36 protein-coding genes (1 of these 36 running past the window's edge) are annotated in these 57,671 nt (G+C 59.7%); 15 read left to right on the top strand and 21 right to left on the bottom strand.

What is annotated here, in order from left to right:
- Positions 1-732, top strand: the 3' portion of a protein-coding gene (locus NTD87_RS17755; protein WP_262115347.1) for a DUF58 domain-containing protein. Its footprint begins 600 nt before the window's first position; 732 of the gene's 1,332 nt are visible here — the last part of the coding sequence; its start codon lies beyond the left edge, outside the window; the stop codon is at positions 730-732.
- 23 nt (positions 733-755) lie between these two features.
- Here NTD87_RS17755 and NTD87_RS17750 read toward each other — a convergent pair whose 3' ends face one another.
- From NTD87_RS17750 to NTD87_RS17735, 4 genes are all read right to left on the bottom strand, one after another.
- The gene (locus NTD87_RS17750) at positions 756-5,072 is read right to left on the bottom strand and encodes a hypothetical protein (RefSeq protein WP_262115345.1); all 4,317 of its coding nucleotides are present in this window, start codon (positions 5,070-5,072) and stop codon (positions 756-758) included.
- 47 nt (positions 5,073-5,119) lie between these two features.
- The gene (locus tag NTD87_RS17745; RefSeq protein WP_262115344.1) at positions 5,120-9,229 is read right to left on the bottom strand and encodes a neuraminidase-like domain-containing protein; all 4,110 of its coding nucleotides are present in this window, start codon (positions 9,227-9,229) and stop codon (positions 5,120-5,122) included.
- Positions 9,230-9,276: 47 nt separating this feature from the next.
- A complete protein-coding gene (locus tag NTD87_RS17740; protein ID WP_262115342.1) occupies positions 9,277-12,918 on the bottom strand; it encodes a Tc toxin subunit A in 3,642 nt (1,213 codons plus the stop codon).
- 156 nt (positions 12,919-13,074) lie between these two features.
- Positions 13,075-16,146, bottom strand: a complete 3,072-nt coding sequence (locus tag NTD87_RS17735; protein WP_262115340.1) for a hypothetical protein — start codon at positions 16,144-16,146, stop codon at positions 13,075-13,077.
- A gap of 466 nt (positions 16,147-16,612) precedes the next feature.
- Between NTD87_RS17735 and NTD87_RS17730 the strand changes: the two genes are divergently transcribed.
- Positions 16,613-17,002, top strand: coding sequence for a DUF6124 family protein (locus tag NTD87_RS17730; RefSeq protein ID WP_262115339.1), 390 nt, complete (start codon positions 16,613-16,615; stop codon positions 17,000-17,002).
- Between the two features lie 250 nt (positions 17,003-17,252).
- On the opposite strand, the gene NTD87_RS17725 is transcribed toward NTD87_RS17730, so the two are convergent.
- The gene (locus NTD87_RS17725) at positions 17,253-17,612 is read right to left on the bottom strand and encodes a PilZ domain-containing protein (RefSeq protein ID WP_262115338.1); all 360 of its coding nucleotides are present in this window, start codon (positions 17,610-17,612) and stop codon (positions 17,253-17,255) included.
- A 78-nt stretch (positions 17,613-17,690) separates the two neighbouring features.
- Entirely contained in the window at positions 17,691-18,062 is a 372-nt protein-coding gene (locus NTD87_RS17720; RefSeq protein WP_262115336.1) for a tetratricopeptide repeat protein, read from the bottom strand.
- A 172-nt stretch (positions 18,063-18,234) separates the two neighbouring features.
- Here NTD87_RS17720 and pyk point away from each other — a divergent pair, with 172 nt between their 5' ends.
- The gene (gene pyk, locus NTD87_RS17715) at positions 18,235-19,686 is read left to right on the top strand and encodes a pyruvate kinase (protein WP_262115335.1); all 1,452 of its coding nucleotides are present in this window, start codon (positions 18,235-18,237) and stop codon (positions 19,684-19,686) included.
- A 208-nt stretch (positions 19,687-19,894) separates the two neighbouring features.
- Here the strand turns inward: pyk and NTD87_RS17710 are convergent, their stop codons facing one another.
- Genes NTD87_RS17710 through NTD87_RS17700 form a run of 3 tightly spaced genes read right to left on the bottom strand, consistent with a single transcriptional unit; the run spans position 19,895 to position 22,707 of the window.
- Positions 19,895-20,644: an enoyl-CoA hydratase-related protein gene (locus tag NTD87_RS17710; protein ID WP_262115333.1), complete on the bottom strand. Its 750-nt coding sequence runs from the start codon at positions 20,642-20,644 to the stop codon at positions 19,895-19,897.
- 28 nt (positions 20,645-20,672) lie between these two features.
- Positions 20,673-21,608, bottom strand: a complete 936-nt coding sequence (locus NTD87_RS17705; protein ID WP_262115332.1) for an iron-sulfur-binding ferredoxin reductase — start codon at positions 21,606-21,608, stop codon at positions 20,673-20,675.
- Positions 21,601-22,707 carry a sensor domain-containing diguanylate cyclase gene (locus NTD87_RS17700; RefSeq protein ID WP_262115331.1) on the bottom strand — a complete coding sequence of 369 codons (1,107 nt, stop codon included), beginning with the start codon at positions 22,705-22,707 and terminating at the stop codon, positions 21,601-21,603. The genes NTD87_RS17705 and NTD87_RS17700 overlap by 8 nt, the downstream gene beginning before the upstream one ends.
- 351 nt (positions 22,708-23,058) lie before the next feature.
- On the opposite strand from NTD87_RS17700, the gene NTD87_RS17695 reads away from it, so the two are divergent.
- The 9 genes from NTD87_RS17695 to NTD87_RS17655 all read left to right on the top strand — a co-directional run bounded on the left by NTD87_RS17695 (position 23,059) and on the right by NTD87_RS17655 (position 41,451).
- The gene (locus tag NTD87_RS17695; RefSeq protein WP_057960547.1) at positions 23,059-24,582 is read left to right on the top strand and encodes a fumarate hydratase; all 1,524 of its coding nucleotides are present in this window, start codon (positions 23,059-23,061) and stop codon (positions 24,580-24,582) included.
- A gap of 228 nt (positions 24,583-24,810) precedes the next feature.
- Positions 24,811-29,340, top strand: coding sequence for a SpvB/TcaC N-terminal domain-containing protein (locus NTD87_RS17690; RefSeq protein WP_262115330.1), 4,530 nt, complete (start codon positions 24,811-24,813; stop codon positions 29,338-29,340).
- Positions 29,341-29,450: 110 nt separating this feature from the next.
- A complete protein-coding gene (locus tag NTD87_RS17685; protein ID WP_262115329.1) occupies positions 29,451-32,024 on the top strand; it encodes an RHS repeat-associated core domain-containing protein in 2,574 nt (857 codons plus the stop codon).
- 44 nt (positions 32,025-32,068) lie between these two features.
- Complete coding sequence (locus NTD87_RS17680; RefSeq protein WP_262115328.1) at positions 32,069-34,867, top strand: RHS repeat-associated core domain-containing protein; 2,799 nt, start codon at positions 32,069-32,071, stop codon at positions 34,865-34,867.
- Positions 34,868-35,095: 228 nt separating this feature from the next.
- A complete protein-coding gene (locus NTD87_RS17675) occupies positions 35,096-36,862 on the top strand; it encodes an ATP-binding protein (RefSeq protein ID WP_262115327.1) in 1,767 nt (588 codons plus the stop codon).
- Positions 36,856-38,181 (top strand): sigma-54-dependent transcriptional regulator, encoded by a 1,326-nt coding sequence (locus tag NTD87_RS17670; protein ID WP_262115326.1) that lies wholly within the window; start codon positions 36,856-36,858, stop codon positions 38,179-38,181. The genes NTD87_RS17675 and NTD87_RS17670 overlap by 7 nt, the downstream gene beginning before the upstream one ends.
- A 332-nt stretch (positions 38,182-38,513) precedes the next feature.
- Positions 38,514-39,833, top strand: coding sequence for an MFS transporter (locus NTD87_RS17665; RefSeq protein WP_262115325.1), 1,320 nt, complete (start codon positions 38,514-38,516; stop codon positions 39,831-39,833).
- 386 nt (positions 39,834-40,219) lie between these two features.
- Entirely contained in the window at positions 40,220-40,543 is a 324-nt protein-coding gene (locus NTD87_RS17660; RefSeq protein ID WP_262115323.1) for a hypothetical protein, read from the top strand.
- A 278-nt stretch (positions 40,544-40,821) separates the two neighbouring features.
- The gene (locus NTD87_RS17655) at positions 40,822-41,451 is read left to right on the top strand and encodes a flavin reductase family protein (RefSeq protein WP_262115321.1); all 630 of its coding nucleotides are present in this window, start codon (positions 40,822-40,824) and stop codon (positions 41,449-41,451) included.
- Here NTD87_RS17655 and NTD87_RS17650 read toward each other — a convergent pair whose 3' ends face one another.
- Together NTD87_RS17650 and NTD87_RS17645 are read right to left on the bottom strand one after the other, a co-directional pair.
- Positions 41,452-41,715, bottom strand: a complete 264-nt coding sequence (locus NTD87_RS17650; protein ID WP_262115320.1) for a hypothetical protein — start codon at positions 41,713-41,715, stop codon at positions 41,452-41,454. It abuts the gene before it with no gap.
- 9 nt (positions 41,716-41,724) lie between these two features.
- A complete protein-coding gene (locus NTD87_RS17645; RefSeq protein WP_262115319.1) occupies positions 41,725-42,090 on the bottom strand; it encodes a putative quinol monooxygenase in 366 nt (121 codons plus the stop codon).
- Positions 42,091-42,417: 327 nt separating this feature from the next.
- Here NTD87_RS17645 and NTD87_RS17640 point away from each other — a divergent pair, with 327 nt between their 5' ends.
- Positions 42,418-43,347, top strand: a complete 930-nt coding sequence (locus tag NTD87_RS17640) for an AraC family transcriptional regulator (RefSeq protein ID WP_262115318.1) — start codon at positions 42,418-42,420, stop codon at positions 43,345-43,347.
- A 120-nt stretch (positions 43,348-43,467) separates the two neighbouring features.
- Here the strand turns inward: NTD87_RS17640 and NTD87_RS17635 are convergent, their stop codons facing one another.
- From NTD87_RS17635 to NTD87_RS17610, 6 genes are all read right to left on the bottom strand, one after another.
- The gene (locus tag NTD87_RS17635) at positions 43,468-44,523 is read right to left on the bottom strand and encodes an ABC transporter ATP-binding protein (RefSeq protein WP_262115317.1); all 1,056 of its coding nucleotides are present in this window, start codon (positions 44,521-44,523) and stop codon (positions 43,468-43,470) included.
- Positions 44,524-44,681: 158 nt separating this feature from the next.
- Entirely contained in the window at positions 44,682-45,530 is an 849-nt protein-coding gene (locus NTD87_RS17630) for an ABC transporter permease (RefSeq protein ID WP_262115316.1), read from the bottom strand.
- A complete protein-coding gene (locus NTD87_RS17625) occupies positions 45,527-46,435 on the bottom strand; it encodes an ABC transporter permease (RefSeq protein WP_262115315.1) in 909 nt (302 codons plus the stop codon). Before NTD87_RS17625 ends, NTD87_RS17630 begins: the two co-directional genes overlap by 4 nt.
- A 193-nt stretch (positions 46,436-46,628) precedes the next feature.
- Complete coding sequence (locus tag NTD87_RS17620) at positions 46,629-47,732, bottom strand: ABC transporter substrate-binding protein (protein ID WP_262115313.1); 1,104 nt, start codon at positions 47,730-47,732, stop codon at positions 46,629-46,631.
- Between the two features lie 217 nt (positions 47,733-47,949).
- The gene (locus NTD87_RS17615) at positions 47,950-49,398 is read right to left on the bottom strand and encodes an aldehyde dehydrogenase family protein (protein WP_262115312.1); all 1,449 of its coding nucleotides are present in this window, start codon (positions 49,396-49,398) and stop codon (positions 47,950-47,952) included.
- Entirely contained in the window at positions 49,395-51,032 is a 1,638-nt protein-coding gene (locus NTD87_RS17610) for a 5-guanidino-2-oxopentanoate decarboxylase (protein WP_262115311.1), read from the bottom strand. The genes NTD87_RS17615 and NTD87_RS17610 overlap by 4 nt, the downstream gene beginning before the upstream one ends.
- A gap of 160 nt (positions 51,033-51,192) precedes the next feature.
- Between NTD87_RS17610 and NTD87_RS17605 the strand changes: the two genes are divergently transcribed.
- The gene (locus NTD87_RS17605) at positions 51,193-52,095 is read left to right on the top strand and encodes a LysR substrate-binding domain-containing protein (RefSeq protein WP_262115310.1); all 903 of its coding nucleotides are present in this window, start codon (positions 51,193-51,195) and stop codon (positions 52,093-52,095) included.
- A gap of 90 nt (positions 52,096-52,185) precedes the next feature.
- Here NTD87_RS17605 and NTD87_RS17600 read toward each other — a convergent pair whose 3' ends face one another.
- From NTD87_RS17600 to NTD87_RS17585, 4 genes are all read right to left on the bottom strand, one after another.
- Positions 52,186-53,208 (bottom strand): alpha-xenorhabdolysin family binary toxin subunit B, encoded by a 1,023-nt coding sequence (locus NTD87_RS17600; protein ID WP_262115309.1) that lies wholly within the window; start codon positions 53,206-53,208, stop codon positions 52,186-52,188.
- Between the two features lie 33 nt (positions 53,209-53,241).
- Positions 53,242-54,480 (bottom strand): alpha-xenorhabdolysin family binary toxin subunit A, encoded by a 1,239-nt coding sequence (locus NTD87_RS17595; protein ID WP_262115307.1) that lies wholly within the window; start codon positions 54,478-54,480, stop codon positions 53,242-53,244.
- A gap of 482 nt (positions 54,481-54,962) precedes the next feature.
- The gene (locus NTD87_RS17590; protein ID WP_262115306.1) at positions 54,963-55,577 is read right to left on the bottom strand and encodes an NAD(P)-dependent oxidoreductase; all 615 of its coding nucleotides are present in this window, start codon (positions 55,575-55,577) and stop codon (positions 54,963-54,965) included.
- Positions 55,578-55,731: 154 nt separating this feature from the next.
- Positions 55,732-56,616, bottom strand: coding sequence for an MBL fold metallo-hydrolase (locus tag NTD87_RS17585; RefSeq protein WP_262115305.1), 885 nt, complete (start codon positions 56,614-56,616; stop codon positions 55,732-55,734).
- A gap of 115 nt (positions 56,617-56,731) precedes the next feature.
- On the opposite strand from NTD87_RS17585, the gene NTD87_RS17580 reads away from it, so the two are divergent.
- A complete protein-coding gene (locus NTD87_RS17580; protein WP_262115304.1) occupies positions 56,732-57,637 on the top strand; it encodes a LysR family transcriptional regulator in 906 nt (301 codons plus the stop codon).
- Positions 57,638-57,671: the final 34 nt, after the last annotated feature.

The raw sequence follows: 57,671 nt of genomic DNA, 5'->3' as shown, positions 1-57,671 counted from the left end.
GAGTTCCATCAATTAAGAGAATTTCGCGAAGGCGACAGCCTGCGCCAAATCGACTGGAAAGCCACCGCCCGCCAACGCACACCGATTGCCCGCGAGTATCAGGACGAGCGCGACCAGCAGATCATCTTCCTGCTCGATTGCGGCCGCCGGATGCGCAGCCAGGACGGTGAACTGGCGCATTTCGACCATGCGCTCAATGCCTGCCTGCTGCTCAGCTACGTGGCACTGCGTCAGGGTGACGCCGTGGGTCTCTGCACCTTCGCGGGCGATCAACCACGTTACCTCGCGCCCATCAAAGGTCCCGAACAACTCAAGGTGCTGCTCAACACGGTCTATGACCTCGACAGCAGCCAACGCCCGGCCGATTACCAGGCCGCCGCCAATCAGTTACTGGCCCGGCAAAAACGTCGGGCGCTGGTGGTGCTGGTGACCAACCTGCGTGATGAAGACGACGACGAACTGCTGAGCGCCGTCAAACGCCTGGGCAAACAGCATCGTGTACTGGTCGCCAGTTTGCGTGAAGAAGTACTCGACACGGTGCGACAAACACCGGTGCACACCCTGGACGAAGCCCTCGCCTATTGCGGCACGGTGGACTACTTGAACGCCAGGGCCGAACTCCATGAGCGCTTGAGTGCTCATGGAGTGCCGGTGCTGGATGCGCGGCCCGGGGAGCTGGGTGCGGAGTTGGTTACACGTTACCTATGCTGGAAGAAAGACGGAACGCTCTAGCGACAATGTCGTCAGTCCAATGCTCAGGACGGAGCACTAACCCGAATGGCCACATACTTGACGGCTCCGCGAACCAAGACCCAAAACGGATCATTACTCACCTTGGGGAAAATGAACCTGACCTCCGCAACACCATCGGCGTTCGTTCGCGCAGGAGTAAGCCCCATCCCCAGATAGCCCCACGAGACCAGCTCTCCAGCCAAAGGCAGCCCAGTCTCCTGACTCACAATCCTGACCTCGATATGCGCCTCACTACCGACAACATTTTGTAGCGAACGATTAGTGATCCGCTCAATCATCGGAGTATTTGCCGGGTCAAAAACATGATAAGTCAACGACTGGTTACTCCCCAGACCTGCTGTCGCTGTCAGCCTGTTTTCCCCGAGCTCAACCGGGGTGAAGGTTATCCAAGAGTTCCCGTTCTGATCTGTAATCGTTACAGGCAAGGACAGCCCAGAGATATTCCAGAAGACAGTCACCCCCACTAGTGGTTGACCGTCAGCACGGGAAACTACCCGAGCTTTCGCTCGTGTCTCCCCCCCCAAAACAATTTCTGTTGGACCGGCAGCGGTCAACGATTCAATAACCGGCACCACCCCGCCATACACCAACTGCGCCGTATCCCAGCCCCCCACACCGCCTTTCACCGCTGCCGACAACACACCATGCCCCTCGGCCGTCAGGACGAAGGTCAGCCTTGCAATCCCGTCGGCATCCGTTAGCGACGGCGACATCGCCCGACCTGCGTACTCCCACATGACCTCGACGCCTTCCAGCGGCAGTCCCGTCCTGCTGGAGACCACCTTGGCCAGTGCGTGAACCTGCGACTCCCATTCCACAGGCCACTTGTCGTTATCGCCTTCATAAATCTCACTGATCTTGCGTGGCTCGTTCATCGTAAAGGTCAGCGACAGGGTGTCCGAGTGCAACTCATCCCCGACCGTCGCCGTCAGCTCAGCAGCCCCTGGGTTTTTTGGCATGAAATGAATCCTGGCCACGCCATAGAAGTCGGTCACCGTTGTCACCACCCCAAGGTCCGGGCTACGCCAGGTCACAGTCCAACCGGCCATCGGCTTGCCGCTGATGGCGGACACCACCGTGACCTGTTCATACAACGCCTGCCCCCAATCCAGAGTCTGATGAACCCGATGGCTGACGATGATCTTCAAGATTTGCCCGCCGCTGCCCAGCGACAACGCATTGGCCGGTGACAGGTTAGATAACCTCGACGCGGCCAGACGCAACGCAAAACTCCCGTCCTTCAGATCGCCGCCCTTGAGCGTGTAGCTCAACCCGTCGCGGGTCAGCAATTGCGGCACTCCGAGCGCCGGCGAGAACGTCAAGCCCAGTACGGTAGGACCCGTCCCGGTCAACCCAAGCATCACCTTTTGATTCAGCAACGGGCTGCCCTCCGGCACCGACAACTCGATACTGTGCTCGCCCTTGCGCCGCGGGAAATATGTTTTGGCGCCCCAAACCTGCGAAGACTTCCCATCAAACTGAACGACAAGCCCCCTCCACGGATCACTGGCCAGCGCGTTGACCGTCATGGCCCGCTTGTCCTGATAGTCGTCATAAGGGCTAAAGACCAGTGCCTCGACATCGTGCCGCCGTGCAGTTGTCGGCGCCAAGCCATAGCCGGACCAGCCATTCGCATCGGTATCCACGTCAGCCGAAGCCCCCACCGCCGTCCACTTCACCGGCACCTGCACTACCGGCTGGCGGGTGAAACTGGAGATCACCCGCGCCCACTGCCAGGCACGGTCCTGCCCGACAACCGGATCCACAGCCGCTTCGCGCAGCGTCTCGATCCGGACTTTGTTGTGCGCCAATTGCATCACATTGGCGGTGGACGTCAGCTTGAGCTGAGGCAGCTCCAGCGCCAGAGAGAACTGGCCGGTCTTCTGACTGGCGGTGAAATCCAGCGCCCAGGCCGCGCCCCCGGCGTTGATGGGCTGAGGTAGAGGCAACGCCGGTGTAACCGTCGCCCCCAGCTCACCGGCGGGTGTGCCCGACCAGGCCAGTTTTAAATCCAGCCCGATCAACGGGCTCAGCGCATTGGGCAAGAGTTTGTAACGATGAACAGCCCCCAGGCACGGAAAGAGCGTCTGGTCACCCACCGTGGCCGACACCTGATCGAGCACCAGGCGCCCTTCATCGGCCAGGTTTTCCGAGAGCAAACGCCCCGACAGCTCCCGAGCGCCCGATACCACGTCACTCGTGAGCTTCAACTCGAACAAACCACTGCGGCTGGCGCTGATCCCGGAACTCAAGCGCCATTCCCAGCCTCCGGCCGGTGTGGCCGTCGGCGCACCGATGGTCAGCCCCAAACCCGGCTCTCCATCGCGCCAGGTCAAGGTCATGGGTTTGTCCTTCACCGGGCTGCCCGCCGTCGGCGTCACGCGAAAGGTATGCGGCTTGCCACGTCGACAGGCGATACCGACGACCACCAGGTCCACCGGCTCGCCATCCAGATGAAACAAGACTGTGTCCTTCCAGGGGCTGGTCGCCAACGCCGTCACCGCAAACGCACGCTCAACCGGCTGCATGTCCACATGCGCTCTGACCTTCGCGGTGATGGTGTAACCCCCCGCTGTCCTCGGCGTATCCAGCACACTGGCCCAACCACCATCCCCGGTGACGGTGGACACCGTGCCATTGGGCCCCACCCAGTCCACCAGAGCATTGACCACCGGATCACCGGGGCCGCTGGTGACGACATGCGTCACCTGCACCATCAGCAGCACGCTTTCGTTTTCATCCACCACCGGGAACTTGTTGGCCTCTCGAACCTCGCCGATCTCGACGTTGTTGCGTGCCAGCGACATCAGTTTTTTGCTTGAAGGCCGCAACAGTTTCGAGCAACCCAGCTGCAAGTAAAACCTACCGTCGATACGATCCTCGCAGGTCAGGCGCCAGCTCAGTTCGACGACACTGACCGGAACGGGCTCTTCAAGCGGCGGATTCACCGTCACCCCTAACTCGGCAGGCGTGTCGCCGTCCCATAGCAACCACAGCTCGGTCCCCAGCAACGGACTATTGGCAGGCAATTTCAAGGTCACCGGGTATTGGGTGCCGCGATTGGGGTAACCGGTCTTCTCATCCCATGGCGTTTCCTTGCCATCGATGACGGCCTTGACCTCTTTCCAGGGATCGGTCGCCAGTACCCGAACCTCAAACCCTTGAGTGAACACACCGCTGGCGTAGTACAGACTCGCCACCCATGCCTCGATGACAAAGTCACCCGCGCGGCTTGGGGCGTAATCGAAGTAGGCCCAACCCTCGTCATCGGTGAGCACCGAAATTGCCTGCCGCTGCCCCTTTACCCCCCAGTTCACCGTCCGGCCGTTGAGTGCTTGACCGGTGTAGTACGACGCCACCTGAACCCCCAGACGCACGCTTTGTGCGTACTCGACAACCGGGTAGAAAGCCGCCTCCAGCACCTCACGAAACACCAGCCGATGATGCCCGAGCGAAGCGTTGATGCGATAGGCATCGGCCGTGTATTTGTTCAGCAGGTAGAACCAGAACTCAAAGGGGCCATCACCGTCGATCAGCGGGCAATAGAACTCCCAAAAGCCGTCGAGCGGATGGTCCAGCCCCCACATCGGCGTCGCCACAATGCTGCCATCCTGAGGGTTATTTTCGATGTTCAGCGACGCCGCGGTGTCGCGCCAGGCGTTGTCCGGCGCCGGCACAAAACCCAGCCGGTGGTTCAAGCTCCCGACAGCGCCCAGACACAGGTACAACGTACGAGCCGGCGGCAGCGTCTGGTCGTCGAGTGTCAGCTGTTGCAGCACCAAAGGTTCCAGGTGCAGGCGGATCTCGATGCGGGTGATGCGGATGACCTTCCCGTACTCATCGTCTCTGCTGGCGGGGCTGAACACGCTGACACGAACCTTGTCGTTTTGTTTGAGCGGCAGCGTCAGCTCGACTTCGTACTGTTCAGGATTGAATAGCATCGGTTGCTGATCAGCATGACGCTCTTTGTCCACCTGACTATTGAGCCGCGAGCCGGCAGGCAGCGTGATCACCTGCGCAGGCTCCGAACTCCCTTCAATGCAGACCTCCAGACGACCGTCCTTGTCATGCCACGATTCGCAGAGAAAGCTCAGGATGTAACGAGCATTTGCGCGAAGGTCCTTTGGCGCATCGACAATCTGACTGACCGAGGCCAGATTGCCGGCCGTCAGGCAATAAATGTCTTCGCCCTGATAGCTTTCTTTTATGCGGCCGACCCAATTGGGATTAGTCGGACCTCGGTTCCAAAAAGAAAAACCTTCGCGAAAATCACTATTGCGTACCAGGCTCGCATCGGCCTGAATAATCGGTTCACTCATGATTGCCTGCTCCTGTCCCTGTCCGGTTTACCCGTGCGTGCCCGCGATCAATCCAGCGCCAACGGATCATCCGGATCGACGCGATTGACCAGCTCCTCGACTCGTCGCGCAAACGTCGGGTCGCCGGCCCTGGCCGTGTAATGAACGCGCAGGATGATGTCCGTCAACGACGCCAGCATGGATTTCTGTGGCTCCTTGCGGGGCCGGGGGAAGGTCAGCTTCCAGCGCGATACCGTCCCCGTGCATTCGAACGGGTTGAGCAAGCCTTCATCGGGTTTCACCGTGGCCATGCCCCTGTCGCCAACACCCACCGACAGGGCAATTTGCTGACCCGCACGCAAGTTGAACCGCACATCGGCGGGGGCCACTCCACTGTTGGGGTTATGCAGATATTCCACCGAACGAATGGACGCCTTGGTCGCCGTGATGCTCTGCTCCTGGGACAAGACAGCCTTCACATTCTCGAACGGGCCGACCAGCACCGGCAGGTCGACTTCTACCGTGCTGATCTGCCGGCAGTAATGGCCCGGATGGTCACGATCGAAGAGCAACTGCGTGAGTTTGAAATCCAGAGTGCCGGTGCGTTTCAGCTCTTCCAGCGCGTCCTTCCAGTGGTCGAAGCTTTCTTGCGGGTCCACCGTGTCGTTAAACAATTGCCGCAGCGAGATGGTCTTGACCAACTCCAGACGCCGCTCATGGCGATGCAGGTATTCACGCTCCATGCGCAGCAAGTGCACCTTCAGGTGTTCGCCCGCCGTGAGGCCGTGACGGTCGTCCAGCCAGACCTGTGGCAGGGGAATCTGCGAATCGTAATCGCCGGTCTCAAAGCTCAACGAAGCCTGAGCGCTCATGCACAAACTGACGACCGCATCATAGGCCTGATAGTGCAAAGCCTTGAGTTGGCCCAGCAGCCAGCCGAACAGCTCGGCGTTGGTCGCACGCTTCTTGATGAAGGTGTAGAGCGTCAGCGCGTGGGCATTGGCCCGCAGGGTTTGCCGCAGGCTGGCCCTGGCCGCTTCGACGGCGTGGCGTTGCGCGGTGATTTGCGCGTCGATGGCGCGGACCTCTGCCGATGCCTGATCGCGTTGCAGCTGCCATTCGCCGCGTCGGCGGCGGTAGGTTTCGGTGAGGGCAGTTCGATCGGCGTGCAGGGTTAAACCGATGGAGGTAATGTCAAAAGCACCGCCAAGCGCTTCCATTATCCCTCCAGGATTTGCCACACCCCACGATGTTCCGGCCTGATTCGGGACCAATGTTTTAGTGAGCGCTCCCGCCGCCTTATGTGCGACACCGGCCATCGAAGTGATTTTCGCCGCCAATATGAAGTCCATCACTTCATATTCCGCATCACTGATATTGCTTTCATACTTTTTCGCATACGCATCCGCACGTTCCTGTGCCACCGCCCGGCTCTGGCCCAACGCGGTCACGCTCGCCTCCAGCTGCTCGATGGTCTGCTCCTGCACGGTCTGGGCGTACGCCCCCAAATCCACCAGATGGCTGTGTTGCAACTCCTCCATCTCGGCCCGATCCCGTTGTTCGAGCAAACGCAGCACCTGATTGCCATGATCCTGCAGCGTTTGCACTGCACGTAGCGCCGCTTCGAACATGACCCGCCAACGAAACGCCACCACCACCAATTGCCCGCCCATCGGCCGCGGTGAACCGGCGCCGCCGGCGGCCAGATCCCTCAGTAACTGGTTGGGGTCTGTCGGCGGGCTGAACAGCGGAATCAACAGCGGCTTGCCGTCGAGGGTGAGGTTATTGCGCAGGTTATGCAGGCGGCTGCCGGGCAAGGCGAACAGCTCCAGCAATTGTTCATTGATAGGACACGCAAAGTCCTTGACCCCTAGCATGCCAAGCTCGGGCGCCACCTCGGCCTTGGCCGGCACCTGTGCCAGGGTGAATACCAGTTTTTTTTCGAACGCTTCCAGCGCGGGCCGAGAGCCGGCATCGGTCAACAGCTCACCGACCGTTTTCGGTTGCCAGCGGTTGACGGTCCTCGCCGTCGGGGCCTTGCCCATCAAAAACTCGGCCTGCACGTAACACAATTTGGCCGCCACCAGACTGTCACGGGTGAGCTGACGATAGTACCAATCGCCCCAGGCCATCAGGTTTTTGACGTACTCGGTGAACGCCACGATCTGAAAATGCCGGGGGGCCGAATAGCCGATGGCATCTGGATCGGTCGGGGCCTCGGCTTCACAGTCCGGGTTGCCGGAGCTTTCAGCGTTCGCCAATGGCCGGCAGCGCCAGTAACGGGGTTTGGGTGGCGTGGTTGCCGGATCCTCCGGGGCTTGAGGATCGAACAGGTAATGCAACCATTGCTGCGCTTCCAGAAAACGGTTTTCAGCGCTTAACCGTGAAGCCACCAAGTGCACCAGGTGATACCACAGCTCCCAGAAGGACAGCCCGTTGGCGCCATCGAACTTACCGTTGGGTTCATCAATCGGACCGGACGCCGGATTTGGCTCTGGCAGATGCTGGGCCACAAAGTCCATCAAGGCATCGATCGAAATGTTGGCGAGCTCTACCAGTTCGGGCCCGAATAACGAGTTCAGACGTACGTGTTTGAGGGTCAGCTGAGGCTGGTTGAGGGCGAGAAATTGCGCGCCCTCGGCGTTGGTCTTGTCCAGCGACGGCGGGACAAACGACGCAACCGTGCCCACCGTCACCACGTATTTTTTGCGCCCAAGTCCATCAGTTGGGGTAGAACCACCGAATGTAAAAGTGACCGGCCCGGTAAAGCCACCCGCCGACCGACGAACGGCCATCCAGGAAGTGCTCCAGCCACCGACGTCGGAGAAGTCTCCTGTGATCGGTGCAGGATCCCCCCCTGCCCCGTCGAGCAACTTCAAATCGAAGGTTTTTTTAACCTCTGTGGTGCCCGGTTTCGCCGCGCAAACGCCTCTCACCAGAAGAACATCCTGCGCGGCAACGCGTAAAACCATCGCCTGCAAAGAGTAGTAAGCGGTCAAGCTACCACTGGTTTCAACGGAGTCGATAATGCTCGGCAGGTTCTGTCGCAAGATCGGGTGCTGCACGATGCCCAAATCGACAAAACGATGGTCCGCCAATGGCGCCAGCCAGCCACCATCATCGTTGGCAATATGACGAAACAGGACATCGCGTACCAGATACACATCGACCGGGTTCTCAGGAGCCGTCCCCCCCTGACCGCTACGATTAGTCAACAACACCCCCAACTTGCCTTTGGGGTGCCGGTCATCGACAAGCACCGTGGCAATCAACCGGCAGCCCTGCGAGACATCCTTATCCTGTTCGGCACTGTACAAGGAAAACGGTGCCGACCAATGCCCGGTCTGCTCCATGAACGCCAATTGAATGTCCAGCTTGTACGGCAAGTGCTGCTCCGATTGTTGGCTGACCACCTTGTTACGCCACTGCGCCCAGACCAGACACAAACGCCCGCCCCAGGACACCGGTCGGATATCCAGCACCGTCTCCCCGGTTGGAATCTCGACCGGCTGCCATTCACTCCACGCCGCCGGGTTGATCGCCCGGCTGCTGGGCGCCAGTTCAACCTCGGCCTTGCGCCAAAAGTACTGGAAGGGTGGTACCCGCTGCCGACCGACAAAGTTATAATCGCCGCTTGTGGGCGAAACGCCGTCGAGGTAGCTGCTGATCACCTCCAGGTTGCAGGTTTGCTCGAACGCTTTCAGGTAATTCTTCAAGGCCGCCTGCACCGAGTCGATGCTCAGGCGCGTCTGGTTCAGCTCGTTCTCAAGGGTTTTGAACAGACTGGTCTTGCGCCGACGCACATAGGGATTGATGAAGTTTTCCGGGTAGATCGCAATCAACTGCAACGCCGCCCAATCCGGGTAGTTGCTGTGGAGCTCCCAGGTCTTCAGATCCCGTTTATCGAACTCGACGTCTGCATACCCCGGTTCCAGCTTGCGGTACACCGCATGGATGTAGTGCTGGGCGCAGCTGGTGGCCTCGGCGGCCCAGGAGTTTTGCACCGCAAAACTGTCCAACGGGTCCATGCGCAAAAGCTCGAACAAATCCGCGGGGGTCCTCAGGAAATTGAATTGATCATCGGGAGGCAAGCCCTTCTTGATTTGCCCGATGCAGTACTCGACCAGGGCCGTACGACGTTGTTCGAGCAGTCCGGCGATGTGCGTGTTGTTATCCATGATCCTTGCTCCTGAGGTATGGCCTACCCGGATGGATGGCGTTTCCTTCAGCGGGACTTAGCGCTGCCTGCGAACGTAATCGGCTCAAAAAGCGCGCTTATCCCGCTCTCCGTGCTTTTGACGCTCACCTCGAATGTCCCGCCCGACGGGCTTGAGACATACACCTGTGTGACCCCGTCTTTATTGGTCAATGCCTCGCTTGGCCGAACAACCCCCTCAACCGGGACCCCGCTCTCTGTACTGTCAGCGGACCAGCTCACAGGCCTGTTGATCCCCGGGTTTCCATACTGGTCCTTCATCACCGCAGACAGCCTGACCTCCTGACCGAAAGGTGTAATGCCGTCCGGCACCTCGGATTGGAGGGGTGATGGGAAGGCCAACTTAGTTTTATCCGCACCAATCACCACATTGGGCGCTTGCTGTTTCGGATGCAGATCCAGCCAGAAACGCGGGGCGGCGGTGCCCATGACCTTGCCTGGGGTAAACACCGCCGTAGCCACCCCGCTGGTGTTGGTCGCACTTTTATTGATGCTGCCCAGCTCGGTCTGCCAATACACAAAGACCCCGCTCAAGCCCTTGCCGGTAATGTCTTCGACGGTCACCCTGTAGGTGGCTTGCTCATTGGGTTTATTGGCCACCAATTCGGTGCGATCCACCACGCAGGTCGTTTTCACCGTGTGCTCAAGGGCTTCGCCGTCGTGAGGAATGAAGGACACCGGTGGCGTCGACAGGCTGAGCAGTGCATGCTCGGCCGCCAGGGAATAGGCCGCTCGGTCGATATCCGCCGGGAGGGTGCCCATCAGGAAAATCGTCTGCGCGTCCATGCCACTGCTGTCCGCCAACACGCGAACACGCATCAGCAGATCCAGTTGCACCAGGTTTTTGATCAGTTGTTTGTCTGGATCAATGCGTTTGGCGCATTCGCGCACTTCCTGGATACTCCAGCTGAAAAAAATCGCCAGCCGAATGGCCGCTGTCTCCTGGGCCAGTCGCAAGGCGTCGCCGGTCAGCGGGTCTGGCAATGCGTTAACTTCGCGCAGGTAATCGAGCAGTTTCATCGGCGGCTGGGACCCCAGGGCGAAGGCTCGGGTCAGTACCGTCAGGTAGTACAGCGTACTTAGCGAGAACTCGTATTTATTCGTGCGCTCCAGCCAGACGCGGTAGCCGTAAGCCAGATAGTCATCCAACAGTTCTGCGCCAAGGTCCAGCTTCGCCACCACCGCACTGCGGCGTCGCACATCGGCCAGTAACATCAAAAACCGGTCCTCTTCGTCCTCTGCCCGCCACCGGTAGCTCGCCACCTCATCGCCTTCAGTCTTTCGTTCAAACGCTTGCCTGAGCACTTGATAAACGGTGCCCTGCGCCCAGGTGAGTACCCGCACGACCAGCTCCGACCTGAGCCCCGCGTAAACCGCCAGGCACTCGCGAACCACCGACACCTGGCCCGCTCTGGCCAGCAGCAGTACGTCGAGCATTTTCTCGACGATCTGCGCACGTGAGGCCTCATCCCCCTCTCCAATACCGGCCCTGACGGCCAAATCGAGCTTCTCGCGGGCGTAGGCCAGGTAATCGAGCTCGATCGCCTCCGGTTGCGTCAGCACCAGACCGTCACCGTCCACCAGCGCCGGCAGCAAATCCAGCCAGTCAGCCCCGCCGCCCAGCGGAGGGACACCGGCCATCAGTAACGCCGCATTGGAAAACAGCGCGGCGGTCAGCAGGTTGCGCAGTTGTTCGAACAACTGGCGCTCATCCGAGGACGCGGCCGACGGCACCATAATGGGCGCAACCACCTGCAGCATCCAGGCCATGGGCAGCGCGTGCTCATTGCACCAGCGCACGCAGGCGTCCATGGCGTGGATCACGTTCAACACGTCCGGTGTTGTGTCTTGCGGTGGGTGCGTTTTGAGCGGGGGAACCCCGGCCAGCACGTTGAGCCAGCTGTCTCCCCCCAGCGTCATGAGCAAGACGATGGCCTCCACCGGGGTAATGCCCAGCAGCTGCGGCAGTTTCACCAGACGGTAAAAGCTCGACAGTGTCGCCACGTCACGTTGCAGCGTTTGCGCCTTGCCCTGCGCCAGGGCGATGGCATCGGCCAGGTGACGGTAAGTGTGCAGGTTAATCCCCAGGCCACGGCAGAGCTGATTGACCGTCACCCCCTCCGCGCCGGGAGCAGGGAACACCGGGAAATCGCCGCCGTCGAGCTTCAATGGCTCGGCAGAAAACGAGGGGGGATTGAACACCCGATCGAACGGCGAGGGCGTTTCACCGCGACCGAAGATCGACAATTGGTCGATAAATACCGCGAAGTCCTCGACGGTGCAGCCGTAACGCTCACGCAATCCTTGAAACAAGCCGATGGCACGCAGGGTGTTTGGCGATATCCAGCACGCGTGTTCGGGTGTCTGGGTGCGAGTCTCGGCATTGATGGCCGCCATGAGCAACGCATCCACCTGCTCGGGGGGCAGTCCCAGCCATTGGTCCAGACGCAGTTTGCGGTTCATGCGGTCGTATCGGGCAAGCTTATGAATATCCTCTGTCAATCGGTGAAGGAACCCGGCAGCGCCCAGCGTGAAATTGATTCCGACAGAAGGCGACACACCCGCATTGAGATAGACCGAACCTGATTGCGCACCGCTTGGAAGCGGCGGTTCGCCATCTTTCAGAGGCGCATTGGCCGACCGCACCGGAGCGAAACTTCGAATCGAAAGCAATGCTTCAATCCTGGTGGCGTCAAGTTTTGTCCTTTCGCAGAAGAACCGTACCTGGTTGATGTTCTGCCACGCCACCCCCACGGCACCAAAGTTGCGCAGATAGAATGCCTCAACGTCATCAGGGTCCTCACTGTCATTGGGATCCTCAGTCAACAACTCCCGCTGGTAAGGCCCCAACCGAGAACCCTGCAGCATGGCTCGCTCAGCCTCGGCACTCCATCCATTGGGTTGCAGAAAATACGGAGAAGACAGGTCAACCACCCACGCCACCTCGCCCACCGACAGGTCGTGTTGCCGGGCGACAAAATCAATCGTCGTCCAGTCCCGGTAGTAGGGCAGCCCATTGGGATAACGGGCCTGACTCATGGCCTCATCGAGATCATCGAGTCCCTCGCTGTGGGCCTTGATGAAGGTTTCCAGCACCGGAATGATGATGTCCACCGAGGACACCGATTGATGCACCGCGTTGAAGTCGATCAGCAACGGTTGAAGGTCCGTGCGCCGCGTCCCTAGCGGCATCTTTTGACTGTCACCATTAGGCTCGATCCGGTCCTCGATCCACTTCAGCAGTTCAATCAAATACGCAACGGGCGAGGCCACTGACTCCAGCGCGTCAGGCGGGCAAAGCCTGTCAAAGGAGGGCCTGAACAACAGTTCAAAACTCGGCCCCGCCACCATGGACAACAGCCCGCTCAGCGGCTTGGCCACCTCTGTTTCATCGCCGGTCAACGCCTGTTCGATAAACTGGCGCCGCACATAAGTGGCCAGTGCATTGGCCCGCCGCAGATAGCTGTGCGCATCCTCCGGGCTCAAGCCGAAGTCACGTACCAGGCCTTTTGCGCCCTTTTCCACCAGTGGGAAAACCGACCCGTCCTGCTCGATGTACGCACTCAACGCGCCATACTTTTTGCGCTGTACCTCTTCAGGGAACACTTCTTCAAACAACCGCTGCAAGGGGCGATCCAGTGAGGCATCCATGGTGAAACTCCTTGTGCCGAAGACGGGTCATCCATCAGCCTCACGAGGCTGTCGGGTGATTCAATTCAATAGCTGGATTGGGCGCCAGGGTGATGCTGGCGTCTACTGTCATAACTGACAGTAGCGCTGACCGTTCGTCGCCTGCCCTGCCGGACGCTACTCCGACGATGGCGTTTGCGGCTCCACCTCGAAGCGCTCGCTGTCGGCCCAGTCAGAACCGCCCGTTTCATCCTGAATGTCCTGCTTGAATCTGACCCAATTGCCGCCACCGGGCAGCGGCTGAGTCACACTGCGCTGCCAGCCCTGGGCCGTGACGGGAACGCCCGGGGCCAACACTTGATCAGGATTGAACCAGCTCGCCAACTCACCGGTCCCGACTCTGCCTTTGCCAGCAAACCCGACCGGATCGGTGACCCATCGCCCCTGTGCAGGCACGTCGATTGTCGGCAGGTACGAGCCCAGCAGAATCGCTCGCTCGGATGATCGGGAGTCAAAGCCATCGCGCGATTGCACCGCAATCAACCGCTGAGTACCGCCCGGTCGGTCGAGTTCGACCGGCACCGACCAGGTGCGATCATCAAGGACCGGGGCGCGCCCCAACACCGTCTGTGGCGCAGCAGCCAACGCCACTGCGACCGTATCGCCCGGATAACCGAACCCTGACACCACCGTCCACCGACCGACCCGTTCGTTAGTGCCGGGTGTTTCGATAAACGGCAGCGCCGGCACAACGCGATAGTTCAGCGGGGGACTGTCTTTGGACGGCCGTTCATCACCCAAGGTTTGCCTGGCCCAGATGGTTTTCGCCCCGATCGGCAACGTCACTTCGCCCTCCCAGTGACCGTTTTCGCCGACAAGAATATTGCTGAGCAAAGGCTGTGCATTGCCTTGCAACCACACCTCGACCCGGGCACCGGGCAGGCCGGTGCCTGAAAGGGTCGAGGTGCGCGGCAGATCGCCGCCCGGCGCCGGCACCTCGATGTTCGGCGGCACTACCACCACCTCAAAAAAACAGTAGTCGCTACGTAGGGACTCTCGTTGGCCGATGACCTGAATCGCATCAATGGTGTATTTGCGAAACGCCAGGTCCTTGAGTTCGATTGACCAGTCGCCGTCGCTGGTCAGCAGTTTCTCCCCCAAAGGCCTTTCGAACTGGGCATCCCGAAGCTTCATTGTGGCCCCCTTCACCCCGTCCCGCCCTCGAACGGTCAGGTCGCGGCCCACCTCCTGATCCTTTTGGGGCTGCGTGATGACCGGCTTCAGCAGCGGCTTGTTCACGGTGAATGTTCGGGTCGCTGGCGACGAGGTTTGTTCCCCTGCTGTCTGGGTGACGGTGACCGTGTGGGTGACCTCCGTGGCAAAAGGTGTGTCGCGCCGAAAGGTCCAGTTGCCACCATTGACGATCGCCGGATGCGTAGCTGAGTTGTTGTCGCTGAACTTGAGGGTGACAACGGCGTTGGGCCAACAGGTGCCGGAGATATCCGGCGACAAACCGTTTTCGACGATGGACTCGATTGTCGGCAGCGGAGCCGGAACGATCATGTTGCCGGGTAACTCGACCCAGTCAGATTGCTTGCTGTCAAACACTTGACGCACCTTGACGCTGTAGGTGCCAGGAGCCAGCTTCTGGGCGGCGGTGACCGTCCAACTGCTACCGTTGACGGTGGCTTGTGGTACCGCCACATGAACGGCGCCGTTGAGCCAGACATCAACCTTTGTCGCAGGCTGCCCCGTCCACGATGTCCCCGTGCCGGAGAACCCGGGCATTTGGCTGGGCAAGTCGGTGGGCTGATTGAGGGTCGGCTTGGGCACCGGCACCGCGACAGACACATCGTTCGACCACTCGGAGTCGATCCAGCCACCACTGCCATCGGAGACCTTCTGCAGCACCGACATCACATAACTGCCCGGCACCCAGCCGATGACCTCTTTCTGCCAACTGCTGCCAACCACAGTGGCCGTCCATTGAATGCCGCCACCGCCCCCCTTGTACCAAATCTCGACCGTGGCACGGGTGTAGCCGGCGCCTGAGAACCGAACGGTTTTATCGTTTGGATAGGCCACATTGACGACGAGCCTGGATGGACGGATTTTGAAAGTGCGCGGAGCGCTGCGTGCGGAATGCTCATCGCTGTAAATGAATTGCTCCGCCACAAGGGAAACAGGCCCCGGCGGTACGGTGACAGTGACGTCCCAGCTTCCGCCCGCCTTCACTGGACCGGTGCCAATAACCGTGTGGTCGGCAAAATCCTTGAGAATCTCGACGGTGGCACCTGCCGCACCGCCCGCTCCTGAAACCGTAAATGTCTGATTCTGTACCGTGCCGGCCCCTGGCACGGTAATAGCTGGTGCATTGGGCACCGGGTACCGCACAGTGACAGGCACCGTGTTTGACCAGCCAACAAGCGTCGTACCGATCTTTGCTTCAGCATGAAAAACAAACGCCCCCACGGGCAGGTCTTGGGTCAGTTTTATTTTCCAGATGCCATTGACGACCGTACCGCTGCCATAGACTCCACCACCGCCGCCCTCCCGAAATATCGTGATGGTTGTACCGTCATGACCAGTTCCTGAGACTTCAGGTCGAAGTTCGCGTACGACATCGCCCGTTTCCGGGGAGGTGATGACAAGAGGTTTTGTAAGCCTTGTATAGAATCCAAGAGCTCCTGAAGTGCTGGATTCCACACTTTCAAAAACCTGTATGACACCAATCTCGTTGTAGCCCAGAGGCAGATTGGGGATCCAGACGGACCAACGACCGCTCCCATCGGCATCGGCGGGGTAAGTCAAATTTTGTGGAAACACCCTCACATAAATCTTTGCATAGGGATATGCCCCTGCCCCCTCTGCCGTGAAGTATTGGTCCACGGTTGCGTTCTGAGTCGGGGTAGAGAAAACCGGTGGTTTGATGACGCGGAATTTTCCGGAAAATGCCCAGTCCGACCACACACCTTGCGCATCGAATTGTGTATGTATCTCGCAGTCTGACCCTTGGATTAGGTTATCAATTACGAACTCGTAATAGTAACCGTTGTGCGTCCCCGTCATTTCCCGCTGATAGCCTGGATTATAAATATGGACTTTCCATTTACCGTTACGATTGATTGGAAAGTTAAGACGAACCGTTAATGGAAGGGGCTGTACCGTGCCCGCCAATGACTTACTGAAGGTGGGCGCCGCCCAACCTTGCACAATGGGATCATCCGTCATATCCGTCATATCAGTCATGTGCATTCAGCTCCTTTCGCGAATACGCTTGAAGACTGCAATTGCGCTATTTGTACTGCTGACCAAAAAAATAACCACCTGCAAAAACTACCAGCCCCGACCAACGGTAACCGTCTCCCGCCCCCCTTCACCCCCCTGTTTTCAACCTTCAGTCCCCGGCTACATCACCTTGCGCAGCGCCCTACAGTTACGCCAGAATCCGCCCGCTTGTGCACCTTGGTCGCCCCGGCTAACGTGAACCCTGTCGCTGCCCATCAGCGATCGGGTTTAGTCGCCCGAAGGTGAAATGAATGTGCACTGCACTCCAGACCGTCAGGTATTCCCTATCCCTGCACGTTATGGTGGCTGTACGCAGGGCGCCCTCGGGCGCGCCGGTTTCATTTCTCCCCGGTCGACTAACCTGCGTCCAGCCGCCACCCTTCGTTTAGTCGCGAGTCGGTGACAGCTCCAACCCGGAGAAATGAACATGTTCAAAGCCACACCAAATCCCCCCGAACACGACAACGTGTCCCCCTACGATTCCCTCGACTCGAAAAAACTCCACGCCGCCGCCCACAAGGCGCTGGACCACTACCTCAAACCCGGCACCGGCAACCCGCGCGACTATGAACGGCGTTCGCTGAAGTTCTTCGCCGTGCTCCCCGACATCAACAACGAAGCCTTGATGGCCTACACCTACGAGACCTTCTGCTCGGTGAGCACGTTGATCCTCGACCTGTCCGACGACCTGGAAGACAAGCACCGCAACCTGGCGCTGGCGATCCATCAATTGACCGAGCACGGGTTGTTATTGGTCGAGAAAGCGCTGGACAACGAGTACCCGATCCAGCCGATCAAGTACGGGTTGCAGCTGTAAGCGTTTTGGGTAGAGGCTGGCTTGCCGGCCTCACGTTGAAATACGCTGCAGAACCACTCCCGTAGCAGCTGCCGAGCCCGCGAGGCTGCGTTCGGCTGCGAAGCAGTCGTAAAGTCAGGCAATGCGTTCTTTCAGGAAAATCGCGTACACAGGATTGGCGAGGACTTCGTCCTCGAACGCAGCCTCGCAGGCTCGGCAGCTGCTACGGGGGTTGCTACGGGGCTGCGATCTTCCGAATGGCGGGGAGGGATCAGACCGAAGCCGGCACCGGATAAAAGCTGAAGTACTGCCGCAAGGCGCTCACCAGTTGCCCGTATTCGGGCGGTGCGCGTTGCACTTCAAAACCGGCGTCGTAATGCTGGGGGGTGGCGTCTTCATGGCACCACAGGCAACAGGCGCGCAGGTCGATCACCTGCAAAACACCCTCGCTGGCGGGGATTTTCAGGCGCAGCTCAAACGCTGCGCCGACCATCATCGGCAACGGGCTGATGAGCATCAGGCTGTCTTCAGAGACATTACCGATAAAGCCGATGGGCTTGTCAGTGACGCTGTTGAACACTCTCAGAAAATACGGCAGTTGATGCCGCTCGATCCGGTGGTCAGTGAACATGCTGGGTATCACTATAGAAAGCCCTTGAGCAGGGCCGCACTCTCTAAGACTAGCTCAAGGCTGGCACCCGGCCAGCCTTTAAGGGGCGGGAATCGCTTTGGCACTGCTGCGCGGCGGATACCAGCCCAGCGACTGCAGGGTTTCGAGCCGTGCGCGGGCACGATACGCGTACTCGTTGTCCGGGTACTGGGCGATGATGAACTGGTAGGTCTCGGCCGCATCGACATAAAGCTTCTGGCGTTCCAGGCACTGGCCGCGCAGCATCGACACTTCCGGCTGTACATAGCGCCGCGCCCGGCTGTCGCGGTCGACCTGGGACAATTCGAGCATCGCGTCCTCGCACCTGCCGCGGTCATAGGCGCGGTAGGCATTGTTCAAATGATGGTCCATCGACCAACGGGTGCAGCCCACGGCACTGAGGGCCAGGGCGGCAATGAGCACGAATCGCATGGGGGTTCTCCTGTCTTGAGCTCTGTATCGACCCGTTGGCGAAAATCTTCAGGAGGCTTCGAATCAAAGTTGCAAGGTTCAATAAAGAAACCGATAAGTAGTGCAAACGAACAATGACTACAACCGCGCAGCATAGTAGCCTCACTCAGCGCTTGAACTCAGGAGTCTTTGCATGTCCGTCCGTCGTACCAAAATCGTCGCTACCCTTGGCCCGGCCAGTAACTCGCCGGAAGTTCTCGAACAGCTGATTCTGGCTGGCCTGGACGTCGCCCGCTTGAACTTCTCCCACGGCACCCCCGACGAGCACAAGGCTCGTGCCAAGCTGGTGCGCGAGCTCGCCGCCAAGCACGGCCGCTTCGTCGCCCTGCTGGGTGACCTGCAAGGCCCGAAAATCCGTATCGCCAAGTTCGCCAACAAGCGCATCGAGCTGAAGATCGGTGATCAATTCACCTTCTCCACCAGCCATCCGCTGACCGAAGGCAACCAGCACATCGTCGGCATCGACTACCCGGACCTGGTCAAGGATTGCGGCGTCGGCGACGAGCTGCTGCTCGACGACGGCCGCGTGGTGATGCGCGTTGATACCGCCACCGCCACCGAACTGCATTGCACCGTGACCATCGGTGGCCCGCTGTCGGACCACAAAGGCATCAACCGTCGCGGTGGTGGCCTGACGGCTCCGGCCCTGACTGAAAAAGACAAGGCCGACATCAAGCTCGCCGCGGAAATGGAAGTCGACTACCTCGCCGTGTCCTTCCCGCGTGACGCCGCCGACATGGAATACGCCCGCCAACTGCGCGACGAAGCCGGCGGCACCGCCTGGCTGGTGGCGAAGATCGAACGCGCTGAAGCTGTAGCCGATGACGAAACCCTCGACGGTCTGATCATGGCCTCGGACGCGGTGATGGTGGCCCGTGGTGACCTGGGCGTGGAAATCGGCGACGCTGAGCTGGTGGGTATTCAGAAGAAGATCATCCTGCACGCACGCCGCCACAACAAAGCGGTGATCGTCGCGACCCAGATGATGGAGTCGATGATCCAGAACCCGATGCCGACCCGCGCTGAAGTGTCCGACGTGGCCAACGCCGTGCTCGACTACACCGACGCCGTGATGCTCTCGGCTGAAAGCGCCGCCGGCCAGTACCCGCTCGAAGCGGTCGAGGCCATGGCACGGATTTGCATCGGCGCTGAAAAGCACCCGACCAGCAAAACCTCCAGCCACCGCATCGGTAAAGTGTTCGAAAGCTGCGACCAGAGCATCGCCCTGGCCGCCATGTACACGGCCAACCACTTCCCGGGCGTGAAGGCGATCATCGCCCTGACCGAAAGTGGCTACACGCCGTTGATCATGTCGCGCATTCGTTCCTCGGTGCCGATCTACGCGTTCTCCCCGCACCGCGAAACCCAGGCCCGCGCGGCCATGTTCCGTGGCGTCTACACCGTACCGTTCGACCCGGCTTCCTTGCCGCCTGAGCAAGTCAGCCAGGCCGCGATCGACGAGTTGCTCAAGCGCGGCGTTGTGGAGAAAGGCGACTGGGTCATCCTGACCAAGGGCGACAGCTACCACACCATCGGCGGCACCAACGGCATGAAGATCCTGCACGTTGGCGACAAGATGGTCTGAGTAACAGACCGCTGAAAGACAAAAGCCCCGCCATGTGAATGGCGGGGCTTTTTGGTTTCCAATCTGGCAGTGGCGGTGCCTGCGCTACCGCCATCGCGAGCAGGCTCGCTCCCACAGTTGATCTGTGGTGTTCACAGATTTTGTATTCACCCTATAACCCTGTGGGAGCGAGCCTGCTCGCGATGGCGTCGGCCCAGTCAACAAAGATTCAGGTTCTGTTGATAAACCCCGACAACGCCGCAATCGCTTCCGGCGAACGCAAGCGCTGAACGAACAGATTGCCCTCTTCTTCGATCACTCTGCGCAGCTGTTCACGATCCGGGGCTTTCATCAGTTGCTTGCTGATGCGCACCGCTTCGGGTGCCAGTGTTTCGAAGCGCAGCGCGATCTCGCGTGCCTTGGCCAAGGCGGCCTCGCCTGTGGGCAACGCCTGAGTAGCGATGCCCCAGGCGGCGGCCTGTTCACCCGTAAAACCTGCACCCAGCAGCAACAGCTCGGCGGCTTTGGCCTGCCCGAGCAAGCGCGGCAGGATCAGGCTCGAACCAAACTCCGGGCACAGCCCCAGGTTGACGAAGGGCATGCGTAACTTGGCATCCGCGCTGATGTAAACCAGATCGCAATGCAGCAACAAGGTTGTGCCGATGCCCACGGCAGCCCCGGCCACGGCGGCGATCACCGGTTTGCGGCATTCCAGCAAGCTGCGCATGAACTGGAATACCGGGCTTGTGAGGTCGCTCGGCGGCTCTTCGAGGAAGTCGGCAATATCGTTGCCGGCGGTGAAGCATTCGCTACTGCCGGTGATCAAGATGGCATTGACCTCGGGATCGGCGTCGGCCTGTAGCAAGGCATCGGCCAACTGGCTGTACATGGCGCGGGTCAGGGCGTTTTTCTTGTCCGGGCGATTCAGGCGCAAGGTCAGCAGCCCGCGCTCACGTTCCAGCAGGATGGCGTTCGTCATGGTGAGTCTCGTGAAGGTGATTTCGCGTTCAACCACGCGGCACGAAGACATCGGCCAATAGTTGATTGCGCGGCAGTCCCGCCAGGTACAGGCGCCGGGCGAAGGCGTCGACACTGTCAGGGTGCCCGCAGAGTAAGGCCAGGGTTTGCCGGGAAACAAGGCGCAATTGCGCCAAAGCCGCCGACAACTCAGCCGTCGTCAACAACTCGATACTCAGGTTGGGACGGTTGGCCGCCAGCGCTGCCAAGGGTTTGGCCAGGTAATGCTCGCTGGCATCATGGGCCAGGTGAATCACCCGGATGGGGCCTTGGTGATCCTGGCGCAACGCCTCGCGCAGTACGCCGAACAACGGCGCCAACCCGGTGCCGGCCGCCAGCAGCCACAGCGGCCGGGTTTGCCAGTCGGGGTCGTAATGCAGCGCGCCGCCGCGCAACTCGCCCAGACGGATCGAATCGCCGATTTTCAGCAAGCGCGCCGCATCGCTGAATTCACCTGGCAAACGGCAGTCGAGATGAAATTCCAGAAAACGATCTTCCTGCGGCAGGCTGGCCAATGAATACGGCCGCGCCACGTTGCCGGCCCACAGCACCAGATGCTGCCCTGCCTGGTAGCGCAAGGGTCGCTCAGGCTGTAAACGCAGACGCAACACGCTGGCACTCAACCAGTCGGCGGCTTCGACGGTGGCCGGCAAACCATCGCTCTGCGGATCGAACACCGCCACCTGCAGGTCGTCAACGACTTCACACTGACAGGCCAGGCGCCAGCCTTGCTGGCGTTGCTCGGCGCTCAGCGCATCGGGGCGCCGATCATGCACCTCGCCTTTAAGGCAATGCACCAGGCACGCATGGCAACTGCCGGCGCGGCAGCTGTAAGGCACGTGCATACCGTTCTGGTTCAAGGCATCGAGCAGGTTGCTGCCCGCCGCCACCGACCACTGAAGATCGCCAACCCGTAATTCAGGCATCGGCGTTCTCCCAGGCAGCGGCGCAGCGATTGCGGCCGTCACGCTTGGCGCGGTACAGCGCCTGATCGGCACGCTGCAAGGCCTGATCCAGATTGTCACCTCGTTCAAGCAGGGTCATGCCCGCAGACAGGCTCAGGTCCCGCACGTTCAGGCCGACCAGTTCGACATCGGTAAAGGCGATGCGCAATCGCTCGCAACAGGAGGTCAGGCGCTCGGGGTCACAATCGGGTAGCAACAACACAAACTCCTCGCCGCCATAACGCGCCAGTGCATCATCTTCGCGCAGGCAGGCCGTGGCGACGGCGGCGAACGCCTGCAACACCTGATCGCCGGCCGCATGGCCATGCACATCGTTGATGCGCTTGAAATGGTCGAGATCAATCAACGCCAGACCATGCACCACGCCCTCTTCCATGCTGTGCAACTCACGCGAGGCCAGGCGTAGAAAGTGCCGGCGGTTGAACAGCCCGGTGAGTTCGTCGGTGGCCACCAGGTCTTCGAGCTGGCGCATCATCCCGCGCAAGGTGTCCTGATGCGCCTGCAAGGCAAACCGCCGCTGGCGCATGCGTAGCCGTGAGGCCTGAACGTAGCTGGCATACAGCGTCAGCCAGACCAGCACGATGAACAACACGCAGACTTGCAGCGCCGCCAGCGTCGGATCAGTCAGTTGGGAGTGATAGCCTTCCCAGAGGTTGAGGCCCGCAAAGCTGATGAAAACCAATACCGCGCATCGGACGAACGCCCGGCGCGGCAGATGGAACAGTCCGAATAACAGAATCAACAGGTAAAACACCAGAAAGGCGCCGCGGGCCGAGTCCAGGTGAGCGATCAACCAAGTCTGCCAGCCAATCCCCATGAGCACCTGAACCTCGGTCAGGCTGGGGTCGGCCAAGCGCAGATTGCGCCCGGCGAAAAACACGGCAAACAGCACCGACTGGCTGAGCATCACCAGCAGCGTACCGATCAACGCGTCGCGTACCGACCCTTGATAGTGCCCGCTGAGGATCGCCAGCCACAGCAGCAATAACGCCAGCGCATAGGTGCCCGTCGCCAGAATAAAGCGCTTGAGCAACAGACTCTGGATAGCGTTATGGGTCAATCGTTGACTCACCGTGCAGAGGGGGGTTGATAAGCGTGCCCTACCCTAAAGGCCAGATGCCACTTTAGTGTTGCACCTCAAAAATGACCATTCAATTTTTGGGCGATAAGCCGTGCACGATGCAATGCAGGCCAGGCAAACCTTTGCCGATAGAGGAACATGCTTGACCCTATGCGACTTTGGTTTGACTGCCGGCGGGTGTGCCCGGCTTCGAGGCGCGTTATACTGCCGCGCCTTTTTAGCGTCGCGCCAGCAACCCCGGCGTGCCTTGAAAGGTGTTTGCAGACGACCGATACACCCCAACTGCAAGCACCTTATTGAATGTTCCCGTCTTTTAGAGGAGCGCGACTCATGACCGTGATCAAGCAAGACGACCTGATTCAGAGCGTTGCCGACGCCCTGCAGTTCATTTCCTACTACCACCCCGTGGATTTCATCCAGGCGATGCACGAGGCCTACCTGCGTGAAGAGTCGCCGGCAGCCCGCGACTCGATGGCGCAGATCCTGATCAACTCGCGCATGTGCGCCACCGGCCACCGTCCGATCTGCCAGGACACCGGCATCGTCACCGTGTTTGTCCGCGTGGGCATGGACGTGCGCTGGGATGGCGCGACCATGGGCCTGGACGACATGATCAACGAAGGCGTACGTCGCGCCTACAACCTGCCGGAAAACGTCCTGCGCGCTTCGATCCTCGCCGACCCGGCGGGTGCTCGCAAGAACACCAAGGACAACACCCCGGCCGTGATCCACTATTCGATCGTTCCGGGTAACACCGTGGAAGTCGACGTGGCAGCCAAGGGCGGCGGTTCCGAGAACAAGTCGAAAATGGCCATGCTCAACCCGTCCGACTCGATCGTTGACTGGGTGCTCAAGACTGTTCCGACCATGGGCGCTGGCTGGTGCCCACCGGGCATGCTCGGCATCGGTATTGGCGGCACCGCCGAAAAAGCTGCGGTGATGGCCAAGGAAGTGTTGATGGAATCCATCGACATTCACGAGCTGAAAAAGCGCGGCCCGTCCAACCGTATCGAAGAGATGCGTCTGGAGCTGTTCGAGAAGGTCAACCAACTGGGCATCGGCGCCCAGGGCCTGGGTGGCCTGACCACCGTGCTCGACGTGAAGATCATGGATTACCCGACCCACGCCGCTTCGTTGCCGGTGTGCATGATCCCTAACTGCGCCGCCACCCGTCACGCGCACTTCGTGCTCGACGGCAGCGGCCCGGCGTCGCTGGAAGCGCCACCGCTGGACGCCTACCCGGAAATCGTCTGGGAAGCCGGCCCGTCGGCTCGCCGCGTCAACCTCGACACCCTGACGCCGGAAGACGTGCAGAGCTGGAAGCCGGGCGAAACCGTCCTGCTCAACGGCAAGATGCTCACCGGTCGCGACGCCGCGCACAAGCGCATGGTCGAGATGCTGAACAAGGGTGAAACCCTGCCGGTGGACCTCAAGGGTCGGTTCATCTACTACGTCGGCCCGGTCGATCCGGTGCGCGAAGAAGTGGTTGGCCCTGCCGGTCCGACTACTGCGACGCGGATGGACAAGTTCACTCGCCAGATCCTCGAGCAAACCGGCCTGCTGGGCATGATCGGCAAATCCGAACGCGGCCCGACCGCGATCGAAGCGATCAAGGACCACAAGGCGGTTTACCTGATGGCAGTGGGCGGCGCGGCTTATCTGGTGGCGCAAGCGATCAAGAAGTCCCGCGTTGTGGCGTTCGCCGAACTGGGCATGGAAGCGATCTACGAGTTCGACGTCAAAGACATGCCCGTGACCGTTGCGGTCGACAGCAAGGGCGAGTCGGTGCACATCACCGGACCTGCCATCTGGCAGAAGAAGATCAGTGAAAGCCTGGCGGTAGAAGTGCAGTAAGCCTTTCACCGTTGGTAAAGAAAGCCGCACTGTTTGCAAAAACAGTGCGGCTTTTTTTCGCCTGTCGTCCGTCTGAGGCAATACGCACGGATGGCGATAAAAAATTCAACCTATACGCTTATTTGTTCTAGGAAAACCCTTCCAACCTGTCAAGTCTGACAGGTTACGGCACCGGCCCAACTTGGTAGCGTGAGTACTCCGCTCGCCAGGCTGGAACAGGATCAGACCGTGGAAGATCAAACCTCCCAAAGCCTCACCCCGCCGTCCATTGCCAAGAGTGCCGCGATCACCACCATCGGCAAAAGCTGGGGCGCCATTGGCACCAGCGGCAAGGCTTCCTTTGAGCTGCCGCTACCGATCTCGTCGGGACGCGGTTTTGATCCTGCGCTGGGGTTGAGTTACGACAGTCAGGCGGGCAACGGCCCGTTCGGCCTCGGTTGGCAATTGACCATCAACGCCATCACTCGCCAGACCAGCAAAGGTGTTCCGCGCTACTTCGAAGACGACGTTATCGTCGGCCCCAGCGGTGACAAGTGGATGCCCGAGCGCGATAAGGAGGGGCACATCCAGTCCCGCCCCGAAGATCACTACAATGGCAAACCTGTCGGCGAGCACGCGGTGGTCCGTTACTGGCCTCGGGTCGAAGGCGCCTTCGATCTGATCGAGCTCTGGCAACCCGCCAATGGACAACCACCCTTCTGGCTGGTGCACAGGGCCGATGGCAGTTTGCATATTTACGGCAAATCCGAGGCTTCGCGACGCGCCGATCCGCAGGATGAACAGCGAGTCGGTGTCTGGCTGCTGCTCGAAAGCATGAACGCTCATGGCGAACACATCGTCTTCGAGTACAAAGCCGAAGACCCGCTCGATGATCAACCCCACGATTACCGGGCCCAGCGCTATCTGCGGCGTGTGTGTTACGGCAATTTCAGCGCTAGCGAGCATCTTTATGCGTGGACCGTGGACAACCCGGACGCGCTGGATTGGCACTTTCATCTGGTGTTCGACTACGGCGAACGCACGGTGGAGTGGGACAAAAAACCCGTCTATGGAGAACCGTTTCCACAACCCGACGACGACATCGGTGAGTGGCTGACTCGCCGCGACCCCTTCTTCTCCTACGGTTACGGCTTCGAATTGAGCACCCGACGCCTGTGCCAGCAGGTTTTGATGTTTCACCACTTCCCCGATGAACTGGGGCCAAATCCCGCGCTGGTCAAACGCCTGTTGCTGGAGTATCAACCGCAACCGCTGTTCTACAGCCAGTTGTGCGCCGCGCACTACCAAGCCTACGACGCCAGCGGCGCGACAGAGCACATGCCGCCGATGGAGTTCGATTACTCACCGTTCGAGGTCAACACCCAATCCACGCCGTTCTTCCCCTTCGAACATATGCCCGGCATCCAGGACGGGCAACACCATCAGTGCATCGACCTATATGGCGAGGGTGTACCGGGTTTCCTCTGCCAGTACGACCAGAGCTGGTACTACCGCGAACCGCTGCGCGGGCTGAACCACCCCGATGAAATAACTTACGGCCCGTGGCAGGCATTGCCGACCATTCCGGTCGCCGATAGCAGTAAACCGGTAAAGCAATCCCTCAGCGACCTGACCGGTGATGGCCGTTTCGACTGGATTTTTGCGCAACCGGCCTTCAGTGGTTTCTATGCGCTCAACCCTGACCGTAGCTGGTCGCCGTTCAGCACCTTCAGCGCTTTCCCCTTGGAGTTTTTCAACGCGCTGGCGCAGTTCGGCGACCTGACGGGAAACGGCCTCAGTTCACTGGCGTTGATTGGCCCCAAAAGCGTGCGTCTTTACGCCAACCTTCGCGAAGACGGCTTTGCGCCCGGGCAGGACGTGCCCCACGAGCCTGACGACGACAGCCTGCCGTTGTTCAGCAACTCGCGTAGCGAACTGGTGTTTCTGGGTCATATGCTCGGCAGCGACCTGCCGGACCTGTGCCGCATTCGACACGACGAAATCAAATGCTGGCCGAACCTGGGTCATGGACGTTTCGGCAAAGGCTTCGTCATGGGCGCCCTGCCCTTCGAGTATGGGCAGTTCGATGCGGCGCGGGTGCGAATCGCCGACCTCGATGGTTCCGGCGCCCCGGCGCTGATTTATCTGCATTCGGATCACTTCGATATCTACCTCAATCGCGGCGGCAATCGGCTCGAACAAACGCCGATTCTCGTGACCTGGCCCGAGGGGGTGCGCTACGACACCCTGAGCCAGGTCAACTTCGCTGACCTGCAAGGGCTCGGCTGCGCCAGTTTGATCCTCACGGTACCGCACCCGTCGCCACGGCACTGGCGTTACGATTTTGTCGGCGTTCGCCCTTACGCATTGGTGGCGACCAACAACAACATGGGCTGCTCCGGCACCGTGCGCTACCGCAGCTCTGCGCAAGAGTGGCTGGATGAAAAACAGCAATGGCCGGATGCCAATAACCCACTGCCCTGCTACCTGCCGTTTCCGGTACAGGTGGTCAGCCAGCAGAGCCAGCTCGACGAGATTACCGGCAACTGCCTGAAGCAGTTCTTCCACTATTTCAACGGCTTTTACGACAGCCGCGACCGCGAGTTTCGTGGCTTTGGCCTGCTGCACCAGACCGACAGCGAAACCAGCCCGGAGGAAGGTGAAACCGGTTTTACCGCACCGCTATTGACCCGTACCTGGTTCCATACCGGACGCCAGGTGGACCTGCCTCGCGAGGGATATTTCGATGGCGACAACGACGCCCATCCGTTGGGTAAGACGCTGATCAGTCACTTCCACGAGAAGGACGGCATCGATGAACTCATCAACCCCACCGACGAGGACACACTGCATGAAATCGCCCGAAGCCTGAGCGGCTCGGTGCTGCGGGTGGAAGTCTTCGCCGCGCAGGATGACCTCAAGACCAGAGTTCCCTATTCGGTGGAGCAGTCGCGTTATCTGGTGCGTGAACTGCGGCCCATGGCCCCGCACCATCCTCATGCGATTGTCCTGCCGTTGCTGGTCGAAAAGATCAGCTACCAGTACGAACGCCACGCCGATGATCCGCTGTGCCGTAATGAAATCACCCTGCAATGGGACCGTTTCGGCACGCCTGTTCGAGCGTTGACCGTCAGCTATGCACGGCGCAAAAACGAACGGGACGAGCCACCCTTTACCGATCCCGATGAGGCTCAATGGTGGCGGGATGCCCATGATGAAGCGCAACAGCGTTATTACTTGAGCGAATCGCGCGCCGAGTTCATTCACCTCGACGAGCTGCAAGGCTGGCGGCTCGGCCTGCCGTGGCGCCAGCGCCTCAATGTGTTGGAGCTGCCCAAAGGATCGCTGCCTACCGGGCTCAAGCCCGAAGAAGTGTCGTATGAATACCTGAGCCCATCCCACACGTGGGATGAATGGAAAGCGTTGCGGCTGTTGAGCCAGTTGTCGCGACAGAGCTATTTGTCTGCCGACGGCAACCAGTTGCCCGACGGCAGCGCCCACATCCGGGCGTTGGCTGGCCCGCTGGATCTGGCGGCGCTGGACGAAACGGCGTTGACGGCCTACGACACCTTGCCCCCACCGTTCGACATCAGGGCGGAACTGAAGAAAATCGGCTTCCTGCCCATGAAGCTGTTTCTCGACGATGACGAAGAAGAGGACGCGCAGGAAAACCTGTGGTCGGCACTGAACGGTTTTTCCCGTTACGCCGACCTCAGCGGTTTCTACAAGCTAGTGCAATTCAATGCGACCGAGAGTCATGGGGTGACCACGATCAGCTACGACGCCTATCACGTGCTGACCGAGACCGTTAAGTTGCCGGATGGCTGCACCACCCGCGCCGAATACGATTACCACGCACTCCAACCCAAACGTGTCATCGATGCCAATGAGAATGTACAGGAGGCCCTCTACGAACCTTCCGGACAACCGCTGGCAATCAGTTTCTTTGGCACTGAAAACGGCGCGGACATAGGTTTCGACCCCCTCGATAAACACCAACGCCCCGAAGACGCCAGCCCTGGCGAAGCGATCCGGAATCCAATCGCCGCCCTGCAAAGAGCAGCCAGCGTATTGCGCAAGGACTTGCTCAGCTGGATGGGCACGCTACCCGATACGGCGCGCCAGCCCCCCGATCGGTTAGCCCAGTGGATCGCGCAGGGTTACATTCTGCCGTCCCTGCACATTCGCGCCAGTGCTCGCTCGCGTCTTGCCAGGCTCAAGGCCCGAACAGCGGCCGAACAGGCACTGCTGGAGCTGATCCGTAGCACGCCACGTGAGCCCGTACACAGTCTGGTGCTGACCGCCGACGACTACCCGGACGCCGACACGGGTCAGCAAATTCAGATGCTACTGACCTGCGTCGATGGCTTTGGCCGGACCTTGCAAACCAAGCAGTTGGTTGAGCCGGGGATGGCCTGGGTTGTCAATGCGCAAGGCGAACTGGAACTTGACCCGCAAACCGGCGAACCATTGGAGCGTCACGCCGACCCGCGCTGGCGCGTCAGCGAACGGGTGGAATACAACAACAAGGGCTTGGCCGTGCGGGTCTACCGCCCCTACTTTGCCAGCGCCTGGCGCTACATCAATGATGCATCGTTTCGCCGGTTCGGCTATCACGACCAGCAGTTTTATGACCCGTTGGGCCGGCCGGTCAAAGTCATCAGTGCCAAAGGCTATGAATCACGCGAGACCTACCACCCTTGGTGTCAGACCCGTGAGGACTTCAACGACACCTATGAACCCGAACCGGATAGGCGCCAGGGCCGGAACACGCCATGAACCTTCCGGTGCATCGCAACACACCGACCCTGAAGGTCAACGACGGCCGTGGTTTGCCCGTTCGGCACGTCGAATACCTGCGCAAGCAAGTCGATACGCCAGCCCAGGCATTGGTCACCCGGCAAATCCATGACCCCATCGGACGCCTGATTGCGCAATGGGACCCGCGGCTGTTCGGCAGCGCCCCAAAACCCAACATTTCCACCGTCCATGGGCTTTCCGGTACAGCGTTGCGGGTCGACAGCGTTGATGCCGGTTGGCGTTTGCACCTGGTCGGGGTTGCCGGACAAGCGCTGCAACGCTGGGACGGCCGCGGTTGTCATTGGCAAACCGATTACGACGACCAGTTGCGCGTGGTCGCCCTGCACGAACAGCCGCGAGGGCAGCCGCAGACCACCGTCGAACGCATCACCTACGCCGACCATTCGGCGGATCCCGGCCACAATCTGCGCGGTCAGAAAATCGCTCAACAGGATCCGGCGGGCAGGCTCGACTTCGCAGGTTTCAGCCTGCTGGGTACGCCGTTGGGCGAAACCCGGACGTTTCTCGACGGCCTGATCGCTACGACCTCGTGGCGCTACAGCGCCAACGGTGCGCTGCTGACCCAGACCGACGCTGCCGGCCATCGGCAGCACGCACGGTTCGACCTTGCCGGGCAGCTCAAGCAGAGCTTTCTCCAGCTCAAGGGTGACGACTCACTGCAACCGGTGTTGCAGGGTTTGACCTACAACGCGTTCGCGCAGATTGAAACGCAAACCGCTGGCAACGGCGTTGTCAGCCGCTGGACCTACGACCCGGCCGACGGTCGCCTGACGAACCAGAGGGCCGGACTCCCAGGACAACCGCTGTTGCAAAACCTCAGTTATCACTATGACCGCATGGGCAACATTCTGTGTATCGAGGACCACCTCTTCAAGCCTGTGTTTTTTGCCAACCAGCGCGTGGATGGCGACCGAGACTTTGCCTATGACTCGCTGTACCGGCAGACCAGCGCCAGTGGTTTTGAAGTAGCCGGCGCCACCCTCCGGCCGGGATTGCCCGAATTGGTCACGCCTATCGATACGGGCCGTCTCCTCAACTACACCGAGCAGTACGACTACGACCTGGGTGGCAACCTGACGTGGCTTTGTCACCAGCGTGAAGGCAATTGCTACACCCATCACCTGCGCATCGACCCCAACAGCAATCGCGGCCTCAGCTGGCAGGAAGGCGACCCCGAGCCGGTGTTCGAGGAAGGCTTCGATGCCCACGGCAATCAGCAGATGCGGCAAGCCGATCAACCGCTGCGCTGGAATCACCGCGACCAGCTGAGCAGCGCCAGCCTGATCGAGCGGGAAACGGGGGTTAACGATGAGGAAACCTACGCTTACAGCCAGGGCGTGCGCGTGCACAAACGGCTGATCACACAGACCAGGTCCGTCAGCCACAACCGCGACGTGCGCTACTTGCCGGGACTGGAAATCCGCACCCTCGACGACAGCGAAGAATTGCACGTCATCACCCTGCCCGGCAGTGCGCGCTGCCTGCACTGGGTCAAGGGCAAGCCCAATGGCATCGACGATAACCAGTTGCGCTACAGCCTCGACGACCACCTGGGCTCCAGCACCCTTGAACTGGACCGCGACGGCGCGGTGATCAGCCACGAGTTGTATGCCCCCTTCGGCCGCACCTGCTGGTGGGCGGCGCGCTCGGCGGTGGAGGCTGATTACAAGACCACTCGGTATTCAGGCAAGGAAATGGATGTCAGCGGGCTTTATTACTATGGGCAGCGCTATTACGCACCGTGGTTACAACGCTGGGTCAGTGCCGATCCCGGCGGGGATGTGGATGGGCTGAATCTGTATGCGATGGTGGGTAATAACCCGGTTCGATATATCGACAAAGAGGGAGAGATAAAGGTCGTATTTGACATATTGCGCCACTCGATCGGCATGTTAGACACCGCTAAAAATGCGGTGGATCAGATGCATAACCTTGCAACCAAATTTGATGCCCTGGTTCCCGAAGGAGCGGATATTGCTCAAGTTCGAGAAAGCATGACATTTGGAAAATTCATTAAATCCAGACACGGTATCAAGTCAGTTGTTAAAGGCATGGCTGAAGGTGCTGCAGCAGGTGCCGCAATAGGCTCTGTCGTGCCTGGTATCGGTTCTGCTATTGGGGCGGGTGTCGGTTTGGTCGTCGGCGCCATAGCCATGCCGGCACTAAGGTATTACTTTTTCAAGAAGGGTCTGAAGCTGGCAGAAGTACTTCATACAGAAGAACTCAAAAATGTAGTGCAAACAGGTTCGGACATCGCAAACCAAGTTTCAGACGGGCTGCAAAGCGCTGTAAACGGGGGTAGCGAACTGCTCAACAAAATCAAGAATTTCACTGACAGTATCAATGCCTATCCCGAGCGTATTCAGGAGATGTTCTATACGCAACTGGAAGCACTTGCTTCCGACAAACAGCGCGAGGTCATGCAATTGCTCAATACCGGAATCGACCCTTTTGAAGCAATCGATAAGGTGTTGACGCTTGCGCAAACAGCTGTCGATGCCGCCAGTGAAGCAGAGGGCGTGACAGAGCGACTGACACAACTTGAGCAGGAGGTCGCCGCCAGCACGAGCCTGCCGCCAATCCCCCAACCCAGAACAAGGTTGCCGCAAAACCATAAAAAAGTTGACGGATCAGTTGCATAAGCCAGGCAGCGCGGCCGTAGCGTCCCTGTTAGTGAGCCTATCGAATGAATCAGAACATTCATTGCCGTACACCCGAGCTGAAGGCCAACGACCCTCGCGGCTTGCCAATCCGTCAGGTGGCTTATCTGCGCAAGGTCGCCGGTGGGGCACTGGAAACACTGATCACCCGGCAACGCCATGACACTATTGGGAGACAGATAGAGCAATGGGACCCGCGACTGTTCGGCAATGCCCCCAGACCTAACCTGGCTACTGTCTATCGGCTGTCGGGTGAAGCGCTCAGGGTCGACAGTGTCGATTCCGGTCGGCGCTTGAGTCTGGCGGGGGTCGCCGGTGAAATCCTTCAGCACTGGGATCAGCGCGCCAATCACTGGCGAACCACCTACGACAATCAGTTGCGCGTGATAGCCGTCGAGGAAAACGCGCAACCGAACGTCGAAACCTTTACCTACGCCGACGTCTCTGCCGACCCCAAGCACAATCGACGCGGTCAGTTACTCGAGCAGATCGATCCCTCGGGCTCGCTGAGCATCAACGGTTTCAACCTGCTCGGTCAGCCGCTCAATGAAACCCGCACCTTTGCCGATGGGCTGGCCTGCACCACGGTATGGCGTTACAGCGCCCTTGGCACGGTGCTAAGCCAGACCGATGCCTGTGATCATCGGCAACAGTTGCGCTACAACGTTGCCGGCCAACTCCAGCAGGTACAACTGCAAATAGAGCAAGGCAAGAACTGGCAGACGGTTCTCAACGACGCGCAGTACAACGCCGCCGGCCAGATAATCACCCAGCTCGCCGGCAACGACGTACTCAGCACCTGGACCTACGATGCCGCCGATGGGCGTTTATTCAGCTTGAAGGCGCAAAAAAAACTGGAACCGCCGTTACAGGATTTCGAGTATTTTTACGATCGCATGGGCAACGTGACCCGCATCGATGACCTGACCTTTACACCGAGCCATTTCGCCAACCAGCGAGTCGACGGTCACCGTACGTTCACCTATGACTCGCTGTACCGACTGACCAGCGCCACAGGCTACGACGACGCCCCGCCTTCCGACAACCCGGGCCGGCCAGGACCAACCGACCCCAAGGATCGACGCAACTACACCCAGACTTATACCTACGATACTGGCGGCAACCTGATCAAGCTCAACCATGTGCGCGAGGGGGCCAGTCATACCCGCGAGATGTTCATCGACCCGAACAGCAACCGCGGCGTGCGCTGGGCCCCTGACTATCCCGACCCGGAGTTCGACAAACTGTTCGACCGCCACGGCAATCAGTTGGCCCTGCAACCCGGCCACCCCATGTGCTGGGACGCGCGCGACCAGTTGGCCTCTGTAACGCTGGTGCATCGAGACAGCGATCCCGACGACGAAGAGCACTATCGCTACAGCCAGGGCTCGCGGGTCTACAAGCGCCACGACACCTACGCACCCTCAAACAGCCATTCTCATGAGGTCCGCTATCTGCCGGGCCTTGAGATCCGCACCCGGGACAACGGTGAGGAGCTGCACGTCATCACCCTCGCTGCCGGGGTCGGCAGTGTGCGTTGCCTGCATTGGGCCGCACTCCCGCCCTCAGGCATCGATCCGGATCAACTGCGCTACACCCTGGAGGATCATCTGGGATCGTGCCTGATGGAGCTGGACCAAAAGGCGCAGATGATTACCCACGAAGGCTATTACCCGTACGGCGCCACCGCGTGGATGGCGGCGCGCTCGCTCATCGAGGTGGCTTATAAGTTCATCCGCTATTCGGGCAAGGAGATGGATGAAAGCGGGTTGTATTACTACGGAGCGCGGTACTACGCGCCGTGGGTACAACGCTGGATCAGTGCCGATCCGGCGGGGGCAGTGGACGGGACAAATCTGTTTGCGTTTGTGGGGAACAATCCGCTGCGCTATGTGGATCCTGTGGGTGGGGCTAAATCGGAAGCCGTGATCATGCTTTCTTCGGAGTTCATTTCCGTCGTAGGCGGATTTGCCGAGCAGACAAACGCGCTACTGCACAACATCATCCATCAGAAGCACCTCAAAAGAAACCTGCTGGCAAATCTGGCGGCCGAGGTGGGCAAAGGAGTCATGGGCTATGAGGCCGGAGCGCAAGCTGCCGGGTTCATCGATAGCATCGTTCCTAGTGTTCCTGGAGTACCCTACTTAGGGGCTGGGGGGCTGATTGGCGGCAACATCGCCGGGGATGTGACCGGCGCGATGGCAGACCCGATAATAAACGGGATCGCGGACGGGCTCGGGGTCACGCTCGGCCCGCTAATACCGCAAACTTCGAAAATGTCTGTTGCACAGATTGATCGTGGGTTGGGTATCACTGAGCCCGTTAAAGAAATCAAAACCTGGAAAGATTTTAAAGATGATCGGATACATCCGTTCCTCAACTCAGTGCTCAACCCTGACTTCTTGATGAACAGAGTCATGAGCTCGTGGCTATCGATCATTCCCGGCGCGATCAATATGTTTGCTCGGGCTATCGAAGTCGAAGACATCAAAAACGGGTTAGATCCAGTCAAGATCGGCAAGATAAAGACGATGTACACCGATTGGCAAAAGGCTGTCGAGGAACGTTCTGCCTGGTACGAAGAGGCGTTCGAAGCGTTGGGCACTGATGCTCTCGATGCATCGGTAACGGGGGGGGCGTCTATCAGCCTGGCAACCTTGCGTGAGCAAACCCATGCCGCCCTTGCCGACATCGCACATGGTCTTAGAGGAATTGCCGCCTACGAGGAAATGAACACTACGGATAATCGGTTTTTAAGGCAGCAAGCTCACCCGGTATCGGGACATCATTCCAGGTTGTACAACTGGTGGACCCACAGTGGCTAGGTCAATCCAATGGCGCACGCCCTCACCCAGATCAAAACCGAGGCGGCTCCTCGAACGCCCCCCTTCCGAATCGTTCGCCTGAGATCAGTCGACAATGCGACTGTTCGCAGAACTGATCCTGTTTTCAGTCGTCATTGCCCGAGCCGTCGGTGATTACGCGAACGGGGGGCGGAGCCAGGCATCTGCATGTTATCGTGCCCGCCCGTCCTGCCATCCGTTCGCCACAGCATGCTGCCGACCTCTCGTACCCTGCGTTTGTCGTTGTATACCCTGCTGATCCTCGCCGGTGCTGCGCTCGCCGCCTCCCTGGCCATGCGCCACGCCGAACGCCAGGCCCTGGTGGAGGACGCCGCCCGCGCCAATCAGCAACTGGCGCTGTACGCCAATTCCCTGCACACCCTGATCGAACGCTACCGCGCCCTGCCCGCCGTGCTCGCGCTGGACCCGGAACTGCGTTCGGCGCTGTATGGCCCGGTGAGCCCGGAGCAACAAGACGCGCTAAACCGCAAACTGGAAAAGATCAACGGCGCGGCGCAGTCGTCCACTCTGGAACTGCTCGATCACACGGGGCTTGCGGTGGCCGCCAGTAACTGGCGCTTGCCCAGCAGTTACGTTGGCCACAATTACGGCTTTCGCCCCTACTTCAGCCAGACCCGCAGCCAGGGCGCCGGGCGTTTTTTCGCGATAGGCGTGACCAGCGGGATTCCCGGCTATTTCCTGTCCAGTGCGGTGACGGCTGACAACGGCGAGTTTCTCGGCGCCATGGTGGTGAAACTCGAATTTCCGGAGCTGGAACGCGAATGGCGTCAGGGCAGCGATACCCTGCTGGTCAGCGATGCGCGGGGCATTGTGTTCATCGCCAATCAACCAGGGTGGCGTTATCGGCTGCTGGGCGCGCTGTCGGACACCGATCGCGCCGAGCTTAAAACCACGCGCCAATACGACAAGCAACCGCTGACCCCGCTCGATCATCAGCCGATTCGGCACTTTGACCAGAACAGTTATCTGGCCCGCGTCGACGGCCCCGACGGTGCGGCCGACTACCTGTGGGAATCGCTGCCCTTGAGCGCCGAAGGCTGGACCCTTCATCTGTTACGGCGCCCGCAGGTGGCCTTCGAAGATTTGCGTAACGCCGGGCTGGCGGCCGCCGGGGTGTGGCTGACGCTGGTGTTTTTGCTGCTGTTTTTGAGTCAGCGCTGGCGTCTGGCCAAGTTGCGCCAACGCAGCCGCGAAGAACTCGAACGACTGGTGGACGAGCGCACCCGCGACCTGCGCACCGCGCAGGACGGTCTGGTGCAATCAGCCAAACTCGCGGCACTGGGGCAAATGTCGGCAGCCCTGGCCCATGAAATCAACCAGCCACTCACCGCCCAGCGCATGCAACTGGCGACCTTGCGCCTGTTGCTCGATCACGGCCGGGTCGACGACGCTTACAAAACGCTGAAACCGCTGGATGAAATGCTGACGCGCATGGCAGCCCTCACGGGTCACCTCAAGACGTTCGCCCGCAAAAGCCCCAGCGGTTTGCGCGAGCGTCTCGACCTGGCAGCGGTGGTCGATCAATCCTTGCAGTTGCTCGACGCCCGCCTGCGTGACGAACCTATCCACTGCGTGCTGCACCTGACTCGCCCGGCCTGGGTTCGCGGCGATGCGATTCGTCTGGAGCAGGTGCTGATCAATCTGCTGCGCAACGCCCTGGATGCCATGCGTGACAAACCGCTCAAACGCCTGGAAATCCGCCTTGAAGCCGATGAGCAGTTGTGGCGCCTGAGCGTCGCCGACAGCGGCGGCGGTATTGCGCCGCAGGACCTGCCGAATGTCTTCGACCCGTTCTTCACCACCAAACCGGTGGGTGATGGCCTGGGCCTTGGGCTGGCGGTATCGTTCGCCATCGTGCATGAACTCGGCGGCCGCCTGAGTGCCGATAACCAGGGCGACGGCGCCGTTTTCACCCTCACCTTGCCCATCGATCTGGAGGCACACATTCAATGTTGAACTCGGTGATCGTGGTCGATGACGAACGCAGTATTCGCGATGCCGTCGAACAGTGGCTGAGCCTATCGGGGTTCGAGGTCAAACTGTTCAGCCGCGCCGATGAATGCCTGGCACAACTGCCGGCGAATTTTCCCGGGGTGATCCTCAGCGACGTGCGGATGCCCGGCATGACCGGCCTGGAACTCCTGGCTCGGCTGCAACAGCTGGACGCCGACTTGCCGGTGATTCTGCTGACCGGGCACGGCGATGTGCCGATGGCCGTCGAAGCCATGCGCGAGGGTGCCTACGACTTCCTCGAAAAGCCCTTCAGCCCCGAGACCTTGCTCAATAGCCTGCGTCGGGCGTTGGATAAACGTCGGCTGGTGCTGGAAAACCGCGCCTTGCACGAGCAGGCCGACAACCGCAGCAAACTCGACGCCAGCCTGCTCGGTGTCTCCCGTGGTTTGCAGACCCTGCGTCGGCAAGTGCTGGACCTCGCGGCGCTGCCGGTGAACGTGTTGATCCGTGGTGAAACCGGCAGCGGCAAAGAGCTGGTTGCCCGCTGCCTGCATGATTTTGGCCCGCGCGCCGACAAGCCATTTGTGGCGTTGAACTGTGCGGCGATCCCCGAGCAACTGTTCGAAGCCGAGTTGTTCGGTCATGAAAGCGGCGCCTTCACCGGCGCTCAGGGCAAGCGCATTGGCAAACTGGAATACGCCGATGGCGGTACCTTGTTCCTCGATGAAATCGAAAGCATGCCGCTGGCGCAACAAGTCAAATTGCTGCGGGTATTGCAGGAGCAAAAGCTCGAACGGCTGGGCTCCAACCAGAGCATTCACGTGGACCTGCGGATCATCGCCGCGACCAAACCCGACCTGCTGGATGAAGCCCGCGCCGGGCGTTTTCGCGAAGACCTGGCGTATCGGCTGAATGTCGCGGAACTGCGCTTGCCGCCGTTGCGCGAACGGCGTGAGGACATTCCGTTGCTGTTCGAGCATTTCGCACAAGCCGCCGCGCAGCGGCTGGGACGCAGCTTTCCACCGCTCAGTGGCCCGCAGCTAAGTCGGTTGCTGAGCCACGACTGGCCGGGCAACGTGCGCGAATTGGCGAACGTCGCGGAACGTCAAGTGCTGGGCCTGGGTGAACCGGAACCGGTCGGTATCGAACCCGGCCAGTCCCTCGCCGCCCAGCAGGAAGCCTTCGAAGCACATTGCCTGCGGGCCGCGCTGACCCGGTACAAAGGCGATATCAAAGCCGTGCTGGAAGAACTGCAACTGCCGCGCCGGACCTTCAATGAAAAGATGCAGCGCCATGGCTTGAGCCGAGAGATGTTCCTGTAAGAAAGCTGATTTTTTGTGGTGTCTGTTCTGGCCTCATCGCGAGCAGGCTCGCTCCCACATTGTTCCTGTGTGAAGCACAAATAGTGCGCACACCGAAAATCTACTGTGGGAGCGAGCCTGCTCGCGATGAAGCAGGTACAGACAACGCAAATTAATGAGCCGAATAAGCGGTTTTTCGCTCACACCCCATTCCAAATAAGCGGATTTCCGCTCACCCATTCCCGCCACCCCCTCTAAACCGCCCCTCTCCCCCCTTGGCACAGCTCCTGCTATAGCCCACGCAGGCTGCGTTTACGCGCGCTCCACAAAAACAATTAAATGAAGGATCCGTCATGGATAACTCACAAGCCCTGCCTCTTGGGTCGGTAGCTTCGCCTGCCAAAGAAAAGACCACCGCCAGCCGCATCAAATCGATCTTCAGCGGCTCTGTCGGCAACATGGTCGAGTGGTACGACTGGTACGTCTACGCCGCCTTCTCGCTGTATTTCGCCAAGGCCTTTTTCCCTGCCGGCTCGTCCACCGCACAGTTGATGAACACCGCAGCCATTTTTGCCGTGGGCTTCCTGATGCGCCCGATCGGTGGCTGGCTGATGGGGCTGTATGCCGACCGCAAAGGTCGCAAGGCCGCGTTGATGGCCTCGGTATTGCTGATGTGCTTCGGCTCCCTGCTGATCGCCCTGAGTCCGGGTTATGAAACCATCGGCATCGGCGCACCGATCCTGCTGGTGTTCGCCCGCTTGCTACAGGGCTTGTCGGTCGGCGGCGAATACGGGACCTCGGCCACCTACCTCAGCGAAATGGCGACCAAGGAACGTCGCGGCTTCTTCTCCAGCTTCCAGTACGTGACCCTGATCTCCGGCCAGCTCATCGCCCTCGCGGTACTGATCGTGCTGCAGCAAGTACTGACCACTGAGCAGCTGTATGCCTGGGGCTGGCGTATCCCGTTTGCCATCGGCGCCTTGTGTGCGGTCGTAGCGTTGTACCTGCGTCGCGGGATGGAAGAAACCGAGTCCTTCACCAAGAAAGAGAAGTCCAAAGAAAGCGCGATGCGCACGCTGCTGCGTCATCCCAAGGAACTGATGACCGTGGTCGGCCTGACCATGGGCGGTACCCTGGCCTTCTACACCTACACCACCTACATGCAGAAATACCTGGTGAACACGGTCGGCATGAGCATCACCGACTCCACCACTATTTCGGCGGCCACACTGTTTCTGTTCATGTGCCTGCAACCGATCATTGGCGGCTTGTCGGATAAAATCGGACGCCGCCCGATCCTGATCGCCTTCGGCGTTCTGGGGACTGTGTTCACCGTGCCAATCCTCATGACCCTGCACACTGTCCAGACCTGGTGGGGTGCGTTCTTCCTGATCATGGCGGCGCTGATCATCGTCAGCGGCTACACCTCGATCAACGCGGTGGTCAAAGCCGAACTGTTCCCCACTGAAATCCGCGCACTGGGCGTAGGCCTGCCGTATGCGCTGACCGTATCGATCTTCGGCGGTACCGCTGAATACATCGCCCTGTGGTTCAAGAGCATTGGCATGGAAACCGGTTACTACTGGTATGTCACGGCCTGCATCGCAGTGTCGTTGCTGGTGTACGTGACCATGAAAGATACCCGCAAACACTCGCGGATCGAGACTGACTGACCGCGTTTGGCAGTCACTGCAACGGTGACTGCCATGGCCCCATCGCGAGCAGGCTCGCTCCCACACTGATCGCATCAGATACAGGTTATGTGTCTGACGCCGATCTAATGTGGGAGCGAGCCTGCTCGCGATGGCCTCGACTCGGTTCGATTAATGATCGGTTAATGCCCAGTCGACATTCTGCTGCCATCTGAATCCATATCGACGTCTCGCACGTATACAGAATGCAGGCTTCCAAGCAGCGTCTGAAAACATTCTGCGACGGAACAAGCATCGATAAATCAGATTGATTTAAGCGTTTATTTGCGCTTTTTAATCAAATTTACATGCGTAGTATGAGCACCATACCCAACGCACAAACCGCAAACCAACCTGGAGTACACATCATGAAAACCCAACTGATCCTCGCTCTGACCCTCTCCGTACTGGCCGCCAACACCTTCGCTGCCGACGGATACGACCGCACCGGTTCCGCCGCTTTCACCGCTGAAGGTTCTGCCGTGGCGGCTGATGGTTTTGATCGCACCGGCTCGGCCAAAGTCGCTGCCGACGGCTTCGATCGCACCGGCTCGGCCAAAGTCGCTGCCGACGGCTTCGATCGCACCGGCTCGGCCAAAGTCGCTGCCGACGGCTTTGACCACACCGGTACCGCTGGCGCTATCGCCGCCGATGGTTTTGACCGCACCGGTACTGCCGCCGCTATCAGTTAACGCCTTGCACAGACTTCACAGCCCGGCTTCGGCCGGGCTTAGTTGTTTCTGGGGGGATAACAAATATCCGAGACCAGCACGTCCTCTGTGGGAGCGAGCCTGCTCGCGATAGCGGTCTGCCAGTCGAACTGATGCTGGATGTGCCGCCGTCATCGCGAGCAGGCTCGCTCCCACAGGGGATCTCATTGTTTTGATGCCCCATGACAACTGGAAATAAGCCATCAGCCCTTGCACTATGGCCTTCAACCTTCCAAGCCTTGCATTCAGGAACCCACGCGATGCCCGACGATATTCACTACTACGAACCCGCCCTGGGCCACGGCCTGCCCCATGACCCGTTCAATGCCATCGTCGGCCCGCGGCCCATCGGCTGGATTTCCTCGCAGGATGCCAAAGGCCGGCTGAACCTGGCGCCATACAGTTTTTTCAATGCGTTCAACTACATTCCGCCGATCATCGGGTTCTCAAGCGTCGGCCGCAAAGACAGCCTGAACAACATCGAGCAGACCGGCGAATTCGCCTGGAACCTGGCCACCCGCCCGCTGGCCGAGCAGATGAACCAGAGCAGCGCGATGGTCACCGCTGACGTCAATGAATTCGAACTGGCCGGGCTGACACCTGCGGCGTCGAAAATCATTCAGGTGCCGCGCGTCGCCGAAAGCCCGGTGTCCTTCGAGTGCAAAGTCACGCAGATCATTCAGTTGCAACGCGCGGACAAGGAACTGGTGCCGAGCTGGCTGATCCTCGGTGAAGTGGTCGCCGTGCATATCGCCAAGTGGCTGCTCAAGGATGGGGTGTACGACACCGCCGCCGCAGAACCGATTCTGCGCGGCGGCGGTCCGGCGGATTACTTCCAGTTGGGGCCTGAGGCCTTGTTCAAGATGTTCCGCCCGGGCACGACCAGGTAACTACCAGACCAGTTCGCCGTCTTCAGCAACGTCGGTCAACTGTTCAAGCTTCTGCTCGGCAGCCTGATCGGCTTCGAAGGCAGTCTTGAATGTCTGGTCATCGAGGATTTTGTGAAAGCGCGGGGCGCCTGAACCACCCAGGGCTTTGACGGCGATGGCGGCACTGTAGCCTCCCTCACCCGGTACTACAGCGGAAACGGCTTCGAACTGTGCAAACTCTTTACGTGCCATGTCGCGGATCCTGGCCAATGGAAAGTCGGCCATTCTAAACCCTCAGCTGGCCAACTGCTGCAGCGGTACAGTGTTGAACTGCGAATATTCGCCGCGAGCCTGAACCGCCGAAACTTCGCTGAAGGTGTGGAAATCCAGGTGGTTGACCACCAGTTCCTGCACCAGCTCGGCAAATATCTGCATGGCCGGAGTGCCGAAGTAGGCGGTCATGGCCTGCTGGTCGACCCAGAAACCGGACACCAGCCACAGTTCGGGATCGCACAAGGAATGTTGCAAGGCAAAGTGCAGGCAGCCGGGAGCCTGGCGCGACGGTTCGATCAGGCTGCTCAAACGCGCGCCCAACTCCAGCGAGCGGCCCGCTCGGGCGCGGACAAAAGCCATATGGCTGACGGGGATCTGCATGGACATGTTCGACTCTCCCAGGGTGTAAACGATCAGCCACCTGCGCACAGGTGGCGACAGGGTCAACGATAAAGTCCCTGGCGAACGGCCCGTTAGTCGATTCCTGCCGGCTTATTGCACAATCCTGCGACGTCGCTCGATTCCCTCCGAGCGCCGTCGTGTCAACGTCGCGAACATGACGAAAGGGTTTCAAGCAAGTTTCGCCTGTTCTGACCTCGCCGGGCGCCAACCGGGTGCAGAATCAGGCAAGCTTTGCGCAGGATTTGTCTACCGCAAAGCCTTGCACAAACATAAGCTGTGCCCATCGCAAACACCTCACCGAGGATGCCCTGCATGTCGCCGCTCGATCACCCCCTCGCCCCGCTGGACGCCGGCATGGAAAAACAGCGCGCGGAACTGGCCACGATCATCCGTCGCAACACCACCGAGGACGGCACCTACGCCACCGCCATCGGCTCGCTGTTTCTGTCGCGCCACAGCACCCCACACGACTTCTCGCCCGGATTGGCGCAACCGGCGCTGTGCATCCTGGCTCAGGGCCGCAAGGAAGTTCGACTGGCGGATGAGTCCTTCAACTACGACCCGCTCAATTACCTGGTGGTTTCGGTCTCGATGCCCCTCAGTGGACGCGTGGTCAACATCTCGAGCGAGCATCCCAACCTGGCCTTGCGCCTGGACATCGACCCGGCGGAAATCACTGCATTGATTGCCGACGCCGGACCGCTTGGCGTACCGACCCGCCCCACCGGACGCGGTCTGTACGTCGAGCGACTCGACCAGCCAATGCTCGACGCGGTACTGCGTCTGGCGCGCCTGCTCGACACCCCGAAAGACATCGCCATGCTTGCACCGCTGATTCGCCGGGAAATTCTCTATCGCTTGTTGCGCAGCCAGCAGGGGCATCGGCTGTATGAGATCGCCGTCGCCAACAGCCAGAGCCATCGCATCAGTCAGGCGATCAAATGGCTCAACGGCAACTACGAGCAGCCGTTGCGCATTGATGAGTTAGCCAAGGAAGTGAACCTGAGCGTGTCGACCCTGCACCATCGCTTCAAGGCGATGACAGCCATGAGTCCACTGCAATACCAGAAGCAACTGCGCCTGCAAGAGGCGCGGCGCTTGATGCTCGCCGAAGGCATAGACGCCTCGGCGGCGGGTTACCGCGTGGGCTATGAAAGCCCCTCGCAGTTCAGCCGCGAGTACAGCCGGCTGTTTGGCGCGCCACCGTTGCGGGATCTGGCGCGATTGCGGATGTCTGTCTGATCAGAGTTTTCGGCAGGCTGTGCCGGACCCATCGCGAGCAGGCTCGCTCCCACATTTGATCTGAAGTGTTCACATACGATCCAGTGTGGGAGCGAGCCTGCTCGCGATAGGGCCAGTAAGTCAGACGCCAAGCACGCGGCAGGCTTCGGACGGAATGGTCACCGACACCGGGTTGCCGATGCTCAGGCCGATGCCCTGGCACGGCGTGCTCAAGGCTGTCAGCGTCACGCCGGAGCACTCGACCGTGGTCTCGATGGTTGCGCCGATATCCCGCACGAACGTCACTCTACCCAGCAGCCGATTACCTGCGCTCGCCTGTGGGTGCGACAGTTGCAAGTCCTCGGGACGCACGAGCATCTTGACCTTTTCGCCGACCACGATGCTGCTGCAAATCGGCACCTGGAGAGCATCGCCGCCGGGCAAACCGACCTTGCCATCACCCAATGCGGTGGCCGGGAAAATGTTCCCGGTGCCAATAAAGTCGGCGACAAATTCGTTGGCCGGATGGCGATAGATCTCGATCGGCGTGCCGACCTGCTGCACCCGATTCTCGCCTAATACCACCACGATATCGGCCATGGTCATGGCTTCGCGCTGATCGTGAGTGACCATGATGGTGGTGATGTTCAGGCGTTGCTGCAGCTGACGAATCTCTACTTGCATCGACTCGCGCAGCTTGGCGTCCAGTGCCGACAGCGGTTCATCGAGCAGGAGGATTTTCGGGTGCGTGGCAATCGCCCGGGCAATCGCCACGCGTTGACGCTGACCTCCGGAGAGTTTCGACACCGGACGATCAACCATCTCTTGCAGCTGAATCATTTGCAGCAGTTCAGTGACCCGCGCCTGCTGATCGGCCTTGCTCACACCACGCAGTTTCAGCGGGTAGGCAATGTTCTCGCCAACCGTCATATGCGGGAACAGCGCCAGCGACTGAAACACCATGCCGAAATTGCGCAGGTGCGCCGGTGTGTTGCCGATGTCTTCACCGTCCAGACGAATCTCGCCTTCGGACAGGGTTTCCAGACCTGCGATCATCCGCAGCAAGGTGGTTTTGCCACAGCCCGACGGGCCGAGAAAACACACCAGTTTGCCCTCAGGCAGGTGCAGATTGACGTCCTTGACCGCGCATGCCGTGCCGTAACGTTTCCCGACGTTTTCCAGAATCAGACCAGTCATGTTGCTCACCTCAAGAATAAAGGTTCTGGCTGGAGGTCGCCGAGCGATGATCAGGCAAGGCAAAAGTCTGCGAAGAAGCGGAGTTGACTTTAGTCAATGAGCATTCTGAGCTGACTTTTAACGCAGCATGATCGAGCGCAGGCACCTCCAGGCAGAAGCTAGAACGAAACGCCACCTTCACCGACTAGCTTCTCCAACGCCCAGATCAGGACGAAGTCGATCAGCACGATCAGCACGGCAAACGAGAATACGGTTGGGTCCAGCGACGACACGGTGCGGCTAAACATCCAGATAGGCACCGTCATGACATCGATGGTGTACAGGAAGTACGTCACGGTGAACTCGTTGAACGAGACGATGAACGCCAGCAGCATCCCGGCCAGGATCCCCGACTTCATCAACGGCACCACCACATCGACAATCGCCCGCAGCGGTGAAGCGCCAAGCATTTGCGCGGCCTCTTCGACTTCGGTGCCGATGGAGAGCATCGCCGCCGTGCAGTTCTTCACGACGAACGGCAGGGCAAGAATGACGTGGGCAATCACCAGACGCGAAATGGTCATCTGGAACGGCAGGCTGTCGAACACCAGCAACAACGCCAGGCCCAGCACCACCATCGGAAACACCAACGGCAGCGACATCAATTGCAGTGCAACGGCTTTGCCACGGAACTCCAGACGGGTCAGCGCATAGGCCGCCGGCACCGCAACGAGGGTGGCGAAGATCATGGCCATGCACGACACCATCAAGCTGGTGGTCATGGCTTTGCCCAGGCTCAGCACATCGCTGGCGTCCGGGGACGCGAAGGTGTGCCAGGCTGCCTTGTACCATTGCAGGCTGTAACTGCTGGGCGGGAAGTCGAGGTTCGAAGAACCACTGAACGACATGACGATCATGGTCAGGATCGGCAACACCGCCAGGAACAGGATGACGCCTGAAAGGATCCCGGCAAATTTGCCGGTGTCGCCTGGCAGCAGCGACAGGCGCTTCTTGATCAATGTGCTCATTGCGAAGCCTCCAGCATGCGCCGACGACGGCCAGTGATGTATTCGGACAAGGTCATGATGGCCAGTGTGGTCACGATCAGCACCACACCCGCAGCGGAGGCGGCTGGCCAGTTCATCAGCGGGGCGATCTGGTCATGCACCATCACTGCGAGCATCGGCACTCGCCGACCACCGAGCAGCAAGGGCACCACAAAGCTGCTGGCGTTGTAGGCAAACACCAGGGTCGCGCCGGTGATGATGCCCGGCATGCTCATCGGCAGCACTATCTGGAAAAACACCTTCAAGCGGCTCGCGCCCAAGGTCGCAGCGGCTTCTTCGTAAGTGCGGGCAACGCCGCGCATCGCGCTGGCAATCGGCAGCACGGCCAACGGGAAAGCGGTTTGTACCAGGCCCATCAACACGCCGTTCTGGTTGTACAGCAGCATGATCGGACGCTTGATCAGACCCAGCCCCATCAGCGCCTGATTGAGCATCCCGCCAGGTCCCAGGATTACCAGCCAGCCGTAGCTTTGCAGCAACAGATTGACCAGCAACGGCAACAGCACTGCGGCCAGAAACACTCGACGCAGCAACGGGGAGGTGAGGCGCGACATGGTGTACGCCACCGGAATCGCCAGCAGCACGGCAATCACCGCACTGATCAACGCCAGGCGTAAGGTCAGCACCAGCGATTTGAGGTAATAGGGTTCCAGCAACTGGGCATAACTGGCCAGGCTGAATCCGCTCCATTCCGCCCCTTTGGTGCCCACGCTCATGCGCAACACCAGCAGGCTGGCAGCAATCAGCACACCGAGAAACAGCATCGATGGCGAAAGGAATAACCAGGCACGCGTCGTCGGCGAAAGGCCGAGGCGGGGGCGTATGGCAGCAGGGCTGACCGATTGGGTCAGAGGTTGGTGTTCCATAGCAATGGTCTCGTCAATGGAAAGCAGCTGAGTGAACACAGGTCTTCCAGACACATTGGCCCCTTGTGGGAGCGAGCCTGCTCGCGATAGCGATCTGTCAGTGACATCAATGTCGACTGGCAGGATTCATCGCGAGCAGGCTCGCTCCCACAGGGGATCTTCTGTGATTGAAGATCTGGTGTTCGACACTCGGTCAGGAAGAGAAGATTTCCGTGTAACGACGAATCCATTGGTCATGCACCGTCGCCAGGAAGGCGTTGTCGTGCATGATCGCCTTCTCGGCAATCTGCTCTGGCGTCAGGATGAACGGATTCTTGCGCGCTTCGGCAGAGATGATTGCCTTGGCGTTGACCGGGCCGTTGTAGATGTCTTCGGCCATCTTGCCCTGCACCAGTGGGTCGAGCGAATGGTTGATGAAGGCGTAGGCCAGGTCGGTATCGCCCGGACGGTTTTTCGGCATGACCGACTGCATCAGGTCGGTGTAGAAACCTTCCTTCATGCCGAAGGTTGCACTCAGGCCGTAGTTCGGATCGCGGATCTGTTTCGGGAAGAACGCTGGAGCGTACAGGCCGCCCAGATCCAGGGAGCCGGTGCGGAACAGTTCGGCGATCTGGTTCGGGTTTTCGCCCAGGGTCACCACACGGCTCTTGAGCTCGGCGAGTTTCTTGAAGCCAGGCTCGACGTTGTGCTCGTCACCACCGGCCAGTTTGGCGGCGATGATGATCAGGTCCATGGCCTCGGTCCAGTTCGGCGGCGGCAGGAAAATGTTCGGCGCCAGGTCCGCGTCCCACAGGGCCGCGTAGCTGTCCGGGGCTTCTTTCATGGTGCGGGTGCTGTAGACGAGGCTGTTGCACCAGAGCAGGTAACCAATACCGTGACCGTTGGCGCCAGTGCGGTATTTCTCAGGCACGTCGACCAGGTTGGGAATGCGGTTCAGGTCGGGCTTTTCCAGCAGGCCGGCGGCGGCCAGGCCTTCAGCGCCCACACCGGCCAGGGTGATGACGTCGTATTGAGGGCGATCACCACCGGCCTTGAGCTTGGCGACCATTTCCGAGGTGCTGCCGGTGCGGTCTGCGATGACCTTGCAGCCGTACTTGGCTTCGAAGGTCGCGGCAATGTTGCGCAGTGCAGCAAGCCCGGTGTCATCGGACCAGGTCAACAGCCGCAGGGTCTTGCCCTGGAAACGGGTGTCACTGGCGTTGGCGCGGACGAACGGCATGCTCATCGCGGCCGCAGCAACCGACGCAACACCTACGGTCTTGATGAATTGTCTTCTGTTCAGATCATGATCGCCCATGAAGGACTCCGTTTATTGTTGTAGGTATGAGGTAGAGGCATCCCTTGCGCCCGTGCTAATCGATCTGCTGCAAGCCCTCGTGTTTCAAGGGCTGTAGCAAGGTCTGCGGGGTCATCCTGAGGTCACGCAAAACGCGCAACAATCGAAAAAAAATCATTGGTGCCATGTCCCGGATGCATGCCTCGTTTCGAGGCATGCGTGGGCCGTTTTCGTGCTGTCAGACGGCGCGAATCACGTGCTTTATTTCTTGAAACGCCTGCAGGCCCCACGGCCCCAACTCGCGGCCGATGCTGCTCTGTTTGTAACCGCCCCAGGCGGTCTGCGGGAAGATCACCTGCGGTGCGTTGATCCACACCAGCCCCGCCTGCAAGGCGTTGGCGACCCGTTCGGCGGTCGCCATATCACGGCTGACCACGCTGGCCACCAGACCGAACTGGCTGTCATTGGCCAACTCGATGGCCTCTTGTTCCGTGGCAAAACTGCGCACGCACAGCACCGGGCCAAAGATCTCTTCACACCACAACGCACTGTCGAGGGGCACGTCGGTGAAGACGGTCGGGCGTAAAAAATAACCGCGTGGAAGATCGGCCGGGCGTTCGCCGCCACAGACCAAGCGAGCACCAGCACTCAGGCCACGGTCGATGTGTCCGAGCACGCGCTGGTATTGCGCCTGATTGACCAGCGCGCCCATTTCAACTTCAGGGTCAAACGGATCAGCCACGCGAATCGCTTCGGCCCGCGCCGTCAAACGCAGCAGGAATTCATCTGCCAGCTCATCGGCGACCAATACCCGGCTGGTGGCCGAACACATCTGCCCGGCGTTGAAGAAACCACCGCCACTGGCCAGCTCCACGGCCAGGTCGAGATCAGCATCGGCCATGACCAACAGCGATGATTTGCCGCCCAGTTCCAGGCTCACGCCTTTGACGGTTTCCGCCGCACGCTGCATGACCTGAACGCCAACCGCATTGCTGCCGGTGAAGGAAATCTTCGCCACCCGTGGATCGGCCGACAGCGGCGCACCGACCGCCGGGCCCGTGCCGCAGATCAGGTTGAACACACCGCTGGGCAAGCCGCTCTCGGCGATGATCGCCGCCAGTTCCAGCTCCGGCAGCGGCGTGACTTCCGAAGGTTTGAGCACCACGCAGCAACCCGCCGCCAGGGCCGGCGCGAGTTTCCAGGCGGTGGTGACCATCGGGAAGTTCCACGGCACGATCATCCCCACCACGCCACACGGTTCACGGCGTACACGGGCGGCAAAGTCTTCGCTCGGCAGTTCCACGGTGCGGTCCTGGCCGGCGTCCAACGCTTCGGCCAGACCGGCGTAATACTCGAACGTGGCGATCACGTCATCGACGTCGATGCCCGCTTCGAACTGTGGCTTGCCATTGTTGCTCGACTGCAAATACATCAAACGCTCGCGGCGTGCCTGCACACCGTTGGCGATCTTGCGCAGGATCGCGCCACGCTCGGCACCGGTGGTTTTCGACCACTGGGCAAATGCCGCGCTGGCCGCTGTGACCGCTTGATCGACCGCGTGCTCATCGCCGCCTTTGACCGTGGTCAACAGGGCTTCGGTCGCCGGGTTGATGACCCGCAAGTGCTCGTCGCCGGCCGACCATCGGCCATCGATGTACAGACCGTCCAGGGTAATGGAGAAGCTCATGCCGACACCGCCGTCATCCACTGGGTCTGGTCGATTTCAATCAGGGTCGGGCCCTGACGATCATTAGCCTCACGCAGTGCAACGCGTAGTTCTTCGACGCTGCTGATAGCTTGCGCCGCGCAACCCAGACCCTTGGCCACAGTGATGAAATCCGGGGTGTAGATGTCGACACCCACCGGTTCGATGGCGCGGTTGACCATGTATTTCTTGATCTCTTCATAGCCCTGGTTGTTCCACAGCAGGACGATGACCGGGGTGCGTGCTTCCACCGCGCTGGCCAGTTCCGGCAAGGTGAATTGCAGGCCACCGTCGCCGATCAGGCACACCACCGGAGGGCGAGTGCTGCGCTGCGAACCACCACCGAGCCATGCACCGATGGCGGCCGGCAAGGCATAGCCGAGGGTGCCGTAACCGGTCGACGAGTTGAACCAGCGACGCGGGCGCTCCGGGTTGAACGTCAGGTTGCCGGTGTACACCGGTTGGGTCGAGTCGCCGACGAATACCGCTTCCGGCAATACTTCCTGCACGGTGTTCAGGAACAGGGTCTGGGCACGGGTTGGCGCGTCCCAGAGAGTTTCAAGTTCGGCACGCAGGGTGGCGGCGCGAGCCTGGCCCCAATCGCTGCAACGCTCGGCCAGCACATGCTTGGCCACACCATCGAGCAACGCTTGGGCGGCGCTTTGTGCGTCGGACACCAGCGCCACTTTCGGCGGGTAGTTACGCACGGTCTGGTCTGGATCGATGTCAACGCGCAGCAAGGTGCCCGGAATGTCGAAGCCGCCGGCAAAGGTCACGTCGTAGTCGGTTTCGGCCAGTTCAGTGCCGATCGCCAGCACCACATCGGCATCCGCCACCAGGGCACGGGTGGCCACCAGAGTCTGGGTCGAACCGATCAGCAACGGGTGCGCGGACGGCAGCATGCCTTTGGCATTGATGGTCAGCGCCACCGGTGCGTCGAGCAATTCGGCGAGCCGGGTCAGCTCGGCCGCCGCGTCGATCGAACCGCCACCGGCGAGGATCAATGGTCGCTTGGCGTTGGCCAGCAGTTCACTCATCCGGGCCACGGCCGAGGGTGCCGCACCGGCGCGAGTAATGCTCACCGGTTGACTGTCAAGCAAGGCATCGGCGTTTTCGACCAGCACGTCGAGCGGAATTTCGATGTGCACCGGACGCGGACGACCGGCCTGGAACAAGGCAAAGGCACGGGCCAATACGCCCGGCAGCTCAGCAGCGGACATCAGCGTATGGGAGAATGCGGCAACGCCGGCCACCAGTGCGCCCTGGTTCGGCAGCTCATGCAGCTTGCCGCGACCACCGCCCAACTGACTGCGCGATTGCACGCTAGAGATCACCAGCATCGGGATCGAATCGGCGTAGGCCTGGCCCATCGCAGTGGTGATGTTGGTCATGCCGGGACCGGTGATGATGAAGCACACACCCGGTTTGCCGCTGGTGCGTGCATAACCGTCGGCCATGAAGCCGGCGCCCTGTTCGTGACGCGGAGTAACGTGGTTGATGCTCGAACGGGCCAGCCCGCGATACAGCTCAACGGTATGCACGCCGGGAATGCCGAACACCTGCTCGACCCCGTAACCTTCGAGTAACTTGACCAATACTTCGCCGCACGTTGCCATCTGTTTGCCCTTCTTGTTCGCTTGAGACGCTGGCCCCGCGCGGCATTTGTAGGTGCGCAGCGGTGCTCAGTCATGGCGTTATTGGAACGGTCAGCGGGTAGCGGCAACAATCGATAAAAAGTCATACTCGCCATGTCCTCACCTCATACCTTGGCTTTCCATGAAACGACTCCCGCCACTTCCCGCGCTGCACACGTTTCTGATCACTGCCCAGTGCTGCAATTTCACGCGCGCAGCCGAGCAGTTGCACATCACCCAGGGCGCGGTGAGCCGACAGATTGCCGGGCTGGAAGATCATCTGGGTTATGCGCTGTTTCACCGTCAGGCACGCGGTTTGAGCCTGACGGCCGAAGGGCTGGAGTGGCTGCCACGGATCCAGCAGGTGTTCGGCTTGATCGATGAGGCCGTGGAACAGGTGGGCGCGCACCGTGAAACCCTGCAGCTCAAGGCACCCACCTGCGTCATGCGCTGGTTGCTACCGCGTTTGCTGCAATGGCAAAAGGAGCGCCCGGACGTGCCGGTGGAACTGACCACCACCGTGCAACATGGTGTGGATTTTCATCGCGAACAGTTCGACGCCGCCGTCATGTACGGCGCACCACCGGACAGCTCACTGGCTTCACTGCGTCTGTTTGACGAGCAACTGACTCCAGTCTGCTCTCAGCCACTGCTCGACGGCCCGGTACCGCTGCACAGCCCGTCGGACCTGGATAAACATCTGCTGCTGCACCCTACGCGTGATCAGCGGGACTGGAAAATCTGGCTCAACGCCGCAGGCGTCCAACTGGGCAACAGTGCCCGTGGACAGCAGTTCGAAACACTGGACCTGGCCATGTCGATGGCGTCTCAGGGGACGGGTGTGGCGATTGGAGATTGGTCGTTGATCGGCGATGACCTGAGCGCCGGACGGCTGGTCATGCCTTTTGATTTGAAGGTGAAAACGGGGCTGGGGTATTACCTGGTGTTTCCACACAAACCGGGACCGTCACTGCAACTGCGTGAGTTGTTGGAGTGGTTGGTGGTACAGGCCAATGGGGGCCCGGGGTCTGTTGACGTTGGGTGACGACCGCGGGGCTCCATAAAACCGCCCCTGCCTGAGGCATGAAAGCCCTCCGCCTTCAGCACGGAGCGCTTTCACCCACGCCTGACTCGATCAGGCTTTTTTAATCGTTTTCAGATAGCCCAGCATGGCGCCATAACGTGCAGCCATCTGTTTGATCGACACGGCATCGCGCAACATTTCCGGCTGGGCCGTCGCCAGGAAATGGTCATAGGCCCTGGCGACCTTTTGCGCCTCCTGTAACCAGTTCAGCCTGGATTGGTCGAGGACGCTGATTTCATTGAGTTTGTTCAATGTTCGGTTCAATTCAAGCAGCTCTTTTTCGACGTCCTTGACCTCAACCCGTAGCTCATCCATGCGCTTGTGAATACTGTTTCGCGCCTCCACGAAATTCGCGTATTGACGACCTTGTTCGATGCCATCGAGATTGCCGTTGAGCCTTTTCAATGCAAGCTCCAGGAACTCACGATCAGGCTTCTGGGTGCTGACCAGCTTGAGCGCTGCCTCGATCTCCTGGACGGTTGGAATCATGCCCTTGAAGAGGTCGATCCAGGTGGGGGACTTGAATTGTTGCAATGTCTCGTCGACCCTGCGTAGCTCTTCTGCGAGTTCGTTGAGATCGGAATTGAGCACCAGGCGCCTGCGCTCTTGCGCCTCACGCCTTGTTTCATAGGGACGGCCCCATTGCGCGCCCTCCTGAACCAACGTGATGCCGCCAATTTCTGCTAGCTCTCGGACCAGATGGTCCTGGGCCGCGAGCACTGGCGCCAGCGAACTGGTGACCCGCTGCACGCAATACATCACCAGTTCTTCAATCTTTTTGGTGCGTGTTGTCGCAGCGGCCTGCTCGTTCCCTTCGATCTCCGCGATGCGCGCCAGCGTACTCTCAAAACTTACATTGCACAGGGAGGTCTGCACCCGCTTGATGTGTTCAAACAGTTGATGATCTGCGTCGTTGATCTGTGTACGCAGGTATTCGAGCTTTTCCTGTACCGCTGGGGCGAATGCGTATGTTTTATCCGCCACTTTCAAGTCAAACTGGCTTTTAGCCTGTTTCATGGTCGCCGTATCAGGCACGGCATAACTGAACAGACCCTTAAACTCATGAACCGTCATAAAACTCTTCCTTGAACTCAAATTAGTTACAACTTAATCCACAACCGAATTAAAAACGTAAGACAAATTGGCGGCATGACCTTTGATGGTTTCCCAAGGTGCTACCACCCCCTGAATATCCAGAACCAGCAAACTCAGGTCAAATGCGTTATCCACTTCAGACAGCCGCACTCGAGATTCCTCGACGTTCATCCAGATAATGGCCCAGACGTCCTCCAGATTTTTCGCCCCCTGTTCGGCATCGATCATCTGCGACTTCATATTTTCCAGGCGTATGCGCAGCGCCATCAACAGCTTGGACAAGCGCGCCTTATCCATGTTCTTGAGCACATTATCCCGTGTCTCGATCAAGCTGTTTTTCTCTGCCCTGGTCGCTTCTGCCTTCGAACCAAAAATACCGCCGGTGATAGCAACACCAATGGGACCAAATACCAATCCGGTAAAGGCATACCCCACCAGACTGTCGTACTCTTTGAGTTTCTCGGCAATACGCTCATCCAGTCCTTTTATTTCGACTCTCAGTTGCTCTTCCTCTGCGACCTGATCAAAACCGGCTCGCTCCGCATCGCTGAGTTTTGCTTTGACGAGAGGCAACAGGTCTTCGCTAATCTTGCGGGAGAACTCCGTCGCCAGTGCCTTTACCGCGCTGATCCTGCGACAAAAACTCTCGATATCGTCTTTCATTCGAGTGAAGTATCTATTCAGGTTTTCGACCTTTTCGGTGGCCGAGTTCCCCAGCGGGATGGCGGCCATCCGAGCCCGCTCCACCTCCGTCAACGTGTCAATCGTACCGGTCAGATCCTCGTACCCCTGAAAGCTTTTAAGATGCTCCACTATCAGGTTTCCGGTTCTGATGAAGCCGCTGGAAAAGAGATCCAGTCGCCCTCCAAGATCCTTGGTATCACGCTCAAGGGTTCCCCAGGACAGTGCATGCTGGTGAATCTTCTGATGAAGGTTCTGTATGTCTGCCGGTTCCAGTCCCTCTTTATCTGATCTGATGTAACCCAACTGACGCTCGATCGCAGTCAGGTCGACCGGTAATGCCAAGGCGGCGTTTACATAACGTTTGATGGCCACAATGTTATGTTTTTGAACAATAAAGGTTCCATCCTGATAGGAAGGTCCACTTTCGCCGGCCATGACGCCAAAGTATTGAACCGGTACATACTTCGCCGCATCCGTAACAGTACTTATTCCTTCCAGCTCGGCGACCGCTTGATGTGCAGTCAACTTCAGCCGTTCCTGAAGATCCATCTTCGCTTCTACATTCATTGACCACCTCCATATAGTGAGGGCAAACCGCCTCAAACAATCTCCTTTTCACAAGCCTTAGTCGCGTGTCTCGCCACCAAAACCAGAACACAACACTAATAGCCCACACGCGAAGCCACAAGTTCCTCGCCACTCTGCATCCCGTAGGAATAAAAACCGTCACAACATAAAGCATCAACAATGAAAACATTTAGAAAAACAACATCCCACTCCCAACAACCTATCCCGACCCCAAACCCTCTAAGAGCACACAACTGAAGAAAACAACAAGTTATTACTCAACAATTCTCAAAAAACAAAACGCAACAAAATCCACTATTCGCCGCCTTATTTTTTAACACTCAACCCACACTAGCGACCACAACAAAAAGCTTTAATCGATGCACACACCCATTACCGAGCAGGATTAGTTCTGCCTTAATAATCTGCGAATAGCAAAAAGCACGGACCACCCATGGGATAGTCCGTGCTTTGGCGACAGATCAGTAACCGACGGTAAACCGCTGACGGGAATGCGCCGGTTTCTCGACTTCATCGAGCATCGCAATCGCATAGTCGGCAAAGGTGATCCAGCTCTTGCCTTCGGCACTCACCAGCAAGTCATCCTTACCCACACGGAAGGTGCCGGTACGCTCGCCTTCGACGAACAACGCCGATGGCGAAAGAAAGGTCCAGTCCAGGTCCTTTTCCTGACGCAAGGTGTCGAGGTAGACGCCACCGGCACTGGCCTCGGCCTTGTACTCCTCGGGAAAGTTCGGGGATTCGATGACCTTGCTGCCATCCGGCACCAACAGGGAACCGGCACCGCCGACCACCAGCAGACGCTTCACGCCAGCCTTTTTTACCGGTTCGATAATCGCGTTGGCCGGGATCGTCGAAAAGTGTGCCGCGCTGATGACTACATCAACACCTGCAACCGCCGCTTGCAACGCTGCGCCGTCGGCAACGTCAACGTTCCTGGTGATTACGCCGGCACGCTGGCCGATTTTCGAGGTATCGCGGGCGATGGCGGTGACGCTGTGACCACGACGCAGGGCTTCTTCCAGCAGTTGGCTACCGGCACGGCCGGTGGCGCCAATGATTGCGATCTTGCTCATGAGATTCTCCAGTTGTTGGGGTGTGACCTGTGGTGAGCGAGCTTGCTCGCGCTGGGCTGCGTAGCAGCCCCAAAAGCTTCGTACTCATCGCAAATTTTACGAGTGCTGCGCCCTCGAGCGGGAGCAAGCTCCCTCGCCACAAGGGGTAAACGACTCACCACTTCATCTCGCCCTTGGCGACTTTGGCGCTCAGCTCAAGAGAGCTTTCTTCGCCGAGGGTCGGGTAACGCTTTTTCATTGCGGCAATCAGCTCGGCCGAGTCTTTGGCCTTGGCGGTTTCTTCGTCGAAGGCCTTAATGTAATCGGCGGAGAAATGCACCGCAGCCAGCGAACGTTTGCTGTCACCCAGGTAATGACCTGGAACGATGGTGTTCGGTTTCAGGCTGTCGATGGTGTTCAGGGTAGTCAACCAATCGGCGTGGGACTGAGCGGTTTGGGTATCGGCCATCCACACGTGGATGTTTTCCGCGACCACCACACCGCCGACCACGGCTTTGATCGACGGGATCCAGACGAAGGTCCGATCCGGTTGTTTGCCGTCCAGGCCAATGATGTCGAGCTTCTTGCCTTCCAGGGTCAGGCTGTGGCCCTTGAGCACGCCCGGCACGATGGTTTTGGCCGGTACGTCGGCACCCATTTTCGGCCCCCAGAACGCCACTTTGCCTTCAACGGTCGCCTTGATGTGATCAACCGTCGGCTGCGAGGCGAGCACTTTGGCTTTCGGGAAAGCGGTGGTGAGAGTGTCCAGGCCGAAGTAGTAATCCGGGTCACCGTGGCTGATGTAGATGGTGGTCAACTGCTTGCCGCTGGCGCGGATTTTTTCCACCACCTGTTCGGCCTGGGATTTGCCGAATTGTGCGTCCACCAGAATCGCTTCTTTTTCGCCGCTGACCAGCACCGAGGTCACCGGGAAGATCGCGGCCGAGCCTGGGTTGTAGACGTCCAGGGTGAGTGCCGGGGTGGCGGCTGCCGCATGAGCCGCAAAGCCCAGGGTGGCGGTGGCGAGTAAAAGACGTTTGAAAGAAGTGAAGCCGATCATGGTGCTGCTCCGTTGTACATAAGCCGTGTTGGGCGATGGGACAGAGCTTAGTTGCCTGACTCGGTACAAAAAATGCGATGCTTGGACATAGTTTGTTTCTGAAAGCGGGCAAATCATGGATCGTCTTCAAGCAATGCGAGTGTTTGTCACCGTCGTCGACCTCGGCAGCCAGTCAGCCGCTGCCGATCATCTGGACCTGTCGCGCCCGGTGGTGTCGCGCTATCTGGCCGAACTGGAGGACTGGGTCGGCGCACGTTTGATGCACCGCACCACGCGCAAGCTGAGCCTGACCGCCGCCGGCACCGAGATCCTCCCGCGCTGCCGGCAGATGCTCGATTTGTCGAGTGACATGCAGGCCGCCGTCAGCGAACCGGACGATGCGCCTCGCGGCTTGCTGCGGATCAGCGTCAGCACCTCGTTCGGTCAGGCGCAACTGGCTGACGCCATGGCGGCTTACGTCAAGCGCTTTCCCGGGGTCAGCATCGACCTGCAAATGCTCGACCGCACGGTGAACCTGGTGGACGAGCGTATCGACCTGGCGATCCGCACCAGCAACGACCTGGACCCGAACCTCATTGCCCGGCGGCTGACCGTTTGCCGCTCGGTGATCTGCGCCTCCCCCGCCTACCTGCGCGAGCACCCGACACCGCAACGGGTCGAAGACTTGAGCCAGCACAATTGCCTGACCCACTCCTACTTTGGCAAAAGCCTCTGGCATTTCGAGCAGGATGGCGAGCAGGTCTCGGTGCCGGTTCAGGGCAACATCAGTGCCAACGAGGCCAGCACCCTGCTGCGCGCAGCAATGGCCGGCGCTGGCGTTGCGATGCTGCCCAGCTACCAGGCCGGCGTGCATATCCACAGCGGCGAACTGGTGCGTCTGCTGCCCAACGCCGAACCCCGGCAGATGAACATGTACGCGGTGTACGCCTCACGCAAACACATGCCTGCCGCGCTGCGCAGCATGCTGGATTTTCTGGTGTCGAGATTTCCCGAAGAACCCGAATGGGATGTGGGGCTGTAAATACATTGTGGCGAGGGGGGGGGGGGCCCCGGGG

The organism is Pseudomonas sp. 6D_7.1_Bac1 (assembly GCF_025465945.1).
GTDB lineage: Bacteria > Pseudomonadota > Gammaproteobacteria > Pseudomonadales > Pseudomonadaceae > Aquipseudomonas.
Note: the sequence above shows the minus strand (reverse complement) of the source record. Positions and strands in the feature narration are given on the sequence as shown.

Coding starts and splice junctions, on each gene's coding strand:
- NTD87_RS17680 (WP_262115328.1), top strand. CDS start 32,069: ATGAATCAGAACATTCATTGCCGTACACCCGAGCTGAAGGCCAACGAC.
- NTD87_RS17670 (WP_262115326.1), top strand. CDS start 36,856: ATGTTGAACTCGGTGATCGTGGTCGATGACGAACGCAGTATTCGCGAT.
- NTD87_RS17580 (WP_262115304.1), top strand. CDS start 56,732: ATGGATCGTCTTCAAGCAATGCGAGTGTTTGTCACCGTCGTCGACCTC.
- NTD87_RS17625 (WP_262115315.1), bottom strand. CDS start 46,435: ATGGAACACCAACCTCTGACCCAATCGGTCAGCCCTGCTGCCATACGC.
- NTD87_RS17595 (WP_262115307.1), bottom strand. CDS start 54,480: ATGAATGTAGAAGCGAAGATGGATCTTCAGGAACGGCTGAAGTTGACT.
- NTD87_RS17605 (WP_262115310.1), top strand. CDS start 51,193: ATGAAACGACTCCCGCCACTTCCCGCGCTGCACACGTTTCTGATCACT.
- NTD87_RS17585 (WP_262115305.1), bottom strand. CDS start 56,616: ATGATCGGCTTCACTTCTTTCAAACGTCTTTTACTCGCCACCGCCACC.
- NTD87_RS17735 (WP_262115340.1), bottom strand. CDS start 16,146: ATGACTGATATGACGGATATGACGGATGATCCCATTGTGCAAGGTTGG.
- NTD87_RS17615 (WP_262115312.1), bottom strand. CDS start 49,398: ATGAGCTTCTCCATTACCCTGGACGGTCTGTACATCGATGGCCGATGG.
- NTD87_RS17620 (WP_262115313.1), bottom strand. CDS start 47,732: ATGGGCGATCATGATCTGAACAGAAGACAATTCATCAAGACCGTAGGT.
- NTD87_RS17705 (WP_262115332.1), bottom strand. CDS start 21,608: ATGCCTGAATTACGGGTTGGCGATCTTCAGTGGTCGGTGGCGGCGGGC.
- NTD87_RS17635 (WP_262115317.1), bottom strand. CDS start 44,523: ATGACTGGTCTGATTCTGGAAAACGTCGGGAAACGTTACGGCACGGCA.
- NTD87_RS17645 (WP_262115319.1), bottom strand. CDS start 42,090: ATGTCCATGCAGATCCCCGTCAGCCATATGGCTTTTGTCCGCGCCCGA.
- NTD87_RS17730 (WP_262115339.1), top strand. CDS start 16,613: ATGTTCAAAGCCACACCAAATCCCCCCGAACACGACAACGTGTCCCCC.
- NTD87_RS17725 (WP_262115338.1), bottom strand. CDS start 17,612: ATGTTCACTGACCACCGGATCGAGCGGCATCAACTGCCGTATTTTCTG.
- NTD87_RS17630 (WP_262115316.1), bottom strand. CDS start 45,530: ATGAGCACATTGATCAAGAAGCGCCTGTCGCTGCTGCCAGGCGACACC.
- pyk (WP_262115335.1), top strand. CDS start 18,235: ATGTCCGTCCGTCGTACCAAAATCGTCGCTACCCTTGGCCCGGCCAGT.
- NTD87_RS17590 (WP_262115306.1), bottom strand. CDS start 55,577: ATGAGCAAGATCGCAATCATTGGCGCCACCGGCCGTGCCGGTAGCCAA.
- NTD87_RS17745 (WP_262115344.1), bottom strand. CDS start 9,229: ATGGATAACAACACGCACATCGCCGGACTGCTCGAACAACGTCGTACG.
- NTD87_RS17640 (WP_262115318.1), top strand. CDS start 42,418: ATGTCGCCGCTCGATCACCCCCTCGCCCCGCTGGACGCCGGCATGGAA.
- NTD87_RS17665 (WP_262115325.1), top strand. CDS start 38,514: ATGGATAACTCACAAGCCCTGCCTCTTGGGTCGGTAGCTTCGCCTGCC.
- NTD87_RS17675 (WP_262115327.1), top strand. CDS start 35,096: ATGCTGCCGACCTCTCGTACCCTGCGTTTGTCGTTGTATACCCTGCTG.
- NTD87_RS17695 (WP_057960547.1), top strand. CDS start 23,059: ATGACCGTGATCAAGCAAGACGACCTGATTCAGAGCGTTGCCGACGCC.
- NTD87_RS17750 (WP_262115345.1), bottom strand. CDS start 5,072: ATGAGTGAACCGATTATTCAGGCCGATGCGAGCCTGGTACGCAATAGT.
- NTD87_RS17720 (WP_262115336.1), bottom strand. CDS start 18,062: ATGCGATTCGTGCTCATTGCCGCCCTGGCCCTCAGTGCCGTGGGCTGC.
- NTD87_RS17740 (WP_262115342.1), bottom strand. CDS start 12,918: ATGGATGCCTCACTGGATCGCCCCTTGCAGCGGTTGTTTGAAGAAGTG.
- NTD87_RS17610 (WP_262115311.1), bottom strand. CDS start 51,032: ATGGCAACGTGCGGCGAAGTATTGGTCAAGTTACTCGAAGGTTACGGG.
- NTD87_RS17710 (WP_262115333.1), bottom strand. CDS start 20,644: ATGACGAACGCCATCCTGCTGGAACGTGAGCGCGGGCTGCTGACCTTG.
- NTD87_RS17660 (WP_262115323.1), top strand. CDS start 40,220: ATGAAAACCCAACTGATCCTCGCTCTGACCCTCTCCGTACTGGCCGCC.
- NTD87_RS17650 (WP_262115320.1), bottom strand. CDS start 41,715: ATGGCCGACTTTCCATTGGCCAGGATCCGCGACATGGCACGTAAAGAG.
- NTD87_RS17600 (WP_262115309.1), bottom strand. CDS start 53,208: ATGACGGTTCATGAGTTTAAGGGTCTGTTCAGTTATGCCGTGCCTGAT.
- NTD87_RS17655 (WP_262115321.1), top strand. CDS start 40,822: ATGCCCGACGATATTCACTACTACGAACCCGCCCTGGGCCACGGCCTG.